Below are 57,671 nucleotides of genomic sequence, written 5' to 3' on the forward strand. Positions count from 1 at the left end.
TTCGAACGCGATCCGGACCCAGCGCGCGCACCACGACTCGCCGCCGTGAACGAAGGTGTCCTGCGAGAGACGTTGCAGGACGATGTCGATACCCGGCCTCCGTTGACCGTCCTGTCCCGACGTGGCGAGCTGGCGCTACGCCTCCACCTTTCGGCCTTGTACGTCGCGTCGAACGTGGGCAGAGCAGGCCAACGATTCAACGCTGAGATCCACAACTACTCCGGAGCGCAGAGCTGGGCCAACCTGACCGCAGTCCCAGGTCACGACCCGGAAAATCGACGGCGACGAATCGTCCGAGCTGTCCGGCGGCTGGCGGACTTGCAACTCGCATACCAAGCCGACACAAAGTCGGCTGGCTGGGATCGCTGGGGCCCGCTCAACGAGACCCGGAACGACCAGCGATACCTCGTACCCCGCCCTAGCGAATCCACGCTAGCCATTCCTGCTGCGTTCTTCCAGAACGGCTGGCACCTCGTACTTCGTCCTGCCGAGATTGTCACACTGCTGATGTTCGCCAACCTCGCGCAGCGTCACTCAGCCACCCACCTGGAACGGGGAGTCGGTGCCGCGAACACGACCCGACGCCGGTACTACGGCGTCACTCCCGAGGTATACGAGACTCACAACGAACTCCGGGAGTTCGGTTTCCTTGACCTGCAGCCTGGCAGTGTGCACGCAGAGCGGCGCGCAGGTCGCGTACGAGCCGACATCGCCACCGCGCACCGCGAGGGACGCTCTCAAATGGAGGCACTTCGCTTCAAGGTCGTCTGGGAGGCAGCCCGGAACGACGCAGCCAAAACCGTGCGCAGAGCATTCCTCAGCCATCCGGTTCCCCCACGCCTCACCGAGTGGTCAGTACCCCGAACGGCCCAGAACAGCGTGGACATGGAGGGTTGAGGACCGCGCGCGAGTCAGGCGGTGTTGCGCATGTAGTCCGCGATAGAAGGTGTTCGGATCGGTCTCGTTCAGCCCCCGTCCCGCAGAAGAGTATCCACGAGGTCTGGATCGGCAGGGCGAGCGAGCCGACCGAGATCATGTCGGCCAAACCGTTCATGACGTCGTCGGCACGGTCGGGAAGGTCCACGCCGTGTGGCTAACGATTAGGGCCCTTCTGTCAAGTACCTCCACAGATTGATCGCCCTTCTAGACCAGGACCTCAATCGCTGGCGCGGAACGAACAGCGACAATACTTCTGCCCCTGCTTTTTTGCGGGTAAGCGACATTCACGCCAAGAATCTTCACCCGTCAAGGGATCCGATCGCCTCTTCACGGTTTGTTTGCTGTGTACCTTCGCGTGTGATCAGGTCAGGCGCCGCCGGAGGCGGCCGATAAGACTGCCGCCGCGAAGCGGTGTCCGGTCGCCTGTCCACAGTTTGTTTGCCGTGTACATGGGCGCGTGATCAGCTCCCGCGCCGCCGGAGGCGGCCAAAAGAACTGCCATCGCGGAGCGATGTCCTTTTTGCGATGTTCGTTATCTGAAGTCTCGGGACTTGAGGGGCGCGGTTAGGGGGAGGCGTTGTAGGTGGTCGGCGGAGAGGTTGGTTACTTCGCCGGCTCGTTCTACTCGGCCTCGGATGATCATGGCGGAGGCGTTGCGGGCTACGGTGGCGTGGCGGTGCCAGCAGCCGACGGTGATGACTATGTTGGCCATGCCGGTTTCGTCTTCCAAGTTCATGAAGGTGACGCCGGAGGCGGTGGCTGGGCGTTGGCGGTGGGTTACTACGCCGGCTACTCGGACGCGGGCGCCGTTGGGGGCTTCGCGGAGTTCGGCGGCGGAGAGGATGCCTTCGGCGCGGAGCTGGTCGCGGACTCGTTGCATGGGGTGGCTGGTGGTGGTGATGGAGGTGGACCACAGGTCGGCCATGTCGGCTTCGATGTCACTCATGCCAGGGAGGGTCGGCGGCGGGCCGGCGGCGGTGATTCCGGCCAGTTGGCCGGGGCGTTCCTCGGCGGCGCGGCCTGCTTCCCAGAGGGCCTGGCGGCGGTCGAGGCCGAAGCAGTCGAAGGCGCCGGCGGTGGCCAGCGCCTCAACCTGAGCCGCGGTGATTCCGGTACGGCGGACCAGGTCGGCCATCTCCGTGAACGGTCCACCCCGCTCCCGCTCCTCGATGATCAGCTTCGCGCCCTTCTCCCCCACCGTCCGTACCTCGGCCAGCCCCAGCCGAACCGCAAAAGCCCCGTCCCGCCGATGCACGGTCGTATCGAACGCCGCCTTCGGATCGAATGGCCCCACCAACGGCTGCGGATCCGCCAAACACCCCGGAGAACCGGTCGGCCCGCTCAGCTCCTGCCCCTCGACCAGGACCTCCAGCCCCGCGTCGACCCCGGACAGGTGCAGGTGCGGACGCCGTACTTCGACCCCGTGCCGCCGCGCGTCCGCGACCAGCGACTGCGGCGAGTAGAACCCCATCGGCTGCGCCCGCAGCAGCGCGGCCAGGAACGCGGCCGGATAGTGCAGCCGCAACCACGTGCTGGAGTAGACGAGCAGCGCGAAGCTGATCGAGTGCGACTCGGCGAACCCGAAGTTCGCGAACGCCTCGATCTTGGCGTAGATCTCGTCGGCCAGGTCACCGGCGATCCCGTTCCGCGCCATCCCGGCGTACAGCTTCTCGCGCAGCGACGAGATCTTCTCGATCCCGCGCTTCGAACCCATCGCGCGGCGGAGCAGGTCGGCCTCGTCGCCGTCGATCTCGCCGACCGCCATCGCCATCTGCATCAGCTGCTCCTGGAACAGCGGCACCCCCATGGTCCGCTCCAGCACCGGCCGCAGCTTGGGGTGCAGATAGGTGATCGGCTCCTCCCCGGTCCGGCGACGGATGTACGGGTGCACCGCGCCGCCCTGGATCGGGCCGGGCCGGATCAGCGCGATCTCGGTGACCAGGTCGTAGAACCGCCGCGGTTTCAGCCGCGGCAGCGTCGCCATCTGCGCCCGGGACTCGACCTGGAACACGCCCACCGAGTCGGCCCGGCAGAGCTGGTCGTAGACCCCGGCCTCCTCGCGCGGGATCGTGTGCAGCTCCCACGACTCCCCGAGCTGGTCGCGGACCATGTCCAGGCAGTACCGCAGCGCGGCCAGCATGCCGAGCCCGAGCAGGTCGAACTTGACCAGCCCCATCCAGGCGCAGTCGTCTTTGTCCCACTGCAGGACCGTGCGCTTCTCCATCCTGGCGTGCTCGATCGGCACCACCTCGCCGACCGGACGCTCGGTCAGCACCATCCCGCCGGAGTGGATGCCCAGGTGCCGCGGGAACTTCAGCAGCTCGGTCGCCATCGTCACCACCCGCTGCGGGATGTCGTGCTCGGTCGAGGTGATCTCGGGGCTCCAGCCGTCCACCTGTTTCGACCACGCGTCCTGCTGACCGACGGAGTACCCCAGGGCCTTGGCCATGTCGCGGACGGCGGACTTCGGGCGGTAGGAGATCACGTTCGCCACCTGGGCGGCGTTGTGCCGGCCGTACTTCTCGTAGACGTGCTGGATCACCTCCTCCCGTCGGCCGGAGTCGAAGTCGACGTCGATGTCCGGCTCCTCGGCCCGGGTGGTGGCCAGGAACCGCTCGAACGGCAGGTTGTAGAGGATGCTGTCCACCGCGGTGATTCCGAGCGCGTAGCAGACCGCCGAGTTCGCCGCCGAGCCACGGCCCTGGCAGAGGATGCCCTCGTCGTGCGCGAACCGGACGATGTCCTCGACGATCAGGAAGTACCCCGGGAAGCCCTTCTCGTCGATCACGGCCAGCTCGCGCTCCAGCCGCTGGTACGCGTCCGGCCGCTGCTCGGGCGTCCCGTACCGCTTCGCGGCGCCCCGGAGCGTCAGCTCCCGCAGCCACGACATCGGCGTGTGCCCGTCCGGTACGTCGCGCAGCGGCAGCTTCGGCTTCGCCCGCGCGAGGTCGAACGCGAGCTGGTCCGCCAGCGTCACCGAGCGCGCCACGGCACCGTCGTACCGCCGGAAGCGGGCGGTCATCTCCGCGCCGGACCGCAGGAACGCCGCCCCGCTCGGCGGCAGCCAGCCGTCCATCGCGTCCAGGTCCCGCCGGGCCCGTACGGCGGCCAGCGCGGACGCGAGCTTGTGCCGGTCCGGGGTGGCGTAGTGGACGTTGTTCGTGGCGACGACCGGGAGACCGCGGTCGGCGGCCAGGCCGGCCAGGATCCGGTTCCGGCTGGTGTCGGCGGGCAGGTGGTGATCGATCAGCTCGACCACGACCCGGTCCTGGCCGAACAACGCCGTCAGCCGGTCCAGCTCCCGGCCCGCGGCCGCCGGACCGTCGGCCTGCCCACCCAGCTCGAGCGCCTGCCGGACCAGGCCCTTCCGGCAGCCGGTCAGGATCATCCAGTGGTCGCGGTACTGCGCCAGCTCCTCCAGGTCGTAGACCGGCTTGCCCTTCTCACCTCCGGCGAGCTGCGCCTCGGTGATCGCGCCGGCGAGCTTGTGGTACCCCTCCTGCCCCTCCGCCAGCACCAGCAGATGACTGCCCTCCGGATCGGCCACACCGTTCTGCGGACCGGTCAGACCGAGGGACAGCTCGGCACCGAGCACAGTGGGCAGCGAGTACGCCGCCGCAGCCTCGGCGAACCGGGCCGCGCCGTAGAACCCGTCGTGGTCAGTCAGCGCCAACGCATGCAGCCCCTGCCGCACCGCAGCCTCCACCAGCTCCTCAGGCTGCGAGGCACCATCCAGAAACGAGAAGTTCGAGTGCACGTGCAACTCGGCATACGGCACCGCAGACTCAGGACGCCGGACCACATCCGGCACATACGGCCCCCGATGCTGCGACCATGCCGGACTGTCCCCACCATCAGCCGTAATCGGCCGCGCACCATGACTCCCCGGCCGCGACCGATCAGACAACTTCCGCTCGAGCTCCGACCACTTGATCGGCGGATTGTTGTAGCCCATGCCACATATTAGAACATGTGTTCCCATAGCTGCCGCCGGCTATCCACAGCACTCCCCTTGCTGCCGGGTCGGTCCGCACCCATCCTCGGACCATGGGAGGGGACATGGACGAGCCACGGGCGCTTCGGCGGGCGGCGTGGGCCGGGGCCGCTTCGGTTGTGTTGCTTGCTGTGGGGGTGGCGCTGGGGTATCTGGTCGGCGTCGACGACCCGAGCATGTCGGACTCCGACATCCTCCGGAGGCTCAACGACGACGGGCGGCAGGTCGCTGCGGGCTTCGCGCCGCCGGTGCTGGCTCTGGGGATCGCGCTGTTGTTGTGGTTCGCGACCGGTCTGCGGCGCGTGCTGGACCGGCTGTCCGGCGGCGACCCGCTCGCGCACGCGATCGTGCCGGCGGCGGCGCTCTTCGGCGGGCTGACAATCACCGGTGTCTCGCTCGATGTTGCGAGCGCGTTCGCTGCCTGGTCCAACGAGTTCACCGCCGACCCGAACACCGTCCGCGCGCTCGGCATGGCGGGGCAGGTCCTCGCGCTCACCGGCCTGATCGGCTGTGGGGTTGTGGTCGCCGTCACGACGCGGATCGCCGGGCAGGCCGGTGTCCTGCCGACGTGGGCGACGTGGGTGTCGTACGCGGTCGCCGTACTGTGCCTGTCCGGCTTCTGGAGCGGAGGCATGGCGTCCGCGGCCTTCGCGCTGTGGCTCATCGGCGCCGTCATCGGCGTACTGCGCGCAACACCAGCTCTGGAAGCAGTCCACCCGACCGACTGACGCCGGCAAAATCAATGGCCGGTGCGGCGATCGGCTTGGTAGCGTTTCGTTGTCCGTGACGTCACGCCTGGAGGTGATGCCCCCATGAACGCTGCACAGCAGTGGGTGCTCCCCTTCCCGTGGTCACGGCCGGGCGGCTGACGTAGGTGTCGCCGGGAGCGCCTGTAGACGCTCTCGGAAGGAAACACCTATGTACGTCAATCCAAGTCTTGATGCGGTGACTGTCGCACGCGTCGCCGACAATCAGTGGCACGCCATCGAGGACGACCTGGTCGTCGGGCGTGGGTTTGCCTCGCGCCGGCTCGACGGGCGGACCTTTCTCAGTATCGACACCTGGCGAACCGCCGTCTTCGACCGGCTCGCCGCGGCGATGCTGGTCGATCAGCCGGGCCCGCGGTACACGGTGGTCGATGAGGCCGAGCGCGACCTCACGGCGAGCTGGGAACGCGCCGGGTTCGTCGTCTGGCGTCGCGAGATCGAGTACGTCGTACCCACCGACCTCCCACAGACCGAGCCGCCACGAGGTGTAAGTATCACGGGCGACGCCGAGGTGGAGCAGTTGCGCGAGCTCGACCGGGCGATTCGCGCCGAGGTCGAGGCGACCGTCGGCTGGCACACCATGCCCGCCGAGGTGCTGTCCCAGCGGTCGCCGGTCGACCCGGCGAACTACACCGTCGCCGTGCGCGACGGCCGGTACGTCGGACTGGTGCGCGTTGCGACCAGGACCCGGAGGCCGCGCATCGGGTTGATCGCCGTCCTGGCCGCCGAACAACGGCGTGGCATCGGCCGGGCCTTGCTCGGACGGGTGCTGGGCGACCTGCGCCAGGCGGGCACGGTCGAGGTCACGGCGGAAGTCGACGAGAGCAACACTGCCGGGACGGCGCTCTTCAGCGGCGCTCGGCGCACCGGCCGCAGCCTGGAACTGAGGGCCTGACCATGCCCAAGACAGGTATCGAGATCGAGGGCACCGTCGTCGAGTGCCTTCGCAACGCACGCTTCCGGGTCGAGCTCACCAACGGCCACAAGGTGCTCGCCCACATCAGCGGGAAGATCCGGAAGAACTACATCAAGATCCTCCCCGAGGACCGCGTCCTCGTGGAACTGAGCCCCTACGACCTCGACCGCGGCCGGATCATCTTCCGCTACCGAAACTGACCTCCATCTCACACGCTACCCGTCGACATCAAGACTAGAACATCTGTTCGATCAGGCGTTAATCTGAAAACATGCTTGGTCGGTTCACGGTACGCCCGTCCGACGACGGATCCGAGGGGTTCGGCGTCTGGGACGGTGCGGTCAACGGGTGGCGTGCGACAGGTCTCGACGACGAGGAGAAAGCCAACGAGTTAGCAACCGATCTCGACGTCCAGTACGACGCCCACGGTCCGCGGGCGGCCGACAAGGTCCGCTACGTCGACCCGGCCCAGGAGGTGCAACGCGCCGCCTGGGCCACCGGGCAGCTCGACGTCTGGATCAACGACAACGGCGAATGGCTGGGCCGGTTCCGCGACAAGTCCGGCCACCTCACCTGGGTCCCCGGCACCGACCTCAGACCACTCTGACCCCGGCAAGCTGACCGGCAAGCTGACCGGCAAAGCCAACCGTCGGCCAGGCCGTCCTGACGCCGCCCGGACTAACGCCGGTGCGGCTTCGTCGGCTTGGTCGGCTTGGTCGGTTTCGTGGGCGTCGTGGGTGTCGTCGTCGGCGTGGTCGGTTTCGTCGGCTTGGTCGGCTTGGTCGGCTTACCGGTCTTGCCGGGCTTCGTCTTGTCGACCGGCGGCGGCGGGTTGGGGTCGCCGATGAGCCGCTTCGGCGGCGTCACGAAGTGCGGCGCGGGCATGCCCTGCAGCGCCAGCTGCATCGCCGACTTCCACAGCGGCCCCGCCGTCCCCGAGCCGGTCGGATCCGAGATGTCCACACCGTCCAACGTGTGGTGATACATCAGGTTCGTGTACGGCAGCGAAGCGTCCGCGACCACCGCCGCCGCGGCCAGGTTCGGCGTATAGCCGGCGAACCACACCGCCAGGTTCTGCTGAATCGTGCCTGTCTTCCCAGCCATCGCCCGCGTTCCGAACCGCAGATGCCCGCCCGTCCCGCCGGGGTCCATCACCGCGCTCAGCACCCGGTTCACGCCGTCCGCGACCGCCCGCGGCAGCACCTGCTTGCAGTCGAACCCGGGCCCAGGGATCGGCCGCCCCGACTTGTCCCGCACCGACGTGACCACGATCGGCTTGCAGTACTTCCCACGCGCCGCGAACGTCGCGTACGCGTTCGACAGCATCAGCGGCGTCACGTACCCGACGCCGAGCGTCATCGACACCACCTGGTCGAGCGGCTGCCCGTTCTGCGCGTTGTACATCCCCAGCCTGGCCGCGATCTGCGCGATCGGGCACAGCCCGGTCTTCTCCGACAACTGCAGGAAGTACGTGTTGGTCGAGAACCGCGCCGCCTCGACCATGGTCAGGTCACCGCTGTGGGTCGAGTTGTGCGGCTGGTACGTCGGATCGCGCGTCGTCCCGTGGCAGGTCCGGAACTTCTTGTCCCGCAGGTCGATCTGCTCCGGCGAGTTGATCCGGTAGTCCATCGCGATGCCCTTGGACAGCGCCGCCGCGATCGTGAACGCCTTCATCGTCGAGCCGTTCTGGAACCCGCCGTACCCGCCCGCGTACGACTTCTCGACGTTGTAGTTGTAGTTCGTGTGGTTCCGCCCGTTCCCGTACGGCTTGCTCTGCACCATCGCCTTGACCAGCCCGGTCCCCGGCTCGACGATCGTGATCGCCGCGGCCGCGGTGTCCGTCATCCGGCTGTGCTTGTCGATCGACGCCTGCGCGGCCGCCTGGATCCGCGGGTCGATCGAGGTCCGGATCAGCAGGCCGCCGGTCTTCAGGTAGTGGTCGCGGTCCTTCTCGGTCGGGCCGAGGGCCGGGTTCGCCAGCAGCTTGCTGACCACGTACTCGCAGTAGAACGGGTACCGCGAGTTCGCGCAGCCGTTCGGCACCGGCTCGACCATGGCCGGGTTGATCACCGGCGTCCGCAGTGCCTGGTTGGCCTGGCGCAGCGTGATCACGCCGAGTTCGAGCATCCGCCGGATCACGATGTCCCGGCGGGCCTTCGCCCGGGCCGCGTTGTTGGTCGGGTCGTAGCCGGTCGGGTTCTTCACCAGGCCGGCCAGCAGCGCCGCCTGGGGCAGCGTCAGCTTGGCGGCCGAGGTCCGGTAGTAGTGCTGCGCCGCGACCTGGATGCCGTACGCGCCGTCACCGAAGTTGGCCAGGTTCAGGTACCGCTCGAGGATCTCGTTCTTGGACAGGTCGCTCTCGACGGCGATCGCGTACCGCAGCTCGGTCAGCTTGCGCTCGTAGGTGACCGCGGTGGCCTTGGTCCGCTCGTCGGCGGTCCGGGCCTTCTCGACCAGGCTCATCTTGACGAACTGCTGGGTGATGCTCGAGCCGCCCTGCTGCACCGAGCCCTCGGTCTGGTTGCGCAGCATCGCCCGCAGCGTGCCCTTGAAGTCGAGCGCGCCGTGCTCGTAGAACCGCGAGTCCTCGATCGCGACGATCGCCTTCTGCATGATCGGGCTGACCGCGGACAACGGCACCGGGACCCGGTTCTGCTCGTACAGCGTCGCGATCAGCGAGCCGTCCGCGGCCAGGATCCGGCTCCGGACCGGGAGTGGATCCGTCGTGAACTCGCGCGGCAGGTCCTGCACCGTCGCCGCGACCTCGGCCGATCCCCGCCCGGCGAAACCGGCGAGCGGGATGATCAGTCCGGCCGCGAGCGCACCCGACAGCACGCTCACGCCGAAGAACGTGAGCAGCGACCGAGCCCAGTTGCGACCGCCCCTGTCGGTACGCATACCTCCAGGCTAAGGCACCAGCGGGCTCACCGACAGTCCGGCTCAGTGCACCGAGAGTCCGGATTTGATTGCCTCGATCAACTGTGGCCGCAGCTCGCGCGCGCTGATCACCGCGTCGACCGACCCGACGTCGCGGGCCCGCTCGATGCTGTGCACCCGGTCGAACTCGGTCGCCACCTCGCCCAGCTTCTCGGCCCGTACGGCGGTCCGCACCTCGGCAAGCTCGGTCGCCAGCGCGGCACGCTCCGCACCGGCCGCCTCGCCGACCCGCTCGGCCAGCCACGCGACCCGCGGGTCGGCCGCGGTCCGCGCGTCGACCTCGCCGGCGAACACCACCGCGGCCGCCGGCGCCCCGCCGAGCACCGATGCGAACGAGCCCTCGACCGCGAGCACGGTCATCGACGGGTTCAGCGACTTCGAGAACACCACGAACGCGCCGCCGTGGTACCGGGAGACCACGCAGAACACGATCGGGCCGCGGAAGTTCACGATCGCGCGGCCGATCTCGGCGCCGTACTCGAGCTGCAGGTTCCGCATCGAGTCCGGCGAGCCGTCGAACCCGGACAGGTTCGCCAGCACGACGAGCGGCCGGTTTCCGCTGGCCGCGTTGATCGCCCGGGCGACCTTCTTCGACGACCGCGGGAACAGCGTGCCCGCGGTGTACGTGTCCGGGCCGTCGGTGGGCGGGAAGCCCCGGCGCGGCACCGACTTGGACTCGATGCCGACGAGACAGACCGGGTACCCGCCCAGCCGCGCGTCCTGTACGACGGCGGTGTCGGCGTCGGCCATCCCGGCCCAGCGCTCGAGCACCGGGTGGTCCTGGTCGGTGACCGCCCGCATCAGCGTGCGGATGTCGAAGGCCTTCTTCCGGTCCGGGTTGGTCGCCGCTGAGAAGATCTCGCCGACCGTCTTGAAGTCACTCCCCGGCACGTCGTGCGGGTACGGCGTGACGTCGCGGTCGACCGGGTCCGTGGTCAGCGCCTGCCGCGGGCCGGGCTCGCCGGGCACGACGTACGTGTGGTCGTAGTGCGTCATCAGCACGTCCCGGGCCGCCTTCAGGTTCGGCGCCCAGTACTGCGCCTGGCCGTTCGGGCCCATCACCCGGTCGTAGCCGCCGATGCCGAAGTTGTCCTCGGCCGAGACGCTGCCGGAGAAATCCAGGGTCTGCTTGCCGGTCAGCACCATCGCGCTGTCCGGCGTCATCACCAGGATGCCCTTGGTATGCATCAGCATCGTCGCCTCGGCGTTCCAGTACGGCTGCGCGCCGACGTTGATGCCGGCGACCACGACGTTGATCTCGCCGCCGTCCTGGGTGAACTCGACGATCCGCTTCAGCGCCTTGGCGACCCAGTCCATGTTCTCGGTGCCGGAGTCCATCGAGATCCGGGCGCCGGCGGACAGCGAGTACCACTCGACCGGGATCCGCAGCCGCTCGGCCAGGTCGAGCGCGGCGATGATCCGCGAGCACTCCGCCTCGGCCACCGCACCGAGCGCCATCGTCGGGTCACCACTCATCGCGACCCGGGTGACGCCCTCGGGATACCGCTTGCTGGGCGTGGTGACGATGCCGACGATGATGCCGGCCTTGTTCAGGCCCTTCGGCCGGTCGACCGGGACCAGGTTGCCGGCGTCGTCCAGGTCGTGCTCGACGAACGAGCCGCCCTGGCCGGCCACCATGCCGCTGACCTCGTACGGGTAGATGGTGTTGCGCCGACGGGACCGCTGGACCTTCTGGGCGTAGTCGTCGAGCGGCATCAGCCGTCCGGTGGGCGGCTGCTCGACCGATGTGACCACGCCGGCGCCGTGCTGGTAGTAGAACCGGGCAGCGACCGGGTTGATCGTGCCGTCCGGCGCGGCGACGCGCCCCTGGACCAGGACCTCCTCGATGCCGGCACCAGCGGTCAGCGGCGCGATGTTGCGCTGCAGCGCGGTCACTTCGTCGACCTGGGCCTCGACCACCGGCCAGATCTGCACCCAGACGTGGTTCATGTCCAGCTTGGCCCCGGCCGCACCGCGCGCGGTCCGCACGCGGCGGATCGCCTCGAGGCAGTTGGCGATCGCCCGCTCGGCGTGCGGCAGCGAGGTGACCTGACCGTCCTCGTCCCGGACCACGGCGAACTGCCGGACCTGGGCGAGCGCTACGAGCCGCCGGTCCGCCTCGTTGTCCCGGGCGACGCAGTAGTACAGCAGGACGTCCTCCGGCGCCTCCAGACGGGTGATCCGGAAGTCCTTGAGCCGCCAGAGGTTCAGCCGCCGGCCGACCATCGGGTGGACGCCGCGGACGTTGTCGTCCTCGGTGACCGAGCCACCGGCCGGGCGGTAGGTGAAGTACGACACCGGGCGGTCCTCACCCGGTAAGACCGCGACGGAGATCCGGCGTACCCGCTGGGCAATCGGGAGGTCGGCGACCAGCCGCCGGTACCGGTCGGAGGCCTCCTGCTGCGTCTCCGGGAGCTCCGGGCCGTGCAGGTACAGCTCGACCACGGCCTCGTGGCCGGCGGGCCGGGCGTCGATCTGGGCAGACAGCGCGCGGGACAGGCCGCCGTCCGGGTCGACCAGCTCGTCGACGGTACCGACCGTCGTGACGAGGTGGCTCGGGCGGTCGTCGATGCTGTAGTCCGCCGTCGCGAACGGCCGGCCCTCGACCGCGAACTCGTGCAGGTCGTGCAGCTCGTACTCGCGGTAGTGCCGGCGGATGAGCACCTCGAGCATCGGCTCGCGCTCACCCCAGCCGTCCTCCAGCCGCTTGGCCAGGAACCGCACGATCGGCTCCGGGATGGCGGCCAGCGCGTCGATCCGCTCCTGCCGGTCCGTAGCGTCCGGATGCGCGGCCAGGTAGTCGACCTCGTCACTGACCCCACCGATCACCGTCGCCCGGTCCGCGTCGACCAGCGGCTGGTCGAACCAGCGGAACCGGACACTCCGGGCCAGGTCACCGACGACCGGGAACCGCAGCTGGGTCGCCAGCACCAGCCGGTCGAGCAGCTCGTGCGCCGACTCGTCCAGCGGCGACTCCGGCCGCGGCTCGGCGATCCAGCGCTGCAGCACGGACGTCACCAGCAGTACGTCGGGCGTCGACCGCTGCTGGGCGAGGAAGATCCGGAACACGGCCTCCTCGAGCTCCGGGCTCCGCTCCAGCCCGGTGACGCCGTAGTGGCTCAGCACCCGGGTCAGCCGGGCCTGGAACTCGGCCGGCAGCCCGCCTCGGTCCGGGTCGAGGCTCTGCAGGTACGTGTAGAAGTACTCGCGGGCGCTGTGCACCCGGTTCTCGATGGTGATGTCCGCACCGGCCGGCCGGTTCCGGCTCAGCTCGGCGAAGTCGGCGAAGACGGCCAGCAGCTCGACCTCAGCACTCATCGGCGGCTCAGCCAGCTCGGACCGAGCAGCCAGGTAGCCGGCCAGCGTCGCGCCCTCGTCCTGCGGGTCGATGTCGAACCCGAGCAGCATGCTGCGCAGGTCGTCCAACCCACGCTCGACCCGCTCAGCCGCAGACTTCTCCCCCGTCCCGTTCGGCAGGTCCAGCTGTACGCCGTTCTCGACCGGGGCAGCCTGCTCCGCACCGGCGTCGTCGGCGACCGGCTCCAGCCGGAGCAGCGGCGCACCGGTCTCCACCTGGCTGCCGGTGGACACGACCAGCTCCTTCACGGTCGCCTTGAACGGCGCGTAGAGGACGGTCTCCATCTTCATGCTCTCCAGCACCAGCACAGGCGCGCCGGCTTCCACCTCGGCGCCGGACTGGACAGGTGTCGCCACCACGAGCGCCGGTGCGGGTGAACGCAGTACGCCGCCCTCGTCGCGACTGACGCGGTGCGTGACACCGTCGACCTCGACCAGGTGCACCGGACCGTGCGTGGCGGTGACCAGGCGGAACCGCTGGCCGCCGACCACCAGGCGGCTGGTGTACTCGTCCAGGCGCTCCAGCTCGGCGTCCACCATCTTCAGGTGGTCGTTGCCGTTGCCGACACCGACCCGGAACCGCTCCGGACCGATCCGCGCGACCGTCACCCGGTAGCCCGCGCCACGGAGCTTCAGGTCGATCGCCCGGCCCACCTCGTGCTGCACCTGTGGCCGGCCGCCGTGCGCGGTCTCCAGCAGCCGGGTCCGCTCGACCTGCTCGGCGTCCTCGTACCCCTCGATCGCTGCTGCGACCAGCGCGACACCGGAGTGCCGGTGGGATACCAGTCGACCCTCGCCGCGGACGCGGTCGATCCAGCCGGTGTCCGCGCTGCCGTCGATCACCTCGGGCTGGTCGAGCAGCTCGAGGATGAAGCTCTTGTTGGTCGCACCGCCCTCGATCAGCACGGTCGTCGCCTGCATGGCGCGCCGCAGCCGCGCCAGCGCCTCCTCGCGGGTCCGGCCGTAGCCGATGATCTTCGCGATCATCGAGTCGAAGTCGGCCGGGATGCTGTCCCCCGCACTCACGCCGGTGTCGACCCGGATGCCCGGTCCGGCCGGGAGATCCAGGACGGCGATCCGCCCGGGCGACGGGGCGAAGTCGCGGTCCGGGTCCTCGGCGTTCAGTCGCGCCTCGACCGCGTGACCGCTCTCCACCGGCTTGCTGCCCTCCAGCCGGCCGCCGGAGGCGACGTGCAGCTGGGCCTTCACCAGGTCGAACCCGGTGGTCAGCTCGGTGATCGGGTGCTCGACCTGGAGTCGCGTGTTGACCTCCAGGAAGGCGAACGACTTCTCGCCCGGGTGGTACAGGAACTCGACCGTCGCGGCACCCTGGTAGCCGACCGCGAGGGCCAGCCGCTCGGCCGAGGCCTTCAGGTCCTCGACCTGGGACGCGGACAGCAGCGGCGACGCGGACTCCTCGATCACCTTCTGGTTGCGGCGCTGCACCGAGCAGTCGCGGACACCGAGCGCCCAGGCGGTCCCCTGGCCGTCAGCGATCACCTGCACCTCGACGTGCCGTGCTCCGGTCACCAGGCGCTCCAGGAAGACCACACCGCTGCCGAAGGCGCGGGCGGCCTCCTCACTGGTCCGCTGGTACGCATCGGTCAGGTCCTCGGCCGAGCGGACCACGCGGATCCCACGGCCACCACCACCAGCCGTTGCCTTGAGCATCAATGGGTACCCGATCGACTCGGCCGCGGCCAGCGCCGCATCCACCGACTCGACCGCGCCACGGCTCCACGGAGCGACGGGTACGCCGACCTCCTCGGCGATCAGCTTGGACCCGATCTTGTCGCCGAGCTTGCGCATCGCCTCGGCCGACGGCCCGATGAACGTGACCCCGATCCGCGCGCACAGCTCCGCGAACGCGGGGTCCTCGGCGACGAACCCCCAGCCAACCCAGGCGGCGTCCGCCTTGGTCTCGCGCAGCGCCCGCTCCAGGACGGCGAGGTCCAGGTACGGCCGCGCGGAGGCGGGCCCGAGCGGGTAGGCCAGATCGGCCTCCCGCACGAAAGTGGCGGTGCGCTCGCCCTCCGTGAACAGGGCAACGGTCTCGAGCTGGTCACCGCCCTCGGCGTTGACCTCCCGCACCGCGTTGATCAGCCGCATGGCCGCCTCGCCCCGGTTCACAATCGCGATACGCTTGAACATCGACCGCCTCCGTGTCTCATCCTGCTTGTACAGAAGGGATCGCCCTCTGCGGGCACAGGTTTTCAGCCCAAGGGCCTTACCGTCGAGTCGGCCCCCCTTTCAGGCGTGTTCGCGGGTCTGTCGGCACGTCTCGATGACCCTCTCGCGGGGAAAGACTGCCGGTGACTGGAGACCTGGGAGGGTTTGATGGGCGAGTTGGCCGAGCAGTTGCGTGGTGTCGTGGCCGGACCGGTGCTGGAGCCCGGGGACGACGGGTTCGCGGGCGAGGTGACCGGGTTCAACCTGGCGGCGACGCACCGGCCGGAGGTCGTGGTCGGGCTGACGTCGGAGGCCGACGCGGTGGCCGTCGTGCAGGTGGCCGCCTCGAGCGGCAGCACGGTCCACGTTCTCGCGACCGGGCACGGCGTACCGGATGTGACCGGTGGGATCCTGGTGACGACGTCGCGGATGACCGGGGTGAGCATCGACGGGCGCGTCGCGCGGATCAACGCGGGGTGCCAGTGGGCCGAGGTGGTGTCGGCTGCGGCGCCGCACGGGTTGGCACCGATCACGGGCGCGTCGGACGCGGTCGGGTGTATCGGGTACACACTGGGTGGTGGGCTGGGGCCGTTGGCGCGGACCTACGGGTTCTCGTCGGACTGGGCCCGTGGCTTCCGGGTGGTGACCGCATCTGGTCAGGCGGTGACAGCGAGTGCCGACGAGAACGCGGACCTGTTCTGGGCATTGCGTGGTGGCAAGGGCGGGTTCGGGATCGTCACCTCGATGGACTTCGAGCTGGTGGAGCTCAGCACGCTGTACGGCGGCTCGGTGTTCTTCGACGCGGAGTACATCGCGCCGGTGCTGACGGCCTGGGCAGCATGGACCTCGTCGCTGCCGGAGACCGCGAACTCGTCGGCGGTGATCCTGCGGCTGCCGCCGCTCGAGTTCATCCCGGCGCCGTTGCGGGGCAAGACGGTGCTGAGCGTGCGGTTCGCATTCGTCGGCGACCCGGCGGAGGGCAAGCGGCTGTTCCAGCCGGTCCGGGACGCCGGTCCGACGCTGATCGACGGGGTCGGTGAGATGCCGGCCAGCGACATCGCGCTGATCCACAACGATCCGAAGGAACCGACGCCCGCGTGGGATCGGGGGCTGATGCTGACGTCGCTTTCAGCCGAGTTCGTCGAGGCGTTCCTGGACGTGGTCGGGCCGGAGCGCGAGGTGCCGCTGGTCGCGGTCGAGCTCCGGCACCTCGGCGGGGCCACGGCGCGGGACGTGCCGGGCGGCAGCGCGGTCGGTGGGCGTGGCGGCGCGGCGACGATGACGATGATCGGCGTACCGGATCCGAGCCTGTTCGAAAAGGTGCTGCCGGCAACGGTCGACGGCGTGCTCGAGCGGCTGGAGCCGTTCGTGAGCGCGGAGACGACCGTGAACTTCGCGGGCGGGTTCGCGCTGCCCGGCTCGTACCAGGCGTCCTGGCCGCCGGCAACGTTCTCCCGGCTGGCCGAGCTCCGCGCTGCCTACGATCCGGACCAGCTCTTCCCCTACGGGCCCATGCCCTAAGGTCGGTGGTGTGAAGCTTGCTGGGCGGATGGAGCGGCTCGGGACCGAGTCGGCGTTCGAGGTTCTTGCCAAGGCCAAGGCGCTGGAAGCGGCCGGGCGGGAGATCGTGCACCTCGAGATCGGGGAACCGGACTTCGACACTCCCCCACATGTGGTCGCCGCCGCCCAGCGGGCCCTCGACGAGGGCCACACGCACTACGTGCCGGCGCCGGGGATCCCGGAGCTCCGGACGGCGGTGACCTCGTTCCTGGAGCGTTCCGGCCGGCTCGCAACGTCGCCGGACCGCGTTGTCGTCACGCCCGGGGCCAAGCCCATCATGTTCTTCACGATCATGGCGCTGTGCGAACCCGGTGACGAGGTCCTCTACCCGGACCCCGGGTTCCCGATGTACGCGTCGATCGCGGCCTTCGCCGGGGCGACGCCGGTCCCGGTGCCGCTGCGCGAGGAGAACGGGTTCGTCATCGATCCCGAGGAGCTGCGGTCGCTGGTCACCGAGCGGACCAAGCTGCTGATCCTCAACTCCCCGCACAACCCGTGCGGGAGCGCGTCGACGCCGGAGCAGCTCGAGGCGATCGCCGAGATCGCTGTCGAGCACGATCTCGTGGTGCTCAGCGACGAGGTCTACTGGGCCCTCCGGTACGACGGAGAGCACCACAGCGTGCTCGACCTCGACGGGATGGCCGAGCGGACCATCCTGCTCGACGGATGGTCGAAGACGTTCGCGATGACCGGCTGGCGGCTCGGGTTCGGCGTGTTCCCGGAGCCGCTGGTCGAGCCGGTGACCCGGTTGCTGATCAACTCGGTCTCCTGTACGTCGGCGTTCAGCCAGTACGCCGCGATCGCGGCGCTCGACGGTCCGTGGGACGCGGTCGACGAGATGCTGGCGGCTTTCCGGGAGCGGCGCGAGGTGATCGTTTCCGGGCTGAACGCCGTACCGGGTGTTTCCTGTGTCGAGCCCGGTGGAGCGTTCTATGCGTTCCCGAACGTCAGCGAGCTGGGTCAGCCGGCGTCGGTGCTCGCGGATCGATTGCTGGCGGAGGCCGGCGTTGCGGTCCTGCCGGGAACGTCGTTCGGGGAGTACGGCGAGAACCACCTGCGGTTCTCGTACGCGAACTCGGTGGAGAACATCCGTCGAGCCCTGGACGCCTTCACTGCGCTCGTCAGCTGACAGGCCTCCGGCCGAGCGAGAGGCCGTTGCCGACCAGGTAGTCGTAGCTGTCTCGCAGCGCTGTCATGACGTCGGTGTCACACCGGTCCAGCTCGACGATGTGCCATGCGGCCCACGGGTTCGCGGCGAGGATCGCGGGGATGTCCAGGCTGCCTTGACCGACCGCGACCATCGCGTCCTCGACCGTCTTCGCCGGGCCGTCCTTGACGTGCAGAAACCGGACGCGGTCACCGAGCTCGCGGGTTGCCGCAGCCGGGTCCACTCCGGCCAGCGCGGCCCAGTACACGTCGAGCTCCAGCAGGACGTCCGGGTCGAGCTGGTCGAGCAGAACGTCGTACGCGCGTCGCCCGTCGGGCAGCCGGGAGAACTCCGCGCAGTGGTTGTGGTACGCGATCCACAGGCCGTACTCCCGCGCGTTCGCGGCGCCTTCGTTCACCCGCTCCACCCCGCGCGCGATGCTGTCCGCGGTCGCGAACTCCTCTGCTTCCAGGCTCCACGCGAGCACCGGCGCGCCGAGCTCGCTTTGCTCGTCGAGGATCCTGTGGGCGTCCGGTCCGGCCGGGAACGGTGCGTGCGAGCTGCACAGCTCGAGGCCGAGCTCGTCGAGCAATCGCCGTACCGCGGTCGGCTTCAGGCCGTGCAGTTCGTACGCCTCGACGGCGACGTACCCGAGGTCGCTGATCTGCCGGAGTACGCCGGGAAAACCCTGCTGCGCCAACGCGTAGACCGACCAGAGCTGCACTGCGATCGGCCGCCTCACGCGAACCACTGTAGGAGCTGCTGCGACGGTTGTTAGAGTCGGGGACCATGAGCACGTCAGCGAATCAGCACGGGCACACGCATCGGCTCGACCTGGACGACGCGTCGGTCCGGGAATGGGATGCGACCGTCGTCGGGGTGGACCCGGAGCGCGGGATCGTGCTCGACCGGTCCGCGTTCTACCCCGGCGGTGGCGGGCAGCCGCCGGACGAGGGCGTGCTGCTGTGGGGCGGCGTCCGGACCCGGATCGTTGGTACGACCAAGGGTGATGATCTCTACCTGGTCCCGGCCGAGGGTGATCCGGTACCGCCGGTCGGTACTGCGGTCCGCGGCGCGCTCGACGACGAGCGGCGTACTCAGCTGATGCGGACGCACTCCGGGCTGCACGTGCTGACCGGCGTGGTGTTCCGCGACTTCGGTGCGCTGGTGACGGGCGGGAACATGGAGCCGCTGTCCGCGCGGATGGACTTCGACCTGGCGGAGGTCCCGCCGGACTTCAAGGACCGGGTCGCCCAGGCGGTGAACGCCGAGATCCGCACCGACCGCCGGATCACCGTCAGCAACCTCCCTCGCGACGAGGCGTTCGCCATCCCCGACATCATCCGCACGGCAACGAACCTGCTGCCCCCCGACATCGAGATCGTCCGCATCGTCGACATCGCCGGCCTCGACACCCAGGCCGACGGCGGCACCCACGTAGCCTCGACGTCCCTGATCGGCCGCCTGGAGGTCATAAAAATGGAAAGCAAAGGCAAAGGCTTCCGCCGCCTCCGCGTCCGAATCGTCTAAGCAGGTTTCAAGCACAGGAAGAACAAAGAAAAGCGAAGAGATTCAAGAAGAAGAAGAGAAAGGAAGAAAGAGGGGCTATTCAGAAGCCCGAGTAGGCCTTCAAGGAAGAGATCCAAAAAAGATCAGAGGAAAAGAGAGATTTAGAGTGATGGCTGGCTTCGGTGACCGACCGGAGATTAGCCACGCGACGTCAGTGTTTCAGAACGCACATCGACCCGCCGAGCTGCGGCGGCGCGTTCGTCGACCGTGAGGAGCTGGTCGACGGGACGCTGGTGCCGACCGGGAACCACGCGGACAGCAAACACAACTGCTCCGGTGAACGGCTGCGCTGCGCCAGGGCCTGAACATCCACACATCATCCGCATCACCAGCCGCCTCGAACCCTACCGACGCGACTGGTGACTTCTAACCCTCAAATCAGAGGCGTGGCTGGCGTCGGCGGGCGGCCGGAGCCCGCAGTAAGAGGGAAGATACGACTGACCAGTGCCCCGATCTCAATCCTTCCATTGCGGGTCGACGTGCGTTCTGACGCACTGTCGCGCGGCTGAGATCCAAGTCGGTCACCGCAGCCAGCCACTACCCTAAATCTCTTCCTTTGTTCTGTTATTCTTCTTCTTTAATCTCTTCCGTGAAAGCTCAGCTGAGACTTCTGAATGACCCTCAGCTCTTCTTCTGTTCGGCTTCCTGGCGGCGGACTTCGGCCTGGGTGGCGCGTTCGTGTTGGAGCCAGTCGGGGTTTTCGGAGCGGATCTGTTCGATCTCGGCGGTGGTGAGGGCCTCGGTGATGCCGGCGCGGGCCAGGCCGCTGATCGACACCGCGAGCCGCGCGGCGACCACCGACCGCGGGTGCGGGCCGTTCTTGCGGAGCTCGCGCAGCCACTCCGGCGGGTCGGCCTGCAGCGCGTTCAGTTCCTCGCGCGACACCACACCCTCCTGGAACTCGGCCGGCGTCGCGGGGAGGTACACCTCGAGTTTCTTCGCCGCCGTCGCCGGCTTCATGGTCTGGGTGGTCTTCCGCGCGTTCATGGCAGCAGCGTAACGCCCGGTAACCTGAGCCCGTGACCGGACAACCCAGCTTCCGCCTCGGGTACGTCCCCGGCGTGACCCCGGCGAAGTGGGCCCGGATCTGGGCCGAGCGCTTCCCGCGGATCCCGCTCGACCTCGTCCAGGTGACCGCGGCCGACGCTCCCGACCTGGTCCGGCGATCCGAGCTCGACGCCGTACTCCTCCGGCTCCCGATCGACCGCGAGGGCCTGCACGCCATCCCGCTGTACGTCGAGCAGACGGTGGTCGTCGTACCCAAGGACCACCTGGTCACGGCGGCCGACGAGGTCACGGTCGAGGATCTGGAGGACGAGCTCGTCCAGCACCCGCTGGACGACGAGCTCGACTGGGAGCACCCGCCGGGGCGCCCGGTCACCGACCGGCCGGCCACGACCGCCGACGCGGTCGCACTGGTTGCCATGGGCACCGGGCTGCTGGTGGTACCGCAGTCGCTGGCCCGGCTGCACCATCGCAAGGACCTGACCTACCGCCCGCTGACCGGCGTACCGGAGTCTCAGGTAGCGCTCTCCTGGCGCGAGGACCAGACCACCGACCTGGTCGAGCAGCTCATCGGCATCGTCCGCGGCCGCACGGTCAACAGCTCCCGCGGCCCCTCGGCCGAGGCACCGGCCAAACCCCGGAAAGAAACCGCCAAGAAGGCTCCGGCGAAGAAGAAATCCACCCAGCAGGCCGGCCCCCGGAGGAAAGCTCCCCGCCGGCGCTGGCAATAAGTTGAGGCTTCAACTACTATCGTCGTATGGCGATCTTCCGGTTGAACCACGCGGTCCTGTACGTGCGCGACGTCGCAGCGAGCGTCGCCTTCTACCGTGACGTCCTCGGCTTCGGCTACACCGAGTCCGGCGACACGATTCCGGGCGCCGCGTTCCTGCAGGCCCCGGGATCGACCAACGACCACGACCTCGGGCTGTTCCAGCTCGGCGCGCAGGCGGGTCCGTCCGGTGCCGGCCGTTCGACGGTCGGGCTGTACCACCTCGCCTGGGAGGTCGACACGCTCGGCGACCTGCAGGATCTCGCCACGGCGCTGAGCGACAACGACGCCCTGGTCGGCGCGTCCGACCACGGCACCACGAAGTCGCTCTACGGCCGGGACCCCGACGGCCTGGAGTTCGAGATCGTCTGGATCATCCCCGCCGACCTGCTGACCGACGAGGACCGCCAGAAGACCGGCGTCAGCCGCCTGGACCTGGCCGCCGAGCTCGCGAAGTACGGCCGCGAGGCCCGCAGCGGCGTCGGCATCTCCCGCGTCAGCTAACGCACCATTTGGCTCGTGATCCGGAGCGAGTTCGCGAGGATCGTCAGCACCGGGTTCACGCCGCCGTTGGTGACATGCAGCGAACCGTCAGCGATCCGCACATTGTCGTGTCCCCAGACGCGGCCGAACGGATCGGTGACGGAGTGCGCCGGATCGGTCCCCATCCGGCACGTCCCGGCCTGATGTTGCCCGGTGCTCGCATGATCGAGTGATCCCATCCGACCAATTGCGGTCCGCACGGCCCCCGCGGTCTCCAGCCACTCCCGCGCCTTCGCACTCATGAACGTTTGCGACCGAACGTCCTCCGGATGGATCGACCCGCTCGTCACCACCACCGGATTCCCGAACCGGTCCACGACCCGCGGGTCCACCCGCACCCGCGACTCGGCCGACGTGACCTCCTGGATCGGCCCGACGACGCGCAGCATCCGCCGTACCTCGCGCCGCATCGCCGCCTTGCCCGCCGCACCCGCCGGCGGGATCAGGCCGGCGCCGGTCAAATAGTCGTACGTCGACGCCGGGGTCGGAACGAACTCGTTAGCGAGCATCCCGCCGCCGACGATCCCGTCGTTCCCGTGCCGGAAGTCGCACGTCGCGATCGAAACGCCGGGCCCGATCAAGTCGACGATCTCGTCCTCGAAAAGCCCGACCGCACCGGCGTACACGTGCGCCTGCAGATGCCGGCCGACCTGGTCGTGGTTGTTCCCGAGGCCGTCCGGTTCGCCGTCGTGTGCACTGTTCAGCAGCAACCGCGGCGTCTCGGAGGCGCCCGCGGCGACCACGACCTCCGCGCAGGCGACGGTCTGACGCCAGATCCCGCCGTTCCCGTCGCTCGCCACCAGCGCCACCCCGGTGACTCGGCCGGCGGAGTCGGTCACGAGTCGCTCGGCCGTCGTCTCCGTGATCAGCGTGCAGTTTCCGGTGGCGAGAGCGGCCGGGAGCGCGGTGTTGTGCGTTCCCGACTTCGCCGCGACCGGACACGCGAACCCGACGCACATCGCACACCTGACACAGCCCGACCGCCCCTGGTAGTCGACCGAGTTGATCAGCAGCGGTACGTCGAGCGTCCCCCACCCCAGCCGCTCCGCGGCCTCCGCGAGCAGCTGCGCCGGTCCGGTCCGCGGCATCGGCGGCATCGGCAACGGAATCGATCGCGGCTCATGCCAGGGATCCGTCCCGCCGCCGCTCACCCCGAACCGTTGCTCGGCAAGCGAGTAGAACGGCTCCAGGTCGTCGTACGTGATCGGCCAGTCCGCGAGAGCGCTCCCGGGCGGTACGCCGTACGTCGTCGCCATCGTGAAGTCCCGCGGGACGAACCGCCACGCCTGCGCGCCGTACACCCGGGTCCCGCCGCCGACTGTGAACGCGTTGTTCCCCCAGCCGCCGTCCGCCGGGTAGACCGTGCTCCGGACACCGTCGACGACCGAGATCCGCGGTCTCCCGGCCGGATCGGGATCGGTCGGAGCGGGCAGACCGACCACCGAGCGCGGGTTCCGGAGGTGATCCGTGGCGAGCGCTCTCGTGCTCGGATACGCCCCGAGCTCCACGACCAGGACCGACCGCCCCGACTCGGCGAGCACCTGAGCCGCCGCTCCCCCACCGGCTCCGGAGCCGATCACGACGCAGTCGTAGCGATCGGCGAGGGCCGATCGCGGCGTCAGCGTCAGCTCGGTCTCCACCGGCGTGAGGTCCTCCGTCCGCCAGCCAACCGAAGCCCAGGTCGCCGGCGCCGCGTAGTAGCCCTGTGCCACGAGCCGGATCAGCCAAGCCCCGTCCACGTCCGCCAGCACCGGGTCCAGCACCGGGGCCAGCCCCGTGCTGTGGGTCACGAGGGGGGCGGCAACACTGAGGGCTCGTTCCACTCGGGGGAACCAGTCGGGACGGTCGGCGGTCAGGACCTGTTCTACGAAGGCGACCGCGCCCGCCTGAGACGCGGAGGGATGGTCGTCGACGGGGACCACCAGGTCGGCGAGACGTTCCAGCGTGATCCGTTGCTGTTCAGACAAGCGCACGTCGAGATCCTTTCACGCAGCACCGTTTCGCGGCGGAATGTACTTGCCGGTCCAAATTTGTCGAGCAACGCTGAAGCCATGGCACTTGACGACTACTACCTGCTCGGCCGGTCCGGCCTCCGCGTCAGCCGGCTCGCCCTCGGCACGATGAACTTCGGTACGGCGGGATTCCACGCGCCGTATGGGAAGACCGAGGACGACGCCAGCGCGATCTTCAGCACCTACGTCGAGGCCGGCGGCAACTTCATCGACACCGCCGACTTCTACACCGCCGGCGAGAGCGAACGCATCCTCGGCAAGCTGATGACCGGGATGCGCGACCGGATGGTCCTCACCACCAAGGCGACCAACAGCATCGACCACAGCGACCCGAACGCCGGCGGCAACAGCCGCAAACACCTCATCCGCGCCCTCGACGCGTCACTTCGCCGCCTCGGCACCGACTACGTCGACCTCTTCCTGCTGCACACCTGGGACCGGATCACCCCGGTCGACGAGGTACTGCGTACGTTCGACGATCTCACCCGGGCCGGCAAGATCCGGTACGCCGGACTCTCCGACGTACCGTCCTGGTACGCCGCCCGCGCCCAGAGCCTCGCCGACGCGCACGGTCTGCCGCCGATGATCAACCTGCAACTGCCCTACTCATTGGTTGAGCGAACGATCGAAACCGAACATGTCCCGATGGCGCAGGACCTCGGCCTCGGCATCACCGCCTGGAGCCCGCTGGCGGGCGGGTTCCTGACTGGCAAGTACCGCCGCGACGACCAGGGTCTGAACGGCGACGGCCGGCTCGCCGGTGACGGTACGCCAGGCTGGACCTGGAACGACCGGCAATGGGGGCTGTTGGCAACAATCAAGGAGGTCGCGGACAAGCTGGGCGTCACGATGGCACAGGTCGCGGTGAACTGGGCGGCGACGCAGCCCGGGATCGCCGCCGCCATTGTCGGCGCGAGCCGGCCGGAGCAGCTCGCGACCAGCATCCAGGCGCTCGAGTTCGAGATCCCGGCCGAGTTGCGTTCTGCCCTCGACGAGGCGAGCGCCGTGCCGCCCGAGTCGGTGTACCGGATGTTCACACCGCAGTACCAGAGCTGGATCGTGACGCCGGGCGCGAAGGTGGCCGACAAGCCGGCCGGATATCAGCCGCCGGTGCTCAACTGGAGATAGTCGAGGCAGGAGTCCAGCGCGTACTCCAGGTGGGTCGACGATCCGGACGACATCAGGATCGCGACCCCGCCCTGGATCGCGGCCATCAGCAGCGCGGATGCGCGGGCGGGGTCCACGTCGGAGCGGATCTCACCCGCGGCCTGCATACCCTCGACCCCGGCCCGGATCCGCTGCTCCCACTGGGCCAGCAGCTTCCCCGTCACCGCCTGCGCGGCCGGGGCGTGCCGTCCGACCTCGGTGATCAGCACGCCGAGCGGGCAGTTCACGCCCTGCCGCCGGTACCGCTCGACGAGGACATCGCGCCACTCGCGCCAGGCGGCCCACGAGGTCAGCCGGCCGAGCTGCGGCTCCTGGTCCTCGAGCACCCGATCGGCCTCGCGCTCGGCTACCGCGAGCAGGAGCTGCTCCTTGCCGTCCGGAAAGTAGTGGAACAGCTGGCTCTTGCCGGTCCGGCTCCGGCGGCCGATGTCGTCGAGCGTCACGGCGGTGATCCCGCGGTCCCGGATCTCGGCCGCGGCGGCGTCGATGATCCGCCCGCGGGTCGCCGTACCTTTGGCTGTCAGCACCCGGTTAACTGTACCGGGTGGTCCAGTCAGACCGTGGTCCGCAGCGGACCGCCGTTGAACTCGATGGCGTCGCGTAGCGCAGCCATCAGGCCGACCTCTCCGCCGGTGGCGAGCGCGTACTCGCGGTGCAGGTTCAGCACCAGACGCTCGCTGTCGGCCCACTCCGCGAACTCGCCGAGATCACGTTTCCGGGCCGCCTCCAACGGGCTGAGACCCTCCCGCCGCCCGCTCTCCGCGGTCTCCAGCACCAGCCGGTAGTAGCTCTCCAGCTTCCCGAACACGTCCGGAACGTCGGCTCCCGGCAGCAACGGCCCGTGCCCGGGTACGACGTACTCCGCGCCGAAGGACCGTAGCCAGTCGAGAGCACGGATACCGCCCTCGGCAGAGCCCATTGCGACCAGCGGGGTCAGGCCGTTGAACACAAGGTCGCCGGTGAACAACACCTTCTCCGCCGGCAACCACACGATCACGTCGCCCGGCGTGTGGGCCGGGTATCCGGGGTGGTGGAGCTCGATCCGGCGGTCACCGGAGTACAGCGTCAGGCCGGCGTCGATCACGACGTCAGGCAAGCGCCGGGAGACCGCGCCCCAGTCCGGAACCGGCGACCACGCCGGCGGGCACTGGTCGATCATCGGGTCCGTCGCCAGCGCGGCCCGCATCGCTCGATGACCGATCAGGACCGTTGACTCCGGCAACAGGCTGTTCCCGTAGCTGTGATCACCGTGCTGGTGCGTGTTCACCGCCCACCGCGGTACGTCGACCCCGGTCGCGGCCGCGGCCAGTCCGAGAAACCGGCTCGTCCGCTCCGCGGTCGCGCAGGTGTCCACGATCAGGACACCACCGTCACCGGCGACCACGCCGGCGTTGTTCACCCACCACGTGCCGTCCGGCTGCACATAGGCGTACACGCCGTCGACGATCTCGCTCAGTTCACCGCTCTCCGGTCCCATCCCGCGATCCTCCACGCTCCACAAGAGATCTCCACGAGTACCGGAGAAGGACGGTACGGCACTCCCGCCGTCAGGAGCGTTGCTGGTTCAGCTCGGCGAGCTTGCCGAAGACCTGTTTCGGTTGCCAGTGCCCCTCGTCGTCGACCGCGACCAGCCCGTACGCCGCCAGGTCCAGATCGTGCCGCGGGTCGCCAGGGCGGTGCGGCAGCTCGAAGCCGGCAAAGCTGAACCAGAATGCGGCTGCCAGGTTGAGCTTGTCGAACTCCTCGACGAGTTCGAGCAGGTACTCCACTTGTTCCTCCTCCCGCCGCTCGTACGTCCCATCGAGCGCCGGCGGATCGGTGCTGGCATCGACGATCATCCAGCCGATCCCGCCGCGATCGGCCGCGCCGCGGTACGTGCAGCAGCCGAACTCGGTCACCACCACCGGCTTCCCCCACTTCGACCGGGAGGCCAGCTCATCTGCGAAGGTCGCGGCGTTCTGCGCATCGCGGTACGCGTCGACGCTGACGATGTCGAACAGCTCCCAGTTCACGTCTTCCCACAGGCCGGCGGCGTACGTGATCCGGCCGGCGAACGCACTCCGGGCGGCGCTCACGAGCTCCTGCTGCACGGCGGTCCAGCGCTGCAGGCCGGCAAACAGCTCGGCCTGCCGCTCCGGATCCGACCAGGTCGCCGGATCAGTCATCACCGCGATCCGTTCCTTCGCCGTCTCCCCGGGCACGAAGCCCTTGCAGAACAGCGAGAGCTCACAGCCGAGCACCATCACGACCTCGCCCCGCCCGGACTGCCGCAGCGTCTCGGCGTGTCCGGCGCAGTCGGCCAGGTACGCGATGAACTCGGCCGGCTCCAGATCCATCGGCATCGGCGAGAACCAGACGTCGAGCCCTGCCGCCAGCGCCGCCTCCGCCGCGGTCACCAGCCGCTCCGGATCGTCGCCCGACACCCGCACCGCCGGAGCATGCAGCTGGTCCGCGATCACCGCCAGGTCGCGGCGCACCGAGTCGGCATCGAAACGCCGGCGGGTGTTGCGTCTGTCGTACACGAACCCGGTGTCATAGTTCACCCCGATCGAAAGCATGCCGGCAGGGTAGCAACGAAAATCATACTCAGTACATCTTTTTATCCAGTATGGAATCCTTCTATTCTGCCTGCGTGGACGAGGCGACGCCCGGGCGGCGGGAGCGGAAGAAGGCCGAGCTCAGAACGCGGATCTCGGACGTGGCCACCGCGCTCTTCCTCGACCGGGGGTTCGACGCCGTGTCGGTGACCGAGGTGGCCGAGGCGGCGGATGTCGCGCGGCCGACAGTGTTCGCGCACTTCGCCCGCAAGGAAGACCTGCTCTTCGACCGCTACCCCGAGGCCGAGGCGCTGGTCGTCGCTGCGATCACCGATCGCCCGGCCGGCACCTCTGCGGTTGCCGCGCTGTCCGAGTTGCTGGTTCGCCTTGCCGACGAGCGCCACCCGCTATCGACGATCCGCGGTCGTTTCCGGCGATTCTGGGTGGTCGTCGGCGAGTCGCGGGCGTTGCAGGCTCGGGCCCGCGAGCTCACCGAGCAGCTCGAGCAGGCGATCGCCGCCGCGATGCGGCAGACCGAAGTACCAGAGCCGGAGCTGACCGCCGCGCTGGCGGTCGCGGCCTACCGCACCGTCCACCTGCAATCGGTACGACGCATCCTGGCCGGCGACGACCCCGACCTCGTCGCCGGCGACCACCGCGACCGAATCATCACCGCTCTCGCGACCGTCGATCGCCTCGGCGAGCAAGCGATCAGCCCCAGCACCGAACGATCAGTCCCGATCGCAAGCGATCAACTAACGTAGCTGGCGATCGTTCGCGCACAATCGATCGACTCGGCTCGGGAGGTGTCGACCTCGACGTCGTACTTCACGCCCTCGTGGACGATCAGCGCCTGCCCGGCTGCCATCCCCCGCGCCCGGTCCCCACGAGCCAGCTCTCGACCGGCCGCGACCTCGGGCGCACACCGTACGCCGACCCACAGCGTCTCGACGTCACCGATCACACCCCGCCAGCGCTCCTGCGAGTCACCGCCGCCGAGGAACACGTCGTCCACGATCACCCGCGCCCCGGCCCGGCACATCGCGACGAGCCCGGTCCGCCACGCCGCCTCGAGCCGCGTGAACTCCGGCCCGACGGACACCGCACCGCCAGCCCCGACCTCGAATCCGGCCGTCGCCCCGTCTAGACCGGTCGGCAGCGCGGCCACAAAGTCGTCCACGCTGAACGCCAACCACGGCTCCTCCAGCACAGCCTGCAGGCAGCGGACGATGCCCGTCTTCCCCGAACTGGATCCGCCGTTGACGATCACCAAGCGCGCTGTCACGGCTGCAAGGCTAAGGCTTTCTCCGCCCCGGGCTCGACCGGTTTCCCGGTCCGCCGGGCCAGCAGCAGGAATGGCACCGAGAACAGCTGGATCCCCGCGGTCAGCAGGTACGCCTGCCCGTAGCCCCACAGATCCGCGGACCGCCCGAGCGCCGGCTGGATCACCACACCACCGGCGGAGCCGAGCAGGTTGTCCGACGAGAGCACAGTCGCCCGCTGCGCCGACGGGATGTGGCTGTTCAGGTACGCCTGCCGCACCGGGCTCATCGCCGCGAACATCGTCCCCCAGAGCATCAGCAGCCCGAGCGCCATCCAGAACGACGTGACCAGCCCCATCAGCGCGATCACAGTGCCCGAGGCAACGATCGCCCCGATCAGGATCATGATCCGGTCGGTGAAGATCCGCGCGACGTACGACGCCGACGCGCCGCCCGCGATCTGCGCGCCGGCCACGATCCCGGCCGACAGCCCCGCGATCCAGTAGGAGTCGGCGTGCCCGTAGAGCTGCAGCAAGTACGGCTGAGCGGCATAGAACCCGTACACACTCACCCCGGCGGTGAACGGCCCGGCCAGCATCACCCAGCGAACCCGCGGGTTCAGCAACCCGTGCTGCAGCGAAGCCCGGACGATCTCACCCATCTCCCCGCGCACCGAAACCCGCGGCTTCGGCGTGAACCCGATGTCCCACATCGCCCGGAAGGCGACGCCGAACGTCAGCGCCAGCAGCAGCGCACGAGCGACATACGGAACGCCGATATTCGTGAACTGGGCCAGGAACCCGCCGCCGATCGCGCCGGCCATCATCGCAATCCCGTTCGCCACCTGCCCCTTCGCGAACGCGGCGTCCAGGGAACCCTGGTACCCGGTCGCGTGCAACCCGTCGACCAGCCACGCCTCGGTGGCACCGCTGAAGAACGTGAAGCCCAGACCGAGCAACGCCGACACCACCGCCCACCAGACGAACGGTGCGTGAATCTGCCACAGCAGCAGGTAGAGCAGCGTGGTGGCGAACAGCGTCACGGTCCCCAGCAGGTACGACGTCCGCCGCCCGACCGTGTCCGCGACGACGCCCGTCGGGACCTCGAAGAGCACCATGCCGGCGGTGAAGAACGCGTTCGCGAGAAATGCCTTCCCGATGCTCAGGCCCGCGTCCAGCAGGAACAGCGTGTTGATACCCCAGATCAGGGACGACGCGCCCGTCGACACCACGGTCAGCGTGATGTAGGTCCGTAGTACCTGCTCCGGCGTCGTCGGTGTCGTCATGATCCCTGCCCTCTCTAGTGTCTCTCCTCCGTGTCCCACAGTCACCTGGAACGTCGGAGCGGGCCGCGGCGTCTCGACATGCATCGGCTAACCTCGCGGCCGGGGTATCGTCCGGTCCCGTGACGAATCAGCAGGAGCCGGGAACGGCCGACACTCCGGGCACGGCCGGCACGGCCGCGAGCGATCCGGACGTCAGCCCCGCGTCGGCGCACACGCCGCACGCCCACAACTCAGCCAAACTTGCCGTAGTCGTGGGAGCACTGGGAGTGGTGTTCGGCGACATCGGCACCAGCCCGCTCTACACCCTCCAGACGGTGTTCAACCCCGAGGACCCGCACCCGGTTCCGGTCAGTACCAATAACGTCTTCGGCGTGGTGTCGCTGATCTTCTGGTCGGTGATGATCATCGTCACCGTCACCTACATCCTGCTGGCGATGCGCGCGGACAACGACGGCGAGGGCGGCGTGATGGCGCTGATCACGCTGCTGCGGCGCTGGCGGTCCACGCATCCCAGTCGCCGGGCGGCGATCGTGCTCGCGTCGGTCGGCCTCTTCGGTGCGTCGCTCTTCTTCGGCGACGGCATGATCACCCCGGCCATCTCGGTGCTGTCCGCGGTCGAGGGGCTCAAGGTCGTCGAGCCGTCGCTGACCGACTACGTCGTACCGATCACCGCGGTGATCATCGTGATCCTGTTCATGGTCCAGCGCCGCGGGACGGAGTCCGTGGGTCGCGTCTTCGGACCGATCATGATCGTTTGGTTCGCCGTGATCGGTGCCTGCGGCATCAGTGGGATCGTCGAGCACCCGGGCATCCTGAAGGCGCTCTCGCCGACCTATGCGATCGGCTTCCTGACCGGTCACTTCCACATCGCGTTCTTCGCGCTGGCGGCGATCGTGCTCGCGGTCACCGGCGCCGAGGCGCTGTACGCCGATATGGGTCACTTCGGCCGCCGGGCGATCAGCCGCGGCTGGTTGTTCCTCGTGCTGCCGGCCTGCACGCTCAGCTACTTCGGCCAGGGCGCGCTGATCCTCGAGGACAACAAGAACATCAGCAGCCCGTTCTTCCTACTGGTCCCGGACTGGGGCCGGCTGCCACTCGTCCTGCTCGCGACCGCAGCCACCGTGATCGCCTCGCAGGCCGTGATCACCGGCGCGTACTCCGTCGCCTCGCAGGCCGCCCAGCTCGGGTACCTGCCCCGGCTCCGGGTCGCGCACACGTCGCCGACGACGATGGGCCAGATCTACGTTCCGTTCGTCAACTGGCTGCTGTTCGCCTCGGTACTGACGCTGATCTTCGCGTTCCGCAGTTCGGCCGCCCTGGCGTACGCGTACGGCATGACGGTGACCGGCACCATCACCATCACCACGTTGCTGTTCTTCTACGTCGCCCACTACCGGTGGAACGTGCCGAAGTGGCTAATCGCCCTCGGTGCCGTCCCCCTGCTGTCGGTCGACGCCCTGTTCATCGCCGCGAACCTCACCAAGCTGGTGCACGGCGCGTGGCTGCCGCTGCTGATCGCGCTGACCGCGTTCACCGTGATGACTACGTGGCAACGCGGCCGGGAGGTGGTCACCGCGGAACGCGAGCAGGCCGAGGGCCCGTTGCAGGAGTTCATCGACGAGCTCGGCTCCGGTGAGATCCCGGTCCGGACCGTACCGGGAACGGCGGTCTTCCTGAACCGCGGAAACGTGAGCGCACCGCTCGCCCTGCGTGCGAACGTCGAGCACAACCAGGTCCGGCACGAGCACGTCGTGATCGTCGCGATCACCACCGAGCCGGTCCCGCGGGTGGCCGAGGACCAGCGGGTGACCGTCAACGACCTCGGGTACGGCGACGACGGCATCACGCACGTGACCGCCAAGTTCGGCTACATGGAGAACCCGAACGTGCCGGCCGCCCTGGCCAGGCTGGACGCGGCGGCGACCGAGGGCACGATCGACCTCGACAACGCCTCGTACTTCCTGTCGAAGATCGAGCTCCGCCGGGGCAAGGCGCGGACCATGGCCGGCTGGCGCAAGCAGCTGTTCCTGGCCACGTCGCACATCACGGCGGACGCGGCGGAGTACTTCGGGCTTCCCCGCGACCGCACGGTCATCATCGGGTCACACATCGAGGTGTAGGTCGTGGAGCAGACGTACGACGAGAGCCCGCCGGCGCCCGCACTGGCCGGTCTCGTTCGTACGGTCTGGATCCAGCGCACGGGTTCGCGGCCGTACCCGCAGCGCAACCTGCCGACCGGCGGTGTCGAGCTGCATTGCCCGGTGGGCGGCGTACCGCGGGTGATCGGGCCGCTGACGAAGGCCCAGGTCCAGGTGCTCTCGCCGCGGACGACGATCGTCGGGGTTCGGTTCATGCCTGGAGCCGGTACCGCGTTGCTCGGCATGCCGGCCGACGAGCTCGTCGATCTCAGCGTCGAGCTCTGGGGCTGGGCAGCGGAGGTGATCGGCACGGTGGTCGCTGGCGCGCCGACACCGCAGGCGGCGCTGATGGGCGTCCAGCGGTATCTGGCGCTGCAGCCGCTGCGGCCGGATCCGCTCGTGACCGAGATGGTCCGGCGGCTGATGCCGTGGGATTCGACCGGGATCGCGACGCTCGCCGGCGATCTCGCGCTCTCCGAGAGCCAGCTGCGGCGGCGCTGCCTGACCGCGACCGGCGTCGCTCCCAAGGCGCTGCAACGGACCCTGCGTTTCCAGGGGTATCTCGCGCTCGCCCAGGCCGGGTTCGGCGGCGGTCTCGCCGATCTCGCGGCCGAGACCGGGTACGCCGATCACGCCCATCTCACCCGGGAATGCGTCCGGCTGACCGGGGTCACGCCGCGCGAGCTGCTCGGCGACAAGGCCGATCGCTGCGATTGCGGTCATGACCACTCCGCGTCGTACCGCCCGTTCCTCGCCGGCTGGTACGACCGTTTTCGTCAAGCCCAGCGAGCTCAACCGGCCCTAGCGTCGTCGCATGGAACTGATCGGCCCTGACCACCAGCTGTACGACGCCCTCCGCCGGCCGGCCTTCTCCCGGTACGACGAGATCCGCCCGGCCGCGATCGCCCGCTGCACCTCCGCCGAGGACGTGGCCGAGGTACTCGACACCAAGCTCCAGGTCGTCCCTCGAGGAGGTGGCCACTGCTTCGCCGGCCGCTCCTCGACCACCGGCTTGCTCCTCGACCTCTCCACGATGAACGCCGTCTCGCCGGACGGCCGACGGGTCACGATCGGTGCGGGCGCCCGGCTGGAGCACGTGTACCGCTCGTTGCACGCGCACGGGCTGACGATTCCGGCCGGCTGCGGGCCGACGGTCGGTATCGCCGGGCTCACGCTCGGCGGTGGGCTCGGGTTGATCGGACGTTCATACGGTCTCACCTGTGATCGATTGATCGAGGCAACCGTCGTACTCGCGGACGGACGCATCCTCACGACCAGCTCGACCGATCACCCCGAGCTGTTCTGGGCGCTGCGCGGCGCCGGGGGCGGCCAGTTCGGGGTCGTCACCTCGCTCGTCTTCGACGCCGTACTGTCGCCGGCCGCCACCCGTTTCGACGTCGTCTGGCCGCGCTCCCGGGCGGCCGATGTCATCACCGCCTGGCAGGCCTGGGCACCTGACGCCCCGGACGACCTCACCGCCTGCCTGACTGTCACGCCCACCGAGGTTCGGGTCTTCGGAGCCGCTCTCGGAGCCGTCGACCTCGGGCCGCTCGACGGCGAGGTGCAGCTTCGCGACGGTCTGTCCTGGCCCGACCTCAAACGCAGCCTCAACGAGCCCGAGGGGCCGGACGAGATCTTCAGCAAGTCCGAGTTCTTCTCCCACGACCTGCCGGCGGAGGCGATCGCCGACCTCCTCACGACTGGCGCGACCCTCAGCTTCACCCCGATGGGCGGCGCCTACAACCGGGTCGCACCGGACGCGACCGCCTTCCCGCACCGCCGGGAACGCTTCCTCCTCGAACACACCTCCCCCGACCCCGCCACCGCCCGCAGCTCCTGGCGCATCGCCCACCCGCACGCCTCCGGCCGCGTCTACGCGAACTTCCCCGACCCCGACCTCACCGACTGGGCCACCGCCTACCACGGTGAGAACTACTCCCGCCTGACCGCCGTCAAGGACCGCTACGACCCCGGCAACCTGTTTCACTTCCCCCAGTCCATCGAAGGAGCCACCCGATGATCGTGCTCGACATGTCCATGTCCCTGGACGGATTCGTCGTCGGCCCCGACGACAGCCGCGAGGAACCCATGGGCCGCGGCGGCTTCCGGCTCTTCAACTGGCTCGACGCCCGCAACGACGACGGTCCGAGCGGTCAGGTGTACCGGGAGGCGATGGCCACCGGCGCGCTGATCGCCGGCCGCCGGACCTTCGAGCATGCCAACCGCTGGAACGGTGATCACCACGACGGCGTACCGATGTTCATCCTCACCCATCACATCGACGAGGACGACGTCCCGCCGGGCTCGGCTCGCTTCGTCACCGACGTCGCAGAGTGCGCCGCACAGGCCAAGGCGGCCGCGGGCGACCGCAACGTCCTGGTGCACGGCGCCGGCGCCGGGCAGGCGCTGCTGCGCGCCGGACTCGTCGACGAGCTGGAGGTGCACGTCGTCAACGTCCTGCTCGGCCAGGGCCGTCGGCTCTTCGACAACCTCCCCGCCGAGTACGTCGAGCTGGAAGCGACCCGCCAGCTGTCAGCTCGGGACGTCACGCACCTGCACTACCGGGTCGTGCGGTAGCTCAGAGCCACGGCGGCAGTGGGTGCGCCGGGCGGCCGCCGACGGTGACGTCGGCGAAGGGGCGGCCGGCCAGGTACGCCGCAACATCCGGGAGCGCTCCCTCGGCTTCCGGGACGTCTCCGCGCATCGTGCGGACGTCCTGGCAGAGGTTCTCCAGGAACGCGTCGGGCAGATCGGCGAACGACAGGCCGGCGCCGAGGTCGACGGCGTGGATCATCACCTCACGCGCCCGCATCCACGGGATGTACGTCGCCGGGACCGCACGGCCCTGAGCGGTCCTGACCACGCGCTGCCAGTGATCGTCGGTGAGCTCGTCCATCGCCGCGTCCAGCGCCTCGGCCGAGTCGTCGAACCAGCTCCTGAGGTCGGCAGGCTCGCGGCGCGCATTCGCCTCGATATCCGCGTTCCGCGCCTCGGCGGACGGGTACATCGGCCGTTCCTCGCCGGTCCGCGCCCACGCGACCAGATTGCCGAGACCCTCGGCGTTGAGCGAGAGATGGGCCGCGACGTGCCGTCGCGTCCAGCCGGGCAGCAGCGACTCCCCGTCGAGGTCCACGAGCGCCTGCCGGCACAACGCAGTACCCTCATCCACCCACGCGCGAGAGTTCATGACGACCATCATGAGCGATCGGCGGACCGGCGAAGCAGCGACCTCGCCGCACGGCGCGGGTTCTTGCAGCCGTGGGGTGATCTGGTGAGACTGAGCCGAATGAAGGAGGGGACCCGCGCATGGTGACCACGATCGGAGTGGTGGGGCCGTCGGACCTGGTCACCTCCAGCAGCCGGATCGTCGGCCTGTTACGGGGCGTCGAGGTGGTTCCGCTGCGCTACCGGCGCGAGACGGACACACCGAAGGTGATGGCGTCGGCACCGCCGAGTGTGGACGCGTGGCTGTTCACCGGCGTCATTCCGTACCAGATCGCCGCGGCCGCCGAGCTGCTCGATCGGCCGGCGGCGCACGTCGAGTACACCGGGGCGACGCTGATGCGCGCGCTCGTGCAGCTGCTGCGCGAGGGGCGGGACGTGACCTCGATGAGCATCGACGTACTCGACGAGGCCGACGTACGGGAAACGCTCGACGAGGTCGGGCTGCCGACGCGCGGGGTCCGGGTCCTCCCGTACGAGCCAGGGCTGAGCCTGGACGACATGGTCGAGTTTCACCGTGCCGCTCGGGCCGATGTCGCGATCACGTGCCTGCGGTCGGCGTACGAGAAACTGCGGACCGAGCAGACCACGCTGCGACTCGCGCCGTCGGTGCACTCGGTGCGTACGGCGGTGAACAGCCTGTTGCTCGTCCACGACGCATTGCGCAGCGACGACGCGCAGATCGCGCTCGGACTGGTCGAGATCACGCCGGACGCGGAGAGCGCCCTCCGGCGCGAGGCCGGTTCGCTCGGCGGGAGCGTGATCCGGTACGACGAGAAGCGCTGGCTGATGATCGCAACCCGCGGACCGCTGGAGCAGGCGACCGCGGCGTTCACCGAGCTCGGGATGCTGAACCGGTTGAAGGAACAGTTCGGGACCGTGCGGATCGGGTTCGGCATCGGCGGTTCCGGGACCGAGACCGAGGCGCTCGCCCGGCGCGCCCTCGGTCGAGCGCGGACGGCCGGGCGGACCGCGGCGGTGGTGTCGCTGCGGAACGACATCGATCTGATCCTGGTCGGCGGCGCTGCGCCGAGGGCCCAGCAACGCTCCAAGCTCCAGTTGCTCGCGCAGCGCGCCGGTCTGTCGAAGGCGACGCTGGAGCGTCTCCAGGAGCTCGTCCACGCAACGCCCGAGGACGGGCTCACCACGCGATCCGTCGCCGACCACCTCGGCATCCAGCCGCGGACCGCCCGCCGGGTCCTCAACCGCCTCGAGCGCGCCGGTCTGGCCGACGCCACCGGCACGCAGCTCGGCACGGGCAGCGGGCGCCCGCTGGTCGTCTACCGCGTTCATCTGTGAGGTTCGTTGACGCCGGTAACCGGTCCCGGTAATTTCAGCCATGACCGTAATTCGGCGGAACCGCCCACCGATCTGAGGATGCCGCGATGGACAACAGTCAACTCGCCCGGGACGGCGGCCCGCCGGTGCGGTCGGATCCATTGCCGTCGGTGATGACCGCGAGCGGCCGGCGGTTCGGCGACGACGAGGTCAAGGCGGTGGAGCGGGTGCTCCGGAGCGGCATGCTCTCCGCGACCTGGGGAACCGAAGTACCGGCGCTCGAGCTGGAGTTCGCGGCCCTGTACGGCGCGGAGCACGCGGTCACCTGCAGCTCCGGTACAGCGGCGTTGCACCTCGCGGTTGCCGCGGTTGACCCGGAGCCGGGTGACGAGATCATCACCACGCCGATCAGCGACATGGGCACGGTGTTCCCGATCATGATGCAGAACGCGGTGCCCGTGTTCGCCGACGTCGACCCGATCACGGGAAATCTCACGCCGGAGACCGTCGCGGCCGCGATCACGCCGCGAACCAAGGCCGTCATCGTCGTTCACCTGTTCGGGAAACCCGCCCGCGTCCAGGAGTTGCGCGAGCTGTGTGACCGGCACGGGATCCTGCTGATCGAGGACTGCGCCCAGGCGTACCTCGCACCCGTCGGCGACACGTTCGCCGGACGGATCGGGCACATCGGCTGCTTCAGCCTGCAGCAGACCAAGCACATCAGCGCCGGCGACGGCGGGATCGCGATCACCGACGACGCCGGGCGGGCCCGGCGGATGCGGCTGTTCGCGGACAAGGGCTGGCCACGCGACACGGACGAGCGGACGTATCTGTTCCTCGCGCTCAACTACCGGATGACCGAACTGGTTGCCGCGGTCACCCGAGCACAGCTGACCCGGCTGCGCGGCGTGGTCGGAGATCGCCGGGCCGCGGCCGCTCGGGTGTCGGCCGGGATCGCGGATCTTCCCGGAGTAACGACTCCGCCGGACGGTGGAGATCACGTCTACTGGCAGTACCCGCTGATCCTCGCTCCGGCGGCCGGTGACCTGCACGAGTGGGCGGCCGCGCTCACCGCCGAGGGCGTGCCGGCGGTCGGCGGCTACCTCACCTCGCCGTTGTACGCCGCACCCGCCGTGCGCGAGCGGATCACGTACGGGACATCGGGTTTCCCCTTGCAGGACGTCGCGTACCCGGTCGGTCTGTGCCCGAACGCCGAGGAGCTGATCGGTCATCGCCTGCTCGTCCTGCCCTGGAACGAGAACTACACGGACCGGGACGTCGCCGACATCGTCGCGGCGGTCCGAAAAGTCCATCACGCCCTGGCCCGGGAGGCCTGATGCCCGAAACCCCGCTGCCTGAGACCTCACCGCCCGAGACCTCGCCGGCTGAGGATCCGGTGCTGCTGGACTGTGATGTGCTGGTCGGGCACGACGTGACCACGGGGCGCTGGGGACGGGCCGAGAACGTGCAGGAGGTGTTCAAGACCACCGGGATCTCCGGCGGCGTCGTGTCCTCGCTGCGGGCGATCCACTTCGACGTACCGTCCGGGAACGACGAGGCCCGGCAAGTTGCCGAGAGCATCGGTCTCGCGTTCTGCCCGGTGCTGGACGTGCGGGACGCGCTCGGCGCCGAGCGGGAGTTGGCGCGGCAGCTCTCCGGGGACGCGCCGCCGCGAGCGTTCCGGCTGGCGCCGACGGCTCAGAGTGTGGATCCGGCGTACCCGGCGTTCGATCACGTCGTCCGGCTGCTCGTCGACGCCGGGACCACGCTGTTCGTCGAGGGCGACGTCCGGAAAGTCGGACCTGCCCTCCGCGGCCTGGGTGCGCGGGTCGTCTTCCTGGACACGCACTTCTACTACCTCGGGGACTTCGTGATCCTGGCGCGGTCCGAGCCCGGGTTCTTCACCTCGACCCGGATGCTCACCGGTCCGGACTCGCTCGAGATCGTGGCTGGCGAGGTCGGCGCGGAGCGGCTGGTGCTCGGGTGCCGTACGCCGTTCCACGAGACCACCTCGGTGGTCCGGCGGCTGCTCTCCTCGAAGCTCAGCCCGGGTGAGATCGCGCTCGCCGGGAGCACGTCGCTCAAGAGCCTGCTGGAGCCCGCATGCTGATCGACGTCCACGCGCACTGGGGCCCGTGGTTCTTCTCGATGGACGTCGCGAGCATCGACGTGAACATCGACCTCCTGGACCGCTTCGGCATCGACCTGCAACTGGTCTCGGCGATCGAGGCCATCGTGTACGACGCTCCCGCCGGCAACCGCTCGCTCGCGGCGAACCTCCCGGCCGATCCGCGGCTGCGCGGGATGGTCGTGGTCGATCCGCGGCGGCTCGGTGAGGCACGGGCGGATCTCGAGGAGCTGCTGGCCGGCGACGGGCGGACGCGGTGGGTGGGCGCGAAGATCCACACCGAGTACAGCCGGACCCCCATCTCCTCCCCCGCGATGCAGGCGGCGATCGAACTGACCACGGAGTACGGGCTGCCGACGCTCGTGCACACCTGGAACGACAGCGTCGTGGATCTCGCCGACGTCGCAGCGCGAGTCCCCGGTGCGCGACTGATCGCCGGCCACATGGGAGCGTCCGGCTGGCCCCGGGTCCCGGAGGCAGCGGCCCGCTCCGACCGGATCTGGTTCGAGCCGTGCTGGTCGGCGCCCGACGCGAACCGCATCCGCTGGGTACTCGACCAGATCGGCCCCGAGCGGATGATGTTCGGCACCGACGCGACCCTCATCGACCCGTCGGTCGCCCTGGGCGCTTTCGAAGCTGCACACCTGACCACAACCGAACACGAAATGATCATGTGGCAGAACGCCACAACCCTCTTCGACCTCGACTGATCAAGCGGTGCCGGGGTCGTTGGGGGCGAGGAATACCAGGATGTCGCCCTCGGCGCCGCGGACCTCAGGTTCCTGCCAGCCGAGGTGGCGGTAGAAGGCGACCGTGTCGTGGGCCTGGTTCCAGGTGAGGAGCCAGGTGCGGGGGTGTTCCTTGGGCGCGAGTTCGAGCAGGCGGCGGCCCAGTCCGGTGCCACGGGCGGCCTGGGTCACGCCGAGCTCGTCGACCTCGTAGGCGCCGGCGAGCAGGTCCTCGGTCTGCTCCGGGCCGAGCCGCTCGAGCACAGCGCCGTACGCCCGGTCGGTCCGGAACGGCGACGAGGTCGTCCACCCGGTCAGGAACCCGGCGATCCTCCCGTCCGGGGAGCGCTCGATCCACGCGCCGAACCCGTCCCGGTGCGCATCCCCGTCGAGCCGTTTCCGGAACGCGACGCGCGTCTCCACGGGATCCCGGTGCGTCCACGGCGGCGCCGTGAACACCTCGACGTACGCCTCGGTCAGCTCGTCCGCGATCTCGAGTACATCCACCCCATACGTCTGCACCCGCCTCAACCTAGCCGCCGGTCAGGTCTCCCTCCGGGGCCGGCGATGCGGCGGGAGTGTTGACCAGCGGCGGCATCGGCGGGTCGACCATCGGCTCCGGCCGTGGCGCCGCGGTGACCATCGGCTCCAGGCCACCGGGCATGCCGGCGATCGTCTCCAGCTCCGCGCGGAACTGCGGAAGCATCCAGCGGAACGGCTGGTCCAGGACGCGAGCGATGGTGGACTCGTCAACCCGAAGCAGTGCCCCGATCCGGGCGAGTGCGTCCGGCTCGTCGGTGGCGGCGTACAGCAGGTGGACGACCTCGTGCCGGTGCGCGAACACGGCCAGCGCGGCGGTGGCCAAGCCGGCGTCGATCTCAGGCGGACTGGTGATTTCCCCGTGAACTGTCACGACACCTCAACCAATCAGGGCCCCGATCGGTTACGTGTCAGTCGTTTCACCGACAGAGCCGTACAACGTTCAATTCAAGCTTCAATCCAACCTTCAACTGTGCGGCAGCCAGGAAACCTTGCCCAGGAGGTACGTCGCGCCGATCAGCGCGACCGTGTCGATCAGCGTGTGCGCGACCACCAGCGGCATGATCCGGCCCCAGCGCCGGTACAGGTAGGTGAAGATCACGCCCATGATCACGTTCCCCACGAACCCGCCGAGGCCCTGGTACAGGTGGTACGAGCCGCGGACGAGCGCGCTGGTCACGGTCGCCCTGGACACCGACCAGCCGAGCTGGTCCAGCCGGTGGTTCAGGTACCCGAGCACGATCACTTCCTCGAGGATCGCGTTCTCGGCGGACACCGCGATCAGGATCGGGATCCGCCACCAGTAGTCCGGGAGCTGTGATGGGTCGACGGTCAGGTTCACGCCGGCCGCGTGGGCGCCGAGGTAGAGCAGCAGGCCGGCGCCGCCGATGATCGCGGCGATCGCCGTACCCCGGCCGAGGTCCCGGACCCGGTCCCGCAGGTCGAAGCCGATGGTCCGCAGCGACTCGCCGCCGCGCGCCATCAGGTGCCCGACCAGCGCGACCGGCACCAGCGCCGTGACCACGGCGAACACCTGCCAGGTGAGATCCAGCCAGGGCCGTCCGGGCGCTCGCGATCCGACGATCACGGCCGTCTGGCCGCTGAGCGGCTTGGCCGAGGCCAGTACGCCGAGAAACGAGATCACGGCCGCTACGCCCGATGCGCCCAGCGAGAGCGCCAGGACGAGCCAGACCTCCCGCGTGAGCACCCGCCGACTCGGAAGGACGGAAGCCCCAGCGGGAACGGGAGCCGGAACGAGACCGGGACCGCGAGCCGGACTGGGACCGGGAGCCGGACTGGGACCGGGAGCCGGGCGGGGAGCGGGAGCCGGGCGGGGAGCGGGAGCCGGACCGTGACCAGGAGCGCGGGCGGGAGCGTCCTCAGCCGAGGTCGTGGGGTCTTCGGCGGCGCTCGTCATGGTTCAACTATCTCGCGGGGCTCAACGGTTCTTCGGAGCGCCTGCCAGTAGGTCGATCAGGTGATTCATGAGATCCGCCGGGTCCGCGCCCAGCTGGTACTGCGACTGCACCTGCAGACCGTCGGAGAGCGCGATCAGCAGCGTCGCGATGCTCTCGGGATCCGCCTTCGGGTGGAACGTTCCGGCTGCCTGCCGCTCCCGGACCGCCGCTCCGAGCGCCGCCCGCAGCGCGTCGTACCGCTCGACGAAGTACTCGTGCGAACCGTGTTCCGGGTCCCCCGCCTCGGCAGAGAACGTCGAGTACAGCTGCACCAGGCCCGGGACCGTCCGGTTGTGCCGCACGATCGCGCTCAGCATCGCGATCGCGTCCGCCCGTCCGCCGGCACCGTCCCCCGAGACAGTGCCGGCGACCCGGGCGGCGTCGGCTTCGTCACGGGCCCGGAGTACCGCGGCGAAGAGCTCTTCCTTGGATCCGAAGTAGTGCAGCAGCCCGGCCTCGCTCAGCCCGGCCGCGGCGGCGAGCTCGCGGGTGGAGGTCTTGCGGTACCCCTGGCGGGCGATCACCTCGAGCGCGACCCGGAGGATCTCCTCGCGCTTGGCCACGCCCTTCGCGTAAGGACCTCTGGATGCCGCCATGGTCAAAACCTAGCATCACTCGGTTTTCAGTCGTACAGTCGTCGCCATGAACGTCGACGACCTGCTCAGCCGGCTCACGCTCGAGGAGAAGGTCCTGGTCCTCACCGGACAGGACTTCTGGTCCACCCATCCGTTGCCCTCGATCGGCCTGCGCTCGATGGTGCTCTCCGACGGCCCGAGCGGCGTCCGCGGGCCGGTCTGGGACGAGCGCGACCCGTCGCTGAATCTCCCGTCGGCCTCCGCTCTCTCGTCGTCCTGGGATCTCGCGATCGCACATCGGTACGGCGTGGTCTCGGCGCTCGAGGCGCGCCGGAAGAACGTGGACGTGGTCCTTGGCCCGACCATCAACCTGCACCGCTCACCGCTGGGCGGGCGGCACTTCGAGGCGTTCAGCGAGGACCCGGTGCTGACCGCGGAGCTGGCTGCGGCGTACGTCGCCGGCGTGCAGGAGCTCGGGGTCGGGGCGACTCCCAAGCACTACGTCGCCAACGACTTCGAGACCGACCGGTTCACGGCGAACGTGGTGGTCGGTGAGCGTGCTCTCCGCGAGGTGTACCTGCTCGCGTTCGAGAAGGCGGTCGTCGAGTCGAAGGCGTGGCTGGTGATGAGCGCGTACAACTCGGTCAACGGCGTCACCGCGACCGAGAACGAGCTGCTCGAGACGCCGCTGAACACGGAGTGGGGTTTCGACGGCGTCGTCGTCAGCGACTGGACCGCCGTCCGCAGCCTGGAGAGCGCGAAACACTCCCAGGACCTGGTGATGCCCGGCCCGAAGGGCGCCTGGGGTGACGCGCTGGTCGAGGCCGTCCGCTCCGGCGAGATCAAGGAAGAAGCCATCGACCGCAAGGTCCGCCGCCTGCTCGTGCTGGCCGACCGAGTCGGAGCGCTCGACGAGTCCAAGAAATCTGCTGCTGGTCAGCACGTCGATGGACTCGCGTTTGCTCGTACTGCCGCTGCTGAGGGGAGTGTGCTGGTTCGGAATGACGGGGTGCTTCCGTGGCGGGGTGGGGAGCTGACGCAGGTTGCGGTGATCGGGCACAACGCGAGAGACGCTCGGACGCAGGGCGGTGGGAGTGCGACCGTCATCCCCGAGTCGGTGGTCTCGCCGCTCGACGGGATCCGGGCGGCGCTCCCCCACGCCGAGATCACGTACTCACTCGGTGCTGTGGTCCAGGAGGGCGTCGCCGAGCTCCCGCCGGCCACCATGACCAATCCGGAGACCGACGGCCGCGGCGCGCGCGTGCGTTTCCTGGCCAAGGACGGTCGCGAGCTGTACGCCGAGGATCGCCTGTCCAGCGCGCTCGTCTACCTCGGCGGTGACGCGCCGATCGGAGAAACCGCGCTCTTCGAGTTCCGGACGACGTACACGCCGACCGAGACCGGGACCGTGCAGCTCGGGTTCGCGTCCGTCGGGCGCGGCCGGATCTTTGCCGACGGCAACCTTCTGCGCCAGGACGTCGCCGTACCGATCGGCACCGACCTCGGCGCGGCACTGCTGTCCCCGCCGTCGATCACGGCCCCGATCGAGCTGACCGCGGGTCAGCCGGTCGAGATCCGGGTCGAGCTCGATCTGCCGGAGCAGGTGAGCGCGATCGGGAACGCGTTCAGCCTCACCGTGGGCACCGAGCCGGCCGGTGGCAACCCGCGCGCGCTGATCGACGAGGCCGTCGCCGCGGCCCGGGCGGCGGAGGTCGCGGTCGTGGTGGTCGGTACCAACTCGAAGGTCGAGTCCGAAGGACACGACCGGACGACGCTGGCCCTGCCGGGTCATCAGGATGCGCTCGTCCGCGCGGTCGCCGCGGCGAACCCGCGGACAGTGGTCGTGGTGAACGCCGGATCGCCGGTGCTCCTCCCCTGGCGGGACGAGGTCGCGGCGGTGCTCATCACGTACTTCGGCGGCCAGGAGTACGGGAACGCACTCTCGGACGTCCTCCTGGGCCGGACCGAGCCCGGCGGCCGTCTCCCGACCACCTGGCCGCAGCGCGAGGAAGACGTCCCCGTCCTCGACGTGACGCCGCAGGACGGTGTCGTCCGGTACGACGAGGGGATTCACATCGGGTACCGCGCTTGGCTCAAGGCGGGGACGGAACCGGCGTACGAGTTCGGTCACGGGCTCGGGTACACGACCTGGGAGCTCTCCGATCTCCGCGCCAACGATCCGACGTCGGTCGCGCTGACCGTGCGGAACACCGGCGAACGCGCCGGCAAGCACGTCGTCCAGGTGTACACCGAACGTCCGGAGAGCGCTCTCGACCGGCCGGTGCGCTGGCTCGCCGGCTTCGGCGTCGTCCGGCTGGACGCCGGGCAGGCCCGCGAGATCACGATCCACCTGCACGAGCACACCTTCGAGCACTGGGCCGTTGCCGATGGATCGGCAGGCTGGTCGACCGAGCCCGGTGCTTTCACGATCCGAGCCGGCTCGTCGGTTTCGGACCTGCCGCTCACCACTGAGCTCCAGCTCCGTTAGCTGCCCGGCTGCACGAGCCTCGGCTCGGCCCCGCCGGCACCGGTCGCCTCATACGACCGGTGCCGGCACTCCGCGCTCAGCGGGCGGTGTGGATGAGTTGACGGCCGGTTGCGGATTGCCAGTAGAGCACCGATCGACCGGAGCGGCGGCGTTCCAGCAAGCCGGCCTCGGTGAGGATCTTGAGATGGTCGGAGACGGTGGCCAGCGACAGGCCGGTTGTTGCTACTAGCAAGGTCGTGCTGACCGGCTGGACGGCGGAGACCAGGATCTGGGCCCGGTTTCGGCCCAGGAGCTGCACCAGCGGCTCGGTGGCGGGCTCAGTCGTCGCGAAGATGCCGGTGACGGGATATGTGAGCGCGAAGCGGTCGGGCAGGCGCCAGGTGACGCCGACGCGTTGCGTGTGGGCGGCGATGAACATCAGGTCGCGGCCGCGGACGTCGGTGACCGGGTAGTCCCAGCGGTTGACCTGGATCCGGCCTTCGCCGAGCCAGCGGACGTCAGGCCCGAGACCGTGCAGTACGCCGGACCAGCCCTGCTCGCTCAGGCGAGACGTCCGCGACACGATGTCCGCCTGGAGCAGCCGCAGCCGGCGCGGCCAGTCCGCCTCGACCGTGGTCTTCCAGATCCAGCGCAGCAGATCCGCGGCTGCCGCGGCCAGGCCGTGGGAGGCGAGCAGGATCGGCGGGAGCGGCGTCCGGACGACGCTCAGGTCGGCGCGGATGTGGTCGTCGTCGAGCGAGGTCAGCAGGTCGAGCCCGGACTCCAGGTCGAGGTCCGGTTCGGACGGCGGGACGGTCAGGAAGTCGGCGACCCAGGACCGGCCGAAGGCGCTCTCCAGCAACGCGGACCAGAGCGGGTTCGCCGCGAGCTGCGCCTGGTACGCCGCGAGATGGGCGTCCTTCCACGGGCGGAACCAGGGCTCGACCGGCGCGCGCAGCAGCCGTAGCGCCGACACCGTCTCGACGAGCTGCGACGTACCGAACCGGGCGTTCGCCAGGGTGTCGGCATCGACCAGGAACTCGGACAACGTTTCGCCTCCATCCGAAACTGTAGGCGCGATCCGGCCGAGCGTCGATGCTCCCAGGCATGAGCACCTACCGGGAGATCTTCGCGAATCGTGAGTTCAGGAACCTGTGGATCGGCAGCGCCCTCGGCAACGCCTCCTCGACGATGACGAGCCTGACGCTGGCGATCGTGGTCGACGCCACGACCGGATCCGCGTTGCTGGCGGCGATGATCATGTTCGGTCCGTCGCTGGCACAGGTGCTCGGCGTTTCTACGCTGATGTCCGCCGCCGACACCGCTCGTCCCCGCAGGATCCTGACTGTTCTCGCCCTGCTCTCGACGGTGGCTGTCGGGACGCAGGCCGCCTTCGACCTCGGCGCCGGGATCCGGCTGCTGCTCGCGCTCGCGGTGGCGTACGGGTTGTCGATCGGCGCCGGTGTCCGGTGGGGTTTGCTGAGCGAGGTGACGCGTGCGGATCAGTTCGTCCTCGGGCGTTCCGCGATGAACCTCTCCGTCGGCGCCATGCAGATCGCGGGCTTCGGCATCGCCGGGATCCTGCTCCAGGCCGTGAGTCCGGGAACGGTTCTCTGGCTCGCCACCGGCCTCTCGGCGCTCGCGGTTCTGGTGATCCGTTTCGGTCTGCAGGATCGTGCTCCGCGACGGGTCGCGCGGACCGGCTTCGCCGAGACGTGGCGCGGCAACCGCCGGCTGCTCGAGCAGACCCGTATCCGTCCGTTGTTCCTGGCGCTGATGCTCCCGAACGGTCTGATCGTCGGCTGTGAGGCGCTCTTCGTGCCGTACGCCGGTGATCGCGCCGGCTGGCTGCTCGCCGCGGGCGCCGCCGGGATGATGACCGGAGACCTGGTCGTCGGCCGTTTCCTGACCCGCGCCGGTCGCCGGACCGCGGCGCGCTGGCTCCGCTTCGGTCTCGCCGTACCGTTTCTCGGCTTCGCCTTCGATCTGCCGATCGGCGTGCTGAGTCTGCTGGTCGCGCTCGGCAGCGTCGGGTACTCCGCGTCGCTGGCGCAGCAGGAGGTCCTGGTCGATCTCACCCCGGCAGAGCTGCGCGGTCAGGTTCTGGGGCTGGAGTCGGCGCTCCGGATGACGACGTTCGGCGTGGTCGCGATCCTGGCCGGGGCGCTCGCCGACCTGACCTCGGCCGCGCCCACGATGGCCGGGTTCGCCGCCGCGTCGCTGCTCGTGTCCGTGCTGCTCTCCCGGCCGCTGGCCCGGGTGATGACCCCTGAGGTCTGGATAGGCTCGCGGCATGGAAGCAGTGCGGCTGCGGAAGGTCTCCAAACGGTACGGGCGGCGGGAGATCCTGACCGACGTCGACCTGCAGGTGAGCTCGGGTGAGCTGCTGGCCCTCGTCGGTGCCAACGGATCCGGGAAATCGACAGCGCTGAAGCTGATGGTCGGGCTGTCCCGTCCGTCCGCGGGAACGGTCGAGCGCGACGCCCAGGTGGTCAGCTACGTTCCCGAGATCCTGGCGTCGCACGACCGGATGTCGGCAGCGGCATACCTGCAGCATCTGGGCCGGATCCGGGGACTGGGAAACGCGCGAGAGCGCGCTCTCGGGTTGCTGGAGCGGCTCGCGTTCACGGGCGGCACGGACACGCCGATGCGGAAGCTCTCCAAGGGCAACTCGCAGAAGGTTGCGCTGGCGCAGGCGTTGCTGGTGATCCCGCACCTGCTGGTTCTCGACGAACCGTGGTCCGGCCTTGATGCCGCCACCCACAGCACGTTGCGCGAGTTGCTTGTCGAGGCCGCGCACGAAGGAGCGGCGGTCGCGTTCACCGAGCACTCCGCGGAGACAGTCCGCACGACCGCCACCCGAGTCTGCGAGCTCTCGCATGGTCGGCTGACCACGACCCGGCGTGAACAACTGATCATGGAGGTTTCGTTGCTCGCCGGAGCCGAGATCGACTGGGCTCAGCAACCTGACGTTCTCGAGGTACGACGGCATGCCACCGGCGTCACGCTGATGCTGCCGAGCGGGCGGCACGACGCGGCCTTGCTGACCGCGCTCAACCACGGTTGGTCGGTCGCCGGAGTTCGGCAGGTGAACGGCGAATGAGCGCTCTCTACCGCTACCAGCTGACCAGCGTCCTGCTCTCGCAGCGCTACCTCCCGCCGATGCTGATCTTCTTCGGCGTGATGGCCGTCGGTACGACGTCCGACAACGGCCCGCTGCAGTCGTCGTACGCGTTCGGCGTCCTCGTGATGCTGGTGTGCTCGACCTGGCTGACGGTTGCCGTGGTCAACCAGGAGGACCCGACCCAGCACCGGATCACGCTGGTGATGATTGGAAGTTCGCTCCGTGTTCTTTCGATCACGATCGCGGTCGTTCTTACGTGGTGTGTGCCTTTGATCGTTTTTGGTCTGGTGATCCCGCTCGTGACCGGAGATCACGTGGTGACGGCCGGAAACCTCGCTGTCGGTGCGGTCGCGCAGCTGGCGTCCGCGATGGTCGGGATCGCGATCGGCGTGCTCTGCTCGCGCCTCGTGATCCGGCGGATCGGGATCGCCATGCTGACCGCGGCTACGGCCATCCTGATCATGCTGGTCCGCTGGATCTCTCCGATCCGCGCACTGATGAAGGTGCTCTCCGATGATCGTTCGGCCGGCCACAACGCCGGACCGATCGCGTCGCTGGCCGTCCTGTGTGCCGTGGTCCTGACGGCCGCCGTCCTCGCCACCCGATCGATCGCGGACCGGAAGGAGTAGTTAGTCAGGAGACCGCGATCGACAACCGCCCGTACGGCGCGGCCGAGCCGCGAACGATCAGCGTCGTCGCCAGCTCGACGTGGTGCGAAGCGACCGACTCTCCCGCTGCGAGCTGCAACGCGGTCCGGAGCGCGACCGCGCCCATCTCGCGCAACGGCTGCCGGACCGTGGTCAGCGGCGGTGAGGCCAGCCGCGCCACCTCGGTGTCGTCGAAGCCGACCAGGCTGAGGTCCTCGGGAACCCGCAGGCCGCGCGCCCGCGCCGCCTCCTGGATCCCGAGCGCGATCTCGTCGCTGCCGGCGAAGATCGCGGTCGGCCGGTCCTTCAGGTCGAGCAGGGCGGACCCGCCGGCCACGCCGTCGTCGTACAGGAAGTCGTGCAGCCAGATGTACTCCGGCGGCACGTCCGCGCCGACCGCGTCCATCGCGCTGCGGAAGCCACTCATCCGGGCCTGATTGCACCCGGACGTCGGCTGGCCACCGACGTACCCGATCTTGCGGTGACCGAGCGAAAGCAGGTGCTGGGTGGCCGCCATCCCGCCGGCGAAGTTGGTGGAGCCAACGCTGGTGACGTCCGGCTGCGGGATGTTCGCCGGATCGATGACGACCAGCGGGAGCCGGGCCCGGGCAAGGGCCGCCAGGTCTGCGTCGGCCAGCTGGCTGGTCAGCCCGATCACTGCGTGTCGGCCGTTCCCGATGATCTCGCGGATCCACCGGGCCGCGCGGCCACTGCTCGACGTCTGCGGGTGCGGCGGGTGCGCGTTGAGTACGACGTCGACGCCCGCGGTCTGGCCGGCCTCGACCACGCCCTGGATGACCTGGACCGAGTACGCGTTCAGGACACCCTGGTAGAACAGCTCGATCGTGTTCCGGGAGACCTGCTCCGGGCGGCGGCCGACGTACCCGTGCTTCTGGAGGATCTCCTGAACCCGGGCGCGGGTGACCGGGGAGACGTCACTGCGCCCGTTCAGCACCTTGGAGACGGTGGCGACCGAGACCCCCGCGGTCCCGGCCACCGTGGCCAGAGTGACGCGCCCTTTCAACCGCGACATGTCACCTCACCCTCCTCATAGCCTTCGGACCTCGACCGGCGTGGTCAGCACGCGGTCGTGCCCGACCACCCTCACATCCCCGGTGATCCGCACGATGTCACGACACGGCAGGTCCTGCGACGACGTGCCCACCATCACTTCCAGATCGCCGGGCTCGACGATCCGGCGCAGGTCCGGACCCGTGTACGCCGTGCGGTCCGCGTGCACCCGGAAGGTGACGTCGGCGGCCTCGCCGGGCGCGAGCGAAACCCGCGCGAAACCGGTCAGCAGCTTCAGCGGCCGGGCCACCCGGGCGACGAGATCGTGCAGGTAGAGCTGCACGACCTCGTCGCCGGAGCGTTCACCGGTGTTCTCGACCCGCACGGTCGCGGTGAACTCGCCGTTGCTGCCGATCTCCGGCACGCTCAACCGGAGATCGGCGATCGTGAAGCTCGTGTACGACGCGCCGTACCCGAACGGGAACAACGGGCGGGTCTCGAGACCACTGATCCCGGCGCTCTCGACACTGCCGAGCGCCGGCTGGAGGTAGGTACCGGGCTGCCCACCGACGTGCCGCGGGATCTGCACTGGAAGCTTCCCACTGGGGTTGATCCGCCCGCTGAGCACACCCGCGATGGCGGCCGCACCCTCCTGCCCGGGAAGAAACGCCTGGACCAGACCGGCAACGCGGTCTCCGTACTCGCCCAGTGCGTAGGGCCGTCCAGACACCACGACCAGGACCACAGGCTTTCCGGTGTCCAGCAACGCGTTGAGCAGTTCCCCCTGCACGCCAGGGAGCCGGAGGTCCTCCGCGTCACACCCTTCCCCGGACGTCCCATGCCCGAACAAACCGGACAGATCACCGAGGACTGCCACACAGACATCCGAGTCCTGCGCCAGCGCCACGGCTTCCGCAATCCCGGAGCGATCGGCGGCCATGACGTCGCAGCCCTTCGAGTACTGAAGATCCGCGCCCGGGAGTTCGTTGCGCAGGGCATCGAGAGCGGAAACAATGCTCACCCCGGGGCCGCGGTCCGGGTACCGCGGGAGCACGTGGTTGGGGAACGCGTAGCAACCGAGCAACGTCCGTACGTCGTCCGCGCAGGGTCCGATGACCGCGATCTTGCCGGTTCCGTCGAGTGGGAGCGCCGTACCCGGATCCAGCAGCACGACGGACTTCTCCGCGAGCTCCCGGGCGAGTGCCTGGTTGTCGGCGGAGTCGAGCTCGGGCCCAGGACTCCGAACCGAAGCTGCGGGTGTCCAGTCGGCGTCCAGCAGGCCGAGTTCCGCCTTCTGCTGCAGGACTCGCCGGGCGGCTCGGTCGATCAGCTCTTCGGCGATCTCGCCGGCGCGGACCTTCTCCACCAGACCCGCGAAGCCGATCGTGTCCGGGAGTTCGACATCGGTGCCCGCGGCAAGCGCCAGCGCTCCGGCGCCGGCGTCATCGGCAGCGACCCGGTGCATGGAAGCGAGGAACGGCACTGCCCAGTAGTCCGAGACCACCGTGCCTTCGAAAGCCCATTCGCCCCGCAGCACCTCGCCGTACAACCAGGGATCGACCGACGCCGGCACCCCGTCGACATCGGCGTACGAGCTCATCACCGACCCGGCACCCGCCGTCGCGATCGCGGTCTCGAACGTCGGCAGGATGATGTCCAGCAGCTCCCGCCGGCCCATCGACACCGGTCCGTGGTTGCGTCCGGCGCGCGAAGCGGAGTACCCGGCGAAGTGCTTCAGCGTTGCGATCACACCGGCGCTCTGCAGACCACGCACGTACGCAGATCCCAGCAGAGCAACGAGGTACGGGTCCTCGCCGATCGTCTCCTCCACCCGCCCCCAGCGATAGTCCCGCACGACATCGAGCACCGGCGACAGGCCCTGATGCACACCGACCGCGCTCATGTCCCGCCCGATCGCCGCCGCCATTCGCTCGACCAGCGCGGGATCGAACGTCGCACCCCAGGCGATCGACGTCGGGTACACGGTCGCGCCGTACGTCGTGAACCCGGTCAGGCACTCCTCGTGCACCAGCGCCGGTACACCGAGCCGCGACGACTTCAGCACGACCTCGTGCTGGCGGATCAGCTCCGCGACCCCTTCGTCGACCGACTGCGGGTAGCTCCCCCACACTCGCGTCAGGTGCCCGAGCCCGAACCGGCTCGCGTCCTCGAGCGACACCGACCCGCCGGCCGAGAACACGTCCTCCATCGGCGCGACGTTGAGCGACTCGTCCGCGGGCACCGAGGCGTCGGACATGTCGTTGCCCACCCACCGGCTGCCGAGCTGCCCGACCTTCTCCTCCAGCGTCATCGCGGCCAGCAGCAGGGCGGCCCGTTCGCGGGCCGGCAACGCCGGGTCGGTCCACGGCCGGTCGGTCGAGATGGACAAGAAAATCTCCCTCAACAACTCGATGCTGTCGTGACAAAGTATCGAAAAGTTTCGAAACCTTCCGGTGACCTTCCAGTGCGACCGGAGATTCTGGGAATCCCCTGCTCAGCAGGCGATTACGTGACCTCACTGTGACCCCGAAAAGGCTGCAGTTCAAGTCTTGACAGCACCAAGCCCGAAATCTATGTTTCGAAAACAAGTCATATCGGGGCAGCACGGAGTACGGAGATCACAGTGGATCCCATGACGACATCTCGGCGTACCTTCCTCGGCCTGGTCGGCGGCGGTGCCTTGGCGGCCGGGCTGGCCGCCTGCGGTAGCTCCGGCCCGAAGAGCACGCCCGGTTCCACCGGCGGCGCGGCCGCGGGCAGCGGAACGACCTACTGGTTCCTCACCGGACAGCCGCAGCAGGCCATCCGGGAGGCACAGGTCAAACGGTTCAACGACGCGAACTCGAACACCAAGATCAAGACCACCGAGTTCCAGAACGACGCGTTCAAGGCGAAGATCAAGACCGCGATCGGCGCCGGCCAGGGCCCGACGCTGATCTGGGGCTGGGGCGGCGGTGGCCTCAAGGCGTACGTCGAAGCCGGCCAGGTCGAGGACCTGACCGACTGGCTCACCAAGGAGCAGGCGGACCTGAAGAACTCGATCTTCCCGTCCGCGTTCACGGCGGCGACGGTGAACGGCAAGATCTATGCGGTGCCGGGCGAGACCGTGACGCCGATCGTGCTGTTCTACGACAAGCGCGCCTTCGACAAGATCGGCGCCCAGCCCCCGCAGTCGTGGGGCGACATCATGGACCTGGTACCGAAGTTCAACGAGAAGGGCATCGCGCCGTTCTCGCTCGGCGGCCAGTCGCGCTGGACGAACATGATGTGGCTGGAGTTCCTGTTCGACCGGATCGGCGGCGCCGAGGTCTTCCAGAACATCTTCGAGGGCAAGAAGGACGGCTGGTCCGACCCGTCGGCGCTGAAGGCGCTCGAGGAGATGCAGAAGCTGATCAAGGCGAACGGGTTCGTCAAGGGCTTCTCCTCGATCACCGCCGACTCCAACGCCGACCAGGCGCTGCTCTTCACCGGCAAGGCCGCGATGATGCTGCACGGCGCCTGGACCTACGGCAACATGAAGTCGTCTGGTGGCGACTTCGTGACCGGCGGGCACATGGGGTACATGAACTTCCCGCCCGTCGACGGCGGCAAGGGCGATCCGAGCGACACCGTCGGCAACCCGGGTCAGTACATGTCGATCTCCTCCAAGGCGAGCCAGGCCGACAAGGACACCGCGAAGAAGTTCATCGCGAACAACACCCTCGACGACGCCACCGTGGACGCCTGGGTGAAGTCCGGCAACATCCCGGTCGTGAAGAGCGCCAAGGACAAGCTCTCGTCGATCACCGACAAGAACGACGCCGCGTGGCTGAACTTCGTCTACGACACCGCAGCGAACGCGAAGAACTTCGCGCAGTCCTGGGACCAGGCGCTCAGCCCGACCCAGGCCGAGACGCTGCTCGACAACATCGCCAAGCTGTTCCAGCTGTCGATCTCCCCGCAGCAGTTCGCGAGCAACATGAACGCGGTGATCGGCCAGTGACAGTGCTGACACAGCTGACACCGCCGATGCCGAGCTCCAGCGAAGGCCCGGTGGCTTCATGACCGCGACCGCTCCGCCCGTCGCGCCGGGATCGCTGCAGACGCCGACGGCCCGAAAGCCGGTGCCCGGCGTCGGGCGGAGCGGTTCGGTCGCCTGGATGGTCCTGCCGGCGCTGGTGCTGTTCGTGGTCTTCGGGGTCGTCCCACTGATCGGTGTGCTCGTCCTGAGCTTCACCCAGTGGGACGGTCTCGGCGCGATCCACGCGGCGGGTTTCTCGAACTGGCGGTCCGTGCTCACCGACTCCGAACTGCCGCACAGCATCCTGGTGACCTTCGAGGTCATGATTCTGTCGTGGCTCGTGCAGACCCCGATGAGCCTGCTGCTCGGCACGTTCCTGGCCGGCCGGCAGCGGTACCGCGCATTCCTCGCCGTGCTGTACTTCATCCCGCTGCTGCTCAGCTCGGCCGCGATCGCGATCACGTACAAGGCGCTGCTGGACCCGAACTTCGGACTCGGGCCCGGCCTGCACCTCGGGTTCCTCACCCAGGACTGGCTCGGCAAGACCGATCTCGCCATCGGCGTGGTGATCTTCATCGTCTCCTGGCAGTTCATCCCGTTCCACTCGCTGATCTACCAGGGCGGTGTCCGGGCGATCCCGACCACGATGTACGAGGCGGCGTCGATCGACGGCGCCGGCCGGATCCGGCAGTTCTTCAGCATCACCGTGCCGCAGCTCAAGTACACGATCATCACGTCCTCGACGCTGATGGTGGTCGGGTCGCTCACGTTCTTCGACCTGATCTTCGTGCTGACCGCGGGCGGTCCCGGTGACGCGACCCGGGTGCTCGCCCTCGACATGTACAAACGCGGCTTCATGTCCAACCAGATGGGCCCGGCGAGCGTGATCGCCGCCCTGATCGTGCTGCTCGGCCTGGCGCTCGCGCTCCTGCTGCGCCGGCTCGGCGGCAGTACGACGGCCAGCCAGCAGGAAGGGGCGTGAACATGGCCCTGACGACCACCGAAACCAAGACCGCGGCAGTCCGGCCGGCCCGCAGCGGCGGCCCGGTCCGGGCACACAAGCTGCTCCAGCTCAACTGGCTGGGCGGCCTGGCCGGCTGGGTCTGGCTGGCGATCGTCCTGATCCCGCTCTACTGGATCGTCGTCACCAGCTTCAAGGACCAGAGCGCGTACTTCTCGCAGAACCCGTTCGCGTTGCCGAACGCACCGACGACGGCGAACTACCAGCTCGTCATCGAGTCGGACTTCCCGCGCTACTTCATCAACAGCGTGATCGTCACCATCGGCACGATCCTCCCGGCCGTCGCGATCTCGTTCATGGCGGCGTACGCGATCATCCGGGGCGCCGGCAGCCGGTTCCTGGCCGGCGTGAACGGTCTGTTCCTGATGGGCCTGGCGATCCCGCTGCAGGCGACGATCATCCCGGTCTACCTGCTGATCATCAAGATGCACCTCTACGACAGCCTGCTCGCGCTGATCCTGCCGTCGATCGCGTTCTCGATCCCGCTCTCGGTGCTGGTGCTGTCCAACTTCATCCGCGACGTACCGAAGGAGCTCTTCGAGTCGATGCGGGTGGACGGCGCCAACGAGTGGGGCATGCTCCGCGGTCTCGCGCTGCCGCTGACCCGGCCGGCCCTGGTGACCGTCAGCATCTACAACGGCCTCGCCGTGTGGAACGGCTTCCTGCTACCGCTGATCCTCACCCAGAGCCCCGACAAGCGAACGCTTCCGCTGGCGCTGTGGACGTTCCAAGGCCAGTTCAGCGTCAACGTCCCCGCGGTCCTCGCGTCGGTTGTCCTCACCACGCTGCCGATCGTGATCCTGTACGCCGTCAGCCGCCGCCAACTACTCAGCGGCCTGACCGCAGGCTTCAGCCGCTAGAGCTTCCTGTCTCCGGGCCCTGATCGCCCCGACGCCAACGCCGGTACGGCGGACGCGCCGGGGCGATCACCTCGGAGCACAGGCACTCGATCACGTTGCTCACCAGCCCGTTCTTCTAACGCCGTTACGCCTCTTTGCTGAGGGCGGTGATGACGAACTCGCCGCTCAGCGGCCCGTCCAGCCGGATCCAGCCACGGCCGACGGCGTACGTGAGCGCGCCTTCGACGTCTGCCTCGCCGGCGATCGTGCGCTCGGCCAGGCTGCTGACGGTTTGGCGGATGCCACCCCAGTAGGCGACCGACACGAGGTCCGCGGCGAACGAGCCGTACCGGGTGGTCGATTGGGCGAGCTCGAGCGTGGCCAGGTCGTCGGCCGGGATCTCCAGCACGTCCTGCGGCATCGGCGGCTCGGGCGCGAACCGGTAGCGCTCTCCGTCGTACAACAGGTAGCCAAGGGCAACGAACAAGGGCAGCAGTCCGCGCGGGGTCGTCGGCGCCGGCAGCTGGAGCTGTGCAGCGATGTCGGCGAGTGGCATCTGGCCTCGATGCGTCGACAGGTGCAGTTGTTCGTCCAGCCAGTTGTCGCCGCGCTGGTGAGCGACGCCCCAGGCCGCGAGTTCCGCGACGGTCGCGCCATCACCGTCGGACTGCGCGCTCCAGAGGCAGTCGATCGGGTCCATCGCGTGAAAGCTGACCAGGTGCCGCCAGTTCGGATCCACCCGCTCAAACACGGCCGGCCGCTCACGGTGGAACCACCGCGGCGGCTCTGCCTCGTCGACCCGCCAGAAGTCGAGCTGCCACCGGTCGACCGGCGACTCGTCATCGTCCTCGTCGACCTCGAGCGGCTGGTGCGCGATACGGACCCGGTGGTGGCCCGCCTCGCCGAGCTTCAGCTGACCGTTGTCCGCTCCCCCGATCAGGTCTGTCAGCACCACCTGGCCGCTCGTGCTCACGAATGGCAGCTCGAGCAGGGCGTCCCATGCCAAACCTTCCGGCTTGCCGTCGTGGACCTGCAGCAGCACCTCGCACGGGCCGTCGCCGGCGGCTGCCTTCAGCCAGCCGTGGCCGGTGCGGGCGATCGTGCCGATCGGGGACGGGTCCCCGTACTCGTCCTCGGGCCCCGCGGGATCGCGCACCACCAGCGTGCCGAACTCGGGCCAGTAGTCGCCGTCGCGTGCACTCCCCACCACTGTCATGCCGGTGACCCTAACCGCGGCAGGAGATCACTCCGGCCGGGTTTGCGCCGGTGGGGAAATGATTGCGGGAAAGGGTGGGAATTGCTACCGTTGGGTGTTTGTGTCAGGCAATAAAAAAGAAGCCCTCTCAGGCTTCTAAGTACAGATTATCAGAGCCGCGGGCAATCTGCAAGCATGATCGGGGGCAAGGTGACGGACCAGCTACTGGCCAGTGAAATCGCTGCTGAGCAAGGCGAAGTGACCACGATGTACGAACGACTCGACGTCCTGCGCGAACAGGCGAAGGCCGAGCTCGACCGGGTTCAATCCGAACAAACGACCGAGACCGATCAAGCGTTCACCGAGCGCGAATCGTTCACGGACCTCTTTTCCGGCCGGCACTCGCAGTTCTCGTCGGTGGAGCGCGGACTCTGTTTCGGCCGGATCGACGAGACCGGCGGGGACCGGTTCCACATCGGCCGGATCGGGCTGTTCGACGACGACTACGAGCCGATCCTGATCGACTGGCGGACGCCGGTCGCGCAGGTGTTCTACCGCGCCACCGCCGCCGATCCGCTCGGCGTCAAGCGGCGCCGGCACATCCGGCTGCACGGCCGGACCGTCGTCGGCGTGGACGACGACATCCTCGACCTCGACGCGCTCGGCGACACCGACCGCAGCACGCTGATCGGCGAGGCGGCGTTGCTCAGCTCGCTCACCGCGAGCCGGACCGGCCGGATGAACGAAATTGTCGCAACGATCCAGTCCGAGCAGGACGAGATCATTCGATCAAGCCTGCCCGGCGTCCTCGTGGTCCAGGGCGGTCCCGGGACCGGCAAGACCGTGGTCGCGCTGCACAGAGCGGCGTACCTGCTCTACACCTACCGCGAGCAGCTCTCTCGCAGCGGCGTGCTCGTGGTCGGGCCGAACAGTACGTTCCTCCGCTACATCGACCAGGTGCTCCCCTCGCTCGGCGAGACCGACGTCGTGCTGGCCACGATCAGCGAGCTGTACCCGGGCATCGTGGCGACCGCACCGGAGTCGGCGGAAGCGGCGCGGATCAAGGGTGACCTTCGGATGGCCGACGTCCTTGCCCAGGCGATCCGTGGGTACCGGCTCGTCCCGGCCAAGCCGATCCGGCTGAAGGTCGACCAGCACGAGCTCGTACTGCGGCCGGACGCCATCCGGAAGGCGCAGAAGGCGGCCCTCGAGGCGCGTGAGCAGCACAACCGGGCGCGTCCGCTCTTCGTCCGGCGGATCGTGCGGACGTTGTCGAACCAGATCATCGAGAGCATCGGCCGGCAGTACGTCGGCACCGACGACATCGAGGACATCCAGAAGGAGCTCGCCGAGGACGACCAGGTCC

Annotated in this window: 47 protein-coding genes (1 of these 47 only partly in view); 27 read left to right on the top strand and 20 right to left on the bottom strand. The window is 69.0% G+C overall.

The window, feature by feature from the left end; genetic code table 11:
* Window positions 1-1,471: 1,471 nt before the first annotated feature.
* The gene (locus AB0E69_RS09105) at window positions 1,472-4,894 is read right to left on the bottom strand and encodes an error-prone DNA polymerase (protein WP_360141940.1); all 3,423 of its coding nucleotides are present in this window, start codon (window positions 4,892-4,894) and stop codon (window positions 1,472-1,474) included.
* Between the two features lie 104 nt (window positions 4,895-4,998).
* On the opposite strand from AB0E69_RS09105, the gene AB0E69_RS09110 reads away from it, so the two are divergent.
* The 4 genes from AB0E69_RS09110 to AB0E69_RS09125 all read left to right on the top strand — a co-directional run bounded on the left by AB0E69_RS09110 (window position 4,999) and on the right by AB0E69_RS09125 (window position 7,223).
* Window positions 4,999-5,661: a hypothetical protein gene (locus tag AB0E69_RS09110; protein WP_360141942.1), complete on the top strand. Its 663-nt coding sequence runs from the start codon at window positions 4,999-5,001 to the stop codon at window positions 5,659-5,661.
* A gap of 217 nt (window positions 5,662-5,878) precedes the next feature.
* Window positions 5,879-6,595 (top strand): GNAT family N-acetyltransferase, encoded by a 717-nt coding sequence (locus AB0E69_RS09115; RefSeq protein ID WP_360141944.1) that lies wholly within the window; start codon window positions 5,879-5,881, stop codon window positions 6,593-6,595.
* Window positions 6,596-6,597: 2 nt separating this feature from the next.
* A complete protein-coding gene (gene infA / locus AB0E69_RS09120) occupies window positions 6,598-6,816 on the top strand; it encodes a translation initiation factor IF-1 (RefSeq protein WP_360141946.1) in 219 nt (72 codons plus the stop codon).
* Between the two features lie 71 nt (window positions 6,817-6,887).
* Window positions 6,888-7,223, top strand: a complete 336-nt coding sequence (locus AB0E69_RS09125) for a hypothetical protein (protein ID WP_360141948.1) — start codon at window positions 6,888-6,890, stop codon at window positions 7,221-7,223.
* Window positions 7,224-7,294: 71 nt separating this feature from the next.
* Here AB0E69_RS09125 and AB0E69_RS09130 read toward each other — a convergent pair whose 3' ends face one another.
* Window positions 7,295-9,514, bottom strand: a complete 2,220-nt coding sequence (locus tag AB0E69_RS09130; protein WP_360141950.1) for a transglycosylase domain-containing protein — start codon at window positions 9,512-9,514, stop codon at window positions 7,295-7,297.
* A gap of 42 nt (window positions 9,515-9,556) precedes the next feature.
* The gene (locus AB0E69_RS09135) at window positions 9,557-15,061 is read right to left on the bottom strand and encodes a carboxyl transferase domain-containing protein (protein WP_360141952.1); all 5,505 of its coding nucleotides are present in this window, start codon (window positions 15,059-15,061) and stop codon (window positions 9,557-9,559) included.
* A 186-nt stretch (window positions 15,062-15,247) separates the two neighbouring features.
* On the opposite strand from AB0E69_RS09135, the gene AB0E69_RS09140 reads away from it, so the two are divergent.
* Both AB0E69_RS09140 and AB0E69_RS09145 read left to right on the top strand, forming a co-directional pair.
* A complete protein-coding gene (locus AB0E69_RS09140; RefSeq protein ID WP_360141954.1) occupies window positions 15,248-16,600 on the top strand; it encodes an FAD-binding oxidoreductase in 1,353 nt (450 codons plus the stop codon).
* Window positions 16,601-16,610: 10 nt separating this feature from the next.
* Entirely contained in the window at window positions 16,611-17,768 is a 1,158-nt protein-coding gene (locus AB0E69_RS09145; RefSeq protein WP_360141956.1) for a pyridoxal phosphate-dependent aminotransferase, read from the top strand.
* Here the strand turns inward: AB0E69_RS09145 and AB0E69_RS09150 are convergent.
* Window positions 17,761-18,528, bottom strand: coding sequence for a sugar phosphate isomerase/epimerase (locus AB0E69_RS09150; RefSeq protein ID WP_360141958.1), 768 nt, complete (start codon window positions 18,526-18,528; stop codon window positions 17,761-17,763). The two genes, AB0E69_RS09145 and AB0E69_RS09150, sit on opposite strands and share 8 nt — an antisense overlap.
* Before the next feature lie 47 nt (window positions 18,529-18,575).
* Between AB0E69_RS09150 and AB0E69_RS09155 the strand changes: the two genes are divergently transcribed.
* Window positions 18,576-19,316, top strand: a complete 741-nt coding sequence (locus AB0E69_RS09155) for an alanyl-tRNA editing protein (RefSeq protein ID WP_360141959.1) — start codon at window positions 18,576-18,578, stop codon at window positions 19,314-19,316.
* Between the two features lie 660 nt (window positions 19,317-19,976).
* On the opposite strand, the gene AB0E69_RS09160 is transcribed toward AB0E69_RS09155, so the two are convergent.
* Entirely contained in the window at window positions 19,977-20,342 is a 366-nt protein-coding gene (locus AB0E69_RS09160; RefSeq protein WP_360141961.1) for a DUF5997 family protein, read from the bottom strand.
* Window positions 20,343-20,374: 32 nt separating this feature from the next.
* Here AB0E69_RS09160 and AB0E69_RS09165 point away from each other — a divergent pair, with 32 nt between their 5' ends.
* Together AB0E69_RS09165 and AB0E69_RS09170 are read left to right on the top strand one after the other, a co-directional pair.
* Window positions 20,375-21,091 carry a LysR family substrate-binding domain-containing protein gene (locus AB0E69_RS09165; protein ID WP_360141963.1) on the top strand — a complete coding sequence of 239 codons (717 nt, stop codon included), beginning with the start codon at window positions 20,375-20,377 and terminating at the stop codon, window positions 21,089-21,091.
* Window positions 21,092-21,117: 26 nt separating this feature from the next.
* Window positions 21,118-21,633 carry a VOC family protein gene (locus AB0E69_RS09170; protein ID WP_360141965.1) on the top strand — a complete coding sequence of 172 codons (516 nt, stop codon included), beginning with the start codon at window positions 21,118-21,120 and terminating at the stop codon, window positions 21,631-21,633.
* On the opposite strand, the gene AB0E69_RS09175 is transcribed toward AB0E69_RS09170, so the two are convergent.
* The gene (locus tag AB0E69_RS09175) at window positions 21,630-23,645 is read right to left on the bottom strand and encodes a GMC oxidoreductase (protein ID WP_360141967.1); all 2,016 of its coding nucleotides are present in this window, start codon (window positions 23,643-23,645) and stop codon (window positions 21,630-21,632) included. The two genes, AB0E69_RS09170 and AB0E69_RS09175, sit on opposite strands and share 4 nt — an antisense overlap.
* A 78-nt stretch (window positions 23,646-23,723) precedes the next feature.
* Here AB0E69_RS09175 and AB0E69_RS09180 point away from each other — a divergent pair, with 78 nt between their 5' ends.
* Window positions 23,724-24,812, top strand: a complete 1,089-nt coding sequence (locus AB0E69_RS09180; RefSeq protein WP_360141969.1) for an aldo/keto reductase — start codon at window positions 23,724-23,726, stop codon at window positions 24,810-24,812.
* Here the strand turns inward: AB0E69_RS09180 and AB0E69_RS09185 are convergent.
* From AB0E69_RS09185 to AB0E69_RS09195, 3 genes are all read right to left on the bottom strand, one after another.
* Window positions 24,785-25,378 carry a TetR/AcrR family transcriptional regulator gene (locus tag AB0E69_RS09185; protein WP_360141971.1) on the bottom strand — a complete coding sequence of 198 codons (594 nt, stop codon included), beginning with the start codon at window positions 25,376-25,378 and terminating at the stop codon, window positions 24,785-24,787. The two genes, AB0E69_RS09180 and AB0E69_RS09185, sit on opposite strands and share 28 nt — an antisense overlap.
* Window positions 25,379-25,404: 26 nt before the next feature.
* Complete coding sequence (locus tag AB0E69_RS09190) at window positions 25,405-26,328, bottom strand: MBL fold metallo-hydrolase (RefSeq protein ID WP_360141973.1); 924 nt, start codon at window positions 26,326-26,328, stop codon at window positions 25,405-25,407.
* A gap of 70 nt (window positions 26,329-26,398) precedes the next feature.
* Window positions 26,399-27,409, bottom strand: coding sequence for a hypothetical protein (locus AB0E69_RS09195; protein ID WP_360141975.1), 1,011 nt, complete (start codon window positions 27,407-27,409; stop codon window positions 26,399-26,401).
* A gap of 74 nt (window positions 27,410-27,483) precedes the next feature.
* On the opposite strand from AB0E69_RS09195, the gene AB0E69_RS09200 reads away from it, so the two are divergent.
* On the top strand, window positions 27,484-28,152 hold the full coding sequence (locus AB0E69_RS09200; RefSeq protein ID WP_360141977.1) for a TetR/AcrR family transcriptional regulator: 669 nt from the start codon (window positions 27,484-27,486) through the stop codon (window positions 28,150-28,152).
* Here AB0E69_RS09200 and cpt read toward each other — a convergent pair.
* Both cpt and AB0E69_RS09210 read right to left on the bottom strand, forming a co-directional pair.
* Window positions 28,140-28,673, bottom strand: coding sequence for a chloramphenicol phosphotransferase CPT (gene cpt / locus AB0E69_RS09205; RefSeq protein WP_360141979.1), 534 nt, complete (start codon window positions 28,671-28,673; stop codon window positions 28,140-28,142). The two genes, AB0E69_RS09200 and cpt, sit on opposite strands and share 13 nt — an antisense overlap.
* The gene (locus tag AB0E69_RS09210) at window positions 28,670-29,935 is read right to left on the bottom strand and encodes an MFS transporter (protein ID WP_360141981.1); all 1,266 of its coding nucleotides are present in this window, start codon (window positions 29,933-29,935) and stop codon (window positions 28,670-28,672) included. Before AB0E69_RS09210 ends, cpt begins: the two co-directional genes overlap by 4 nt.
* 119 nt (window positions 29,936-30,054) lie before the next feature.
* Between AB0E69_RS09210 and AB0E69_RS09215 the strand changes: the two genes are divergently transcribed.
* The 4 genes from AB0E69_RS09215 to AB0E69_RS09230 are packed head-to-tail and all read left to right on the top strand — an operon-like array spanning window position 30,055 to window position 34,650.
* Window positions 30,055-32,055, top strand: a complete 2,001-nt coding sequence (locus AB0E69_RS09215; RefSeq protein ID WP_360141983.1) for a potassium transporter Kup — start codon at window positions 30,055-30,057, stop codon at window positions 32,053-32,055.
* 3 nt (window positions 32,056-32,058) lie between these two features.
* Entirely contained in the window at window positions 32,059-32,907 is an 849-nt protein-coding gene (locus AB0E69_RS09220; RefSeq protein ID WP_360141985.1) for a DUF6597 domain-containing transcriptional factor, read from the top strand.
* Window positions 32,888-34,093, top strand: coding sequence for an FAD-binding oxidoreductase (locus AB0E69_RS09225; RefSeq protein ID WP_360141987.1), 1,206 nt, complete (start codon window positions 32,888-32,890; stop codon window positions 34,091-34,093). Before AB0E69_RS09220 ends, AB0E69_RS09225 begins: the two co-directional genes overlap by 20 nt.
* A complete protein-coding gene (locus AB0E69_RS09230; RefSeq protein WP_360141989.1) occupies window positions 34,090-34,650 on the top strand; it encodes a dihydrofolate reductase family protein in 561 nt (186 codons plus the stop codon). Before AB0E69_RS09225 ends, AB0E69_RS09230 begins: the two co-directional genes overlap by 4 nt.
* A gap of 1 nt (window position 34,651) precedes the next feature.
* Here the strand turns inward: AB0E69_RS09230 and AB0E69_RS09235 are convergent, their stop codons facing one another.
* Window positions 34,652-35,260 carry a maleylpyruvate isomerase family mycothiol-dependent enzyme gene (locus tag AB0E69_RS09235; protein WP_360141991.1) on the bottom strand — a complete coding sequence of 203 codons (609 nt, stop codon included), beginning with the start codon at window positions 35,258-35,260 and terminating at the stop codon, window positions 34,652-34,654.
* 119 nt (window positions 35,261-35,379) lie between these two features.
* Here AB0E69_RS09235 and AB0E69_RS09240 point away from each other — a divergent pair, with 119 nt between their 5' ends.
* From AB0E69_RS09240 to AB0E69_RS09255, 4 genes are all read left to right on the top strand, one after another.
* Complete coding sequence (locus AB0E69_RS09240; RefSeq protein ID WP_360141993.1) at window positions 35,380-36,594, top strand: helix-turn-helix domain-containing protein; 1,215 nt, start codon at window positions 35,380-35,382, stop codon at window positions 36,592-36,594.
* Between the two features lie 86 nt (window positions 36,595-36,680).
* The gene (locus AB0E69_RS09245; protein WP_360141995.1) at window positions 36,681-37,910 is read left to right on the top strand and encodes a DegT/DnrJ/EryC1/StrS family aminotransferase; all 1,230 of its coding nucleotides are present in this window, start codon (window positions 36,681-36,683) and stop codon (window positions 37,908-37,910) included.
* Complete coding sequence (locus AB0E69_RS09250) at window positions 37,910-38,683, top strand: hypothetical protein (RefSeq protein ID WP_360141997.1); 774 nt, start codon at window positions 37,910-37,912, stop codon at window positions 38,681-38,683. Before AB0E69_RS09245 ends, AB0E69_RS09250 begins: the two co-directional genes overlap by 1 nt.
* Window positions 38,677-39,411 carry an amidohydrolase family protein gene (locus tag AB0E69_RS09255; RefSeq protein ID WP_360141999.1) on the top strand — a complete coding sequence of 245 codons (735 nt, stop codon included), beginning with the start codon at window positions 38,677-38,679 and terminating at the stop codon, window positions 39,409-39,411. Before AB0E69_RS09250 ends, AB0E69_RS09255 begins: the two co-directional genes overlap by 7 nt.
* Here AB0E69_RS09255 and AB0E69_RS09260 read toward each other — a convergent pair whose 3' ends face one another.
* The 4 genes from AB0E69_RS09260 to AB0E69_RS09275 form a co-directional block, all read right to left on the bottom strand.
* Window positions 39,412-39,951 carry a GNAT family N-acetyltransferase gene (locus AB0E69_RS09260; protein WP_360142001.1) on the bottom strand — a complete coding sequence of 180 codons (540 nt, stop codon included), beginning with the start codon at window positions 39,949-39,951 and terminating at the stop codon, window positions 39,412-39,414.
* Between the two features lie 10 nt (window positions 39,952-39,961).
* Window positions 39,962-40,342, bottom strand: a complete 381-nt coding sequence (locus AB0E69_RS09265) for a hypothetical protein (protein WP_360142003.1) — start codon at window positions 40,340-40,342, stop codon at window positions 39,962-39,964.
* A gap of 93 nt (window positions 40,343-40,435) precedes the next feature.
* The gene (locus tag AB0E69_RS09270) at window positions 40,436-41,176 is read right to left on the bottom strand and encodes a CPBP family intramembrane glutamic endopeptidase (protein ID WP_360142005.1); all 741 of its coding nucleotides are present in this window, start codon (window positions 41,174-41,176) and stop codon (window positions 40,436-40,438) included.
* 231 nt (window positions 41,177-41,407) lie between these two features.
* A complete protein-coding gene (locus AB0E69_RS09275; protein WP_360142007.1) occupies window positions 41,408-42,022 on the bottom strand; it encodes a TetR family transcriptional regulator in 615 nt (204 codons plus the stop codon).
* 46 nt (window positions 42,023-42,068) lie between these two features.
* On the opposite strand from AB0E69_RS09275, the gene AB0E69_RS09280 reads away from it, so the two are divergent.
* Complete coding sequence (locus tag AB0E69_RS09280; protein ID WP_360142009.1) at window positions 42,069-44,489, top strand: glycoside hydrolase family 3 C-terminal domain-containing protein; 2,421 nt, start codon at window positions 42,069-42,071, stop codon at window positions 44,487-44,489.
* Window positions 44,490-44,565: 76 nt separating this feature from the next.
* Here the strand turns inward: AB0E69_RS09280 and AB0E69_RS09285 are convergent, their stop codons facing one another.
* Window positions 44,566-45,516 carry a winged helix-turn-helix domain-containing protein gene (locus AB0E69_RS09285; RefSeq protein ID WP_360142011.1) on the bottom strand — a complete coding sequence of 317 codons (951 nt, stop codon included), beginning with the start codon at window positions 45,514-45,516 and terminating at the stop codon, window positions 44,566-44,568.
* Window positions 45,517-45,575: 59 nt separating this feature from the next.
* Here AB0E69_RS09285 and AB0E69_RS09290 point away from each other — a divergent pair, with 59 nt between their 5' ends.
* The 3 genes from AB0E69_RS09290 to AB0E69_RS09300 are packed head-to-tail and all read left to right on the top strand — an operon-like array spanning window position 45,576 to window position 48,221.
* Entirely contained in the window at window positions 45,576-46,850 is a 1,275-nt protein-coding gene (locus AB0E69_RS09290; RefSeq protein ID WP_360142013.1) for an MFS transporter, read from the top strand.
* Window positions 46,762-47,571, top strand: coding sequence for an ABC transporter ATP-binding protein (locus AB0E69_RS09295; RefSeq protein ID WP_360142015.1), 810 nt, complete (start codon window positions 46,762-46,764; stop codon window positions 47,569-47,571). The genes AB0E69_RS09290 and AB0E69_RS09295 overlap by 89 nt, the downstream gene beginning before the upstream one ends.
* Window positions 47,568-48,221: a hypothetical protein gene (locus tag AB0E69_RS09300; protein WP_360142017.1), complete on the top strand. Its 654-nt coding sequence runs from the start codon at window positions 47,568-47,570 to the stop codon at window positions 48,219-48,221. The genes AB0E69_RS09295 and AB0E69_RS09300 overlap by 4 nt, the downstream gene beginning before the upstream one ends.
* A 4-nt stretch (window positions 48,222-48,225) precedes the next feature.
* Here AB0E69_RS09300 and AB0E69_RS09305 read toward each other — a convergent pair whose 3' ends face one another.
* Window positions 48,226-49,272 carry a LacI family DNA-binding transcriptional regulator gene (locus tag AB0E69_RS09305; RefSeq protein ID WP_360142019.1) on the bottom strand — a complete coding sequence of 349 codons (1,047 nt, stop codon included), beginning with the start codon at window positions 49,270-49,272 and terminating at the stop codon, window positions 48,226-48,228.
* A 15-nt stretch (window positions 49,273-49,287) separates the two neighbouring features.
* Window positions 49,288-51,639, bottom strand: a complete 2,352-nt coding sequence (locus AB0E69_RS09310) for a glycoside hydrolase family 3 N-terminal domain-containing protein (RefSeq protein WP_360142021.1) — start codon at window positions 51,637-51,639, stop codon at window positions 49,288-49,290.
* 243 nt (window positions 51,640-51,882) lie between these two features.
* Here AB0E69_RS09310 and AB0E69_RS09315 point away from each other — a divergent pair, with 243 nt between their 5' ends.
* Genes AB0E69_RS09315 through AB0E69_RS09325 form a run of 3 tightly spaced genes read left to right on the top strand, consistent with a single transcriptional unit; the run spans window position 51,883 to window position 55,131 of the window.
* Window positions 51,883-53,232, top strand: a complete 1,350-nt coding sequence (locus AB0E69_RS09315; RefSeq protein ID WP_360142023.1) for an extracellular solute-binding protein — start codon at window positions 51,883-51,885, stop codon at window positions 53,230-53,232.
* A 58-nt stretch (window positions 53,233-53,290) separates the two neighbouring features.
* Window positions 53,291-54,232: a sugar ABC transporter permease gene (locus tag AB0E69_RS09320; RefSeq protein WP_360142025.1), complete on the top strand. Its 942-nt coding sequence runs from the start codon at window positions 53,291-53,293 to the stop codon at window positions 54,230-54,232.
* A gap of 2 nt (window positions 54,233-54,234) precedes the next feature.
* Window positions 54,235-55,131: a carbohydrate ABC transporter permease gene (locus AB0E69_RS09325; protein WP_360142027.1), complete on the top strand. Its 897-nt coding sequence runs from the start codon at window positions 54,235-54,237 to the stop codon at window positions 55,129-55,131.
* Between the two features lie 124 nt (window positions 55,132-55,255).
* On the opposite strand, the gene AB0E69_RS09330 is transcribed toward AB0E69_RS09325, so the two are convergent.
* The gene (locus AB0E69_RS09330; RefSeq protein WP_360142029.1) at window positions 55,256-56,326 is read right to left on the bottom strand and encodes a hypothetical protein; all 1,071 of its coding nucleotides are present in this window, start codon (window positions 56,324-56,326) and stop codon (window positions 55,256-55,258) included.
* Window positions 56,327-56,500: 174 nt separating this feature from the next.
* Between AB0E69_RS09330 and AB0E69_RS09335 the strand changes: the two genes are divergently transcribed.
* Window positions 56,501-57,671, top strand: partial view of an ATP-binding domain-containing protein gene (locus AB0E69_RS09335; protein WP_360142031.1) — the start only. 1,271 nt of this gene lie beyond the right edge of the window; the window shows 1,171 of its 2,442 coding nt (coding positions 1-1,171); it begins with the start codon at window positions 56,501-56,503; its stop codon lies beyond the right edge, outside the window.

The sequence above is a fragment of the Kribbella sp. NPDC026611 genome (assembly GCF_040638345.1).
Taxonomy (GTDB): Bacteria; Actinomycetota; Actinomycetes; order Propionibacteriales; family Kribbellaceae; genus Kribbella.

Excerpts from the sequence above, each read along its gene's own strand:
- AB0E69_RS09255 (WP_360141999.1), top strand. The coding sequence starts at position 38,677 with ATGCTGATCGACGTCCACGCGCACTGGGGCCCGTGGTTCTTCTCGATG.
- AB0E69_RS09290 (WP_360142013.1), top strand. The coding sequence starts at position 45,576 with ATGAGCACCTACCGGGAGATCTTCGCGAATCGTGAGTTCAGGAACCTG.
- AB0E69_RS09235 (WP_360141991.1), bottom strand. The coding sequence starts at position 35,260 with ATGAACTCTCGCGCGTGGGTGGATGAGGGTACTGCGTTGTGCCGGCAG.
- AB0E69_RS09315 (WP_360142023.1), top strand. The coding sequence starts at position 51,883 with ATGACGACATCTCGGCGTACCTTCCTCGGCCTGGTCGGCGGCGGTGCC.
- AB0E69_RS09325 (WP_360142027.1), top strand. The coding sequence starts at position 54,235 with ATGGCCCTGACGACCACCGAAACCAAGACCGCGGCAGTCCGGCCGGCC.
- AB0E69_RS09135 (WP_360141952.1), bottom strand. The coding sequence starts at position 15,061 with ATGTTCAAGCGTATCGCGATTGTGAACCGGGGCGAGGCGGCCATGCGG.
- AB0E69_RS09245 (WP_360141995.1), top strand. The coding sequence starts at position 36,681 with ATGGACAACAGTCAACTCGCCCGGGACGGCGGCCCGCCGGTGCGGTCG.
- AB0E69_RS09170 (WP_360141965.1), top strand. The coding sequence starts at position 21,118 with ATGGCGATCTTCCGGTTGAACCACGCGGTCCTGTACGTGCGCGACGTC.
- AB0E69_RS09130 (WP_360141950.1), bottom strand. The coding sequence starts at position 9,514 with ATGCGTACCGACAGGGGCGGTCGCAACTGGGCTCGGTCGCTGCTCACG.
- AB0E69_RS09190 (WP_360141973.1), bottom strand. The coding sequence starts at position 26,328 with ATGGGACCGGAGAGCGGTGAACTGAGCGAGATCGTCGACGGCGTGTAC.
- AB0E69_RS09305 (WP_360142019.1), bottom strand. The coding sequence starts at position 49,272 with ATGTCGCGGTTGAAAGGGCGCGTCACTCTGGCCACGGTGGCCGGGACC.
- AB0E69_RS09280 (WP_360142009.1), top strand. The coding sequence starts at position 42,069 with ATGAACGTCGACGACCTGCTCAGCCGGCTCACGCTCGAGGAGAAGGTC.
- AB0E69_RS09155 (WP_360141959.1), top strand. The coding sequence starts at position 18,576 with ATGAGCACGTCAGCGAATCAGCACGGGCACACGCATCGGCTCGACCTG.
- AB0E69_RS09210 (WP_360141981.1), bottom strand. The coding sequence starts at position 29,935 with ATGACGACACCGACGACGCCGGAGCAGGTACTACGGACCTACATCACG.
- AB0E69_RS09110 (WP_360141942.1), top strand. The coding sequence starts at position 4,999 with ATGGACGAGCCACGGGCGCTTCGGCGGGCGGCGTGGGCCGGGGCCGCT.
- AB0E69_RS09300 (WP_360142017.1), top strand. The coding sequence starts at position 47,568 with ATGAGCGCTCTCTACCGCTACCAGCTGACCAGCGTCCTGCTCTCGCAG.
- AB0E69_RS09195 (WP_360141975.1), bottom strand. The coding sequence starts at position 27,409 with ATGCTTTCGATCGGGGTGAACTATGACACCGGGTTCGTGTACGACAGA.
- infA (WP_360141946.1), top strand. The coding sequence starts at position 6,598 with ATGCCCAAGACAGGTATCGAGATCGAGGGCACCGTCGTCGAGTGCCTT.
- AB0E69_RS09225 (WP_360141987.1), top strand. The coding sequence starts at position 32,888 with ATGGAACTGATCGGCCCTGACCACCAGCTGTACGACGCCCTCCGCCGG.
- AB0E69_RS09320 (WP_360142025.1), top strand. The coding sequence starts at position 53,291 with ATGACCGCGACCGCTCCGCCCGTCGCGCCGGGATCGCTGCAGACGCCG.
- AB0E69_RS09330 (WP_360142029.1), bottom strand. The coding sequence starts at position 56,326 with ATGACAGTGGTGGGGAGTGCACGCGACGGCGACTACTGGCCCGAGTTC.
- AB0E69_RS09240 (WP_360141993.1), top strand. The coding sequence starts at position 35,380 with ATGGTGACCACGATCGGAGTGGTGGGGCCGTCGGACCTGGTCACCTCC.
- AB0E69_RS09105 (WP_360141940.1), bottom strand. The coding sequence starts at position 4,894 with ATGGGCTACAACAATCCGCCGATCAAGTGGTCGGAGCTCGAGCGGAAG.
- AB0E69_RS09230 (WP_360141989.1), top strand. The coding sequence starts at position 34,090 with ATGATCGTGCTCGACATGTCCATGTCCCTGGACGGATTCGTCGTCGGC.
- AB0E69_RS09275 (WP_360142007.1), bottom strand. The coding sequence starts at position 42,022 with ATGGCGGCATCCAGAGGTCCTTACGCGAAGGGCGTGGCCAAGCGCGAG.
- AB0E69_RS09140 (WP_360141954.1), top strand. The coding sequence starts at position 15,248 with ATGGGCGAGTTGGCCGAGCAGTTGCGTGGTGTCGTGGCCGGACCGGTG.
- AB0E69_RS09250 (WP_360141997.1), top strand. The coding sequence starts at position 37,910 with ATGCCCGAAACCCCGCTGCCTGAGACCTCACCGCCCGAGACCTCGCCG.
- AB0E69_RS09160 (WP_360141961.1), bottom strand. The coding sequence starts at position 20,342 with ATGAACGCGCGGAAGACCACCCAGACCATGAAGCCGGCGACGGCGGCG.
- AB0E69_RS09180 (WP_360141969.1), top strand. The coding sequence starts at position 23,724 with ATGGCACTTGACGACTACTACCTGCTCGGCCGGTCCGGCCTCCGCGTC.
- AB0E69_RS09295 (WP_360142015.1), top strand. The coding sequence starts at position 46,762 with ATGGAAGCAGTGCGGCTGCGGAAGGTCTCCAAACGGTACGGGCGGCGG.
- AB0E69_RS09125 (WP_360141948.1), top strand. The coding sequence starts at position 6,888 with ATGCTTGGTCGGTTCACGGTACGCCCGTCCGACGACGGATCCGAGGGG.